At 65.7% G+C, this 56,976-nt stretch carries 53 protein-coding genes and 2 pseudogenes (1 of these 55 only partly in view); 15 read left to right on the plus strand and 40 right to left on the minus strand.

Annotation, left to right across the window (positions count from 1 at the left end):
* The 12 genes and pseudogenes from WKW80_RS03750 to WKW80_RS03810 form a co-directional block, all read right to left on the minus strand.
* Positions 1–1,163 (minus strand): aldehyde dehydrogenase family protein (locus WKW80_RS03750; RefSeq protein ID WP_340362214.1); only part of this gene is annotated, 1,163 nt, incomplete at its 3' end.
* 228 nt (positions 1,164–1,391) lie between these two features.
* On the minus strand, positions 1,392–2,183 hold the full coding sequence (locus WKW80_RS03755) for a transporter substrate-binding domain-containing protein (protein ID WP_340362215.1): 792 nt from the start codon (positions 2,181–2,183) through the stop codon (positions 1,392–1,394).
* A gap of 174 nt (positions 2,184–2,357) precedes the next feature.
* A pseudogene (locus WKW80_RS37275) lies at positions 2,358–2,967 on the minus strand (response regulator).
* A gap of 15 nt (positions 2,968–2,982) precedes the next feature.
* Positions 2,983–5,733, minus strand: coding sequence for a DUF4118 domain-containing protein (locus WKW80_RS03770; RefSeq protein ID WP_340362216.1), 2,751 nt, complete (start codon positions 5,731–5,733; stop codon positions 2,983–2,985).
* Positions 5,734–6,188: 455 nt separating this feature from the next.
* A complete protein-coding gene (gene kdpC / locus WKW80_RS03775; protein WP_340362217.1) occupies positions 6,189–6,770 on the minus strand; it encodes a potassium-transporting ATPase subunit KdpC in 582 nt (193 codons plus the stop codon).
* Positions 6,771–6,781: 11 nt separating this feature from the next.
* Positions 6,782–8,875, minus strand: coding sequence for a potassium-transporting ATPase subunit KdpB (kdpB, locus tag WKW80_RS03780; protein WP_340362218.1), 2,094 nt, complete (start codon positions 8,873–8,875; stop codon positions 6,782–6,784).
* A gap of 23 nt (positions 8,876–8,898) precedes the next feature.
* Entirely contained in the window at positions 8,899–10,701 is a 1,803-nt protein-coding gene (gene kdpA / locus WKW80_RS03785) for a potassium-transporting ATPase subunit KdpA (RefSeq protein ID WP_340362219.1), read from the minus strand.
* A 1-nt stretch (position 10,702) separates the two neighbouring features.
* Positions 10,703–10,801 (minus strand): K(+)-transporting ATPase subunit F, encoded by a 99-nt coding sequence (gene kdpF, locus WKW80_RS03790; protein WP_340362220.1) that lies wholly within the window; start codon positions 10,799–10,801, stop codon positions 10,703–10,705.
* A gap of 353 nt (positions 10,802–11,154) precedes the next feature.
* On the minus strand, positions 11,155–11,856 hold the full coding sequence (locus WKW80_RS03795) for a fumarylacetoacetate hydrolase family protein (RefSeq protein ID WP_340362221.1): 702 nt from the start codon (positions 11,854–11,856) through the stop codon (positions 11,155–11,157).
* Positions 11,857–11,932: 76 nt separating this feature from the next.
* The gene (locus tag WKW80_RS03800) at positions 11,933–12,061 is read right to left on the minus strand and encodes a hypothetical protein (protein WP_340362222.1); all 129 of its coding nucleotides are present in this window, start codon (positions 12,059–12,061) and stop codon (positions 11,933–11,935) included.
* A gap of 98 nt (positions 12,062–12,159) precedes the next feature.
* The gene (locus WKW80_RS03805; protein ID WP_340362223.1) at positions 12,160–12,588 is read right to left on the minus strand and encodes a DoxX family protein; all 429 of its coding nucleotides are present in this window, start codon (positions 12,586–12,588) and stop codon (positions 12,160–12,162) included.
* A 61-nt stretch (positions 12,589–12,649) separates the two neighbouring features.
* Positions 12,650–13,537 carry a pirin family protein gene (locus WKW80_RS03810; RefSeq protein ID WP_340362224.1) on the minus strand — a complete coding sequence of 296 codons (888 nt, stop codon included), beginning with the start codon at positions 13,535–13,537 and terminating at the stop codon, positions 12,650–12,652.
* Between the two features lie 99 nt (positions 13,538–13,636).
* Between WKW80_RS03810 and WKW80_RS03815 the strand changes: the two genes are divergently transcribed.
* The gene (locus WKW80_RS03815) at positions 13,637–14,548 is read left to right on the plus strand and encodes a LysR family transcriptional regulator (protein ID WP_340362225.1); all 912 of its coding nucleotides are present in this window, start codon (positions 13,637–13,639) and stop codon (positions 14,546–14,548) included.
* Here the strand turns inward: WKW80_RS03815 and WKW80_RS03820 are convergent.
* On the minus strand, positions 14,514–15,485 hold the full coding sequence (locus WKW80_RS03820) for an AraC-like ligand-binding domain-containing protein (RefSeq protein WP_340362226.1): 972 nt from the start codon (positions 15,483–15,485) through the stop codon (positions 14,514–14,516). The genes WKW80_RS03815 and WKW80_RS03820 overlap by 35 nt on opposite strands.
* A 203-nt stretch (positions 15,486–15,688) precedes the next feature.
* Between WKW80_RS03820 and WKW80_RS03825 the strand changes: the two genes are divergently transcribed.
* The 3 genes from WKW80_RS03825 to WKW80_RS03835 are packed head-to-tail and all read left to right on the plus strand — an operon-like array spanning position 15,689 to position 19,715.
* Positions 15,689–17,455: an FAD-dependent monooxygenase gene (locus WKW80_RS03825; RefSeq protein ID WP_340362227.1), complete on the plus strand. Its 1,767-nt coding sequence runs from the start codon at positions 15,689–15,691 to the stop codon at positions 17,453–17,455.
* 11 nt (positions 17,456–17,466) lie between these two features.
* Positions 17,467–18,456, plus strand: a complete 990-nt coding sequence (locus tag WKW80_RS03830; protein ID WP_340362228.1) for a VOC family protein — start codon at positions 17,467–17,469, stop codon at positions 18,454–18,456.
* Positions 18,453–19,715 carry an MFS transporter gene (locus WKW80_RS03835; RefSeq protein ID WP_340362229.1) on the plus strand — a complete coding sequence of 421 codons (1,263 nt, stop codon included), beginning with the start codon at positions 18,453–18,455 and terminating at the stop codon, positions 19,713–19,715. The genes WKW80_RS03830 and WKW80_RS03835 overlap by 4 nt, the downstream gene beginning before the upstream one ends.
* 346 nt (positions 19,716–20,061) lie before the next feature.
* On the opposite strand, the gene WKW80_RS03840 is transcribed toward WKW80_RS03835, so the two are convergent.
* From WKW80_RS03840 to WKW80_RS03900, 13 genes and pseudogenes are all read right to left on the minus strand, one after another.
* On the minus strand, positions 20,062–20,247 hold the full coding sequence (locus tag WKW80_RS03840) for a hypothetical protein (protein ID WP_340362230.1): 186 nt from the start codon (positions 20,245–20,247) through the stop codon (positions 20,062–20,064).
* 311 nt (positions 20,248–20,558) lie between these two features.
* Positions 20,559–20,734, minus strand: a pseudogene (locus tag WKW80_RS03845) (transposase); the annotation flags it as partial.
* 189 nt (positions 20,735–20,923) lie between these two features.
* Positions 20,924–21,583, minus strand: coding sequence for a hypothetical protein (locus tag WKW80_RS03850; protein ID WP_340362231.1), 660 nt, complete (start codon positions 21,581–21,583; stop codon positions 20,924–20,926).
* 77 nt (positions 21,584–21,660) lie between these two features.
* Positions 21,661–22,593, minus strand: coding sequence for a 3,5-dioxohexanoate:acetyl-CoA acetone transferase (gene kce / locus WKW80_RS03855; RefSeq protein WP_340362232.1), 933 nt, complete (start codon positions 22,591–22,593; stop codon positions 21,661–21,663).
* An 8-nt stretch (positions 22,594–22,601) separates the two neighbouring features.
* Entirely contained in the window at positions 22,602–23,456 is an 855-nt protein-coding gene (locus WKW80_RS03860) for a fumarylacetoacetate hydrolase family protein (RefSeq protein ID WP_340362233.1), read from the minus strand.
* Positions 23,457–23,489: 33 nt separating this feature from the next.
* The gene (locus WKW80_RS03865; protein ID WP_340362234.1) at positions 23,490–24,443 is read right to left on the minus strand and encodes a zinc-binding dehydrogenase; all 954 of its coding nucleotides are present in this window, start codon (positions 24,441–24,443) and stop codon (positions 23,490–23,492) included.
* A gap of 30 nt (positions 24,444–24,473) precedes the next feature.
* Positions 24,474–25,244 carry an SDR family NAD(P)-dependent oxidoreductase gene (locus WKW80_RS03870; protein ID WP_340362235.1) on the minus strand — a complete coding sequence of 257 codons (771 nt, stop codon included), beginning with the start codon at positions 25,242–25,244 and terminating at the stop codon, positions 24,474–24,476.
* Positions 25,245–25,276: 32 nt separating this feature from the next.
* Positions 25,277–26,242, minus strand: coding sequence for a quinone oxidoreductase family protein (locus WKW80_RS03875; RefSeq protein ID WP_340362236.1), 966 nt, complete (start codon positions 26,240–26,242; stop codon positions 25,277–25,279).
* 19 nt (positions 26,243–26,261) lie between these two features.
* The gene (locus tag WKW80_RS03880) at positions 26,262–26,702 is read right to left on the minus strand and encodes an ester cyclase (RefSeq protein WP_340362237.1); all 441 of its coding nucleotides are present in this window, start codon (positions 26,700–26,702) and stop codon (positions 26,262–26,264) included.
* A 17-nt stretch (positions 26,703–26,719) separates the two neighbouring features.
* Positions 26,720–27,319 (minus strand): NAD(P)H:quinone oxidoreductase, encoded by a 600-nt coding sequence (gene wrbA / locus WKW80_RS03885; RefSeq protein ID WP_340362238.1) that lies wholly within the window; start codon positions 27,317–27,319, stop codon positions 26,720–26,722.
* 49 nt (positions 27,320–27,368) lie between these two features.
* Complete coding sequence (locus WKW80_RS03890) at positions 27,369–27,500, minus strand: hypothetical protein (protein WP_340362239.1); 132 nt, start codon at positions 27,498–27,500, stop codon at positions 27,369–27,371.
* A gap of 137 nt (positions 27,501–27,637) precedes the next feature.
* The gene (locus WKW80_RS03895) at positions 27,638–28,117 is read right to left on the minus strand and encodes a LuxR C-terminal-related transcriptional regulator (protein ID WP_340362240.1); all 480 of its coding nucleotides are present in this window, start codon (positions 28,115–28,117) and stop codon (positions 27,638–27,640) included.
* A 5-nt stretch (positions 28,118–28,122) separates the two neighbouring features.
* Entirely contained in the window at positions 28,123–29,004 is an 882-nt protein-coding gene (locus WKW80_RS03900; protein ID WP_340362241.1) for a S1C family serine protease, read from the minus strand.
* Between the two features lie 340 nt (positions 29,005–29,344).
* Between WKW80_RS03900 and WKW80_RS03905 the strand changes: the two genes are divergently transcribed.
* The 7 genes from WKW80_RS03905 (at position 29,345) to WKW80_RS03935 (ending at position 36,515) form a co-directional block, all read left to right on the plus strand.
* Positions 29,345–30,376, plus strand: coding sequence for a LacI family DNA-binding transcriptional regulator (locus tag WKW80_RS03905; RefSeq protein ID WP_340362242.1), 1,032 nt, complete (start codon positions 29,345–29,347; stop codon positions 30,374–30,376).
* A gap of 32 nt (positions 30,377–30,408) precedes the next feature.
* Entirely contained in the window at positions 30,409–32,019 is a 1,611-nt protein-coding gene (locus WKW80_RS03910; protein WP_340362243.1) for an FAD-dependent oxidoreductase, read from the plus strand.
* Between the two features lie 42 nt (positions 32,020–32,061).
* Positions 32,062–33,336: an ABC transporter substrate-binding protein gene (locus WKW80_RS03915; RefSeq protein ID WP_340362244.1), complete on the plus strand. Its 1,275-nt coding sequence runs from the start codon at positions 32,062–32,064 to the stop codon at positions 33,334–33,336.
* A 30-nt stretch (positions 33,337–33,366) separates the two neighbouring features.
* Positions 33,367–34,278 (plus strand): carbohydrate ABC transporter permease, encoded by a 912-nt coding sequence (locus tag WKW80_RS03920; protein WP_340362245.1) that lies wholly within the window; start codon positions 33,367–33,369, stop codon positions 34,276–34,278.
* Positions 34,268–35,107: a carbohydrate ABC transporter permease gene (locus tag WKW80_RS03925; RefSeq protein WP_340362246.1), complete on the plus strand. Its 840-nt coding sequence runs from the start codon at positions 34,268–34,270 to the stop codon at positions 35,105–35,107. Before WKW80_RS03920 ends, WKW80_RS03925 begins: the two co-directional genes overlap by 11 nt.
* A gap of 25 nt (positions 35,108–35,132) precedes the next feature.
* Positions 35,133–36,194 carry an ABC transporter ATP-binding protein gene (locus tag WKW80_RS03930; protein ID WP_340362247.1) on the plus strand — a complete coding sequence of 354 codons (1,062 nt, stop codon included), beginning with the start codon at positions 35,133–35,135 and terminating at the stop codon, positions 36,192–36,194.
* 93 nt (positions 36,195–36,287) lie between these two features.
* Complete coding sequence (locus tag WKW80_RS03935; RefSeq protein WP_340362248.1) at positions 36,288–36,515, plus strand: hypothetical protein; 228 nt, start codon at positions 36,288–36,290, stop codon at positions 36,513–36,515.
* 8 nt (positions 36,516–36,523) lie between these two features.
* Here WKW80_RS03935 and WKW80_RS03940 read toward each other — a convergent pair whose 3' ends face one another.
* The 5 genes from WKW80_RS03940 to WKW80_RS03960 all read right to left on the minus strand — a co-directional run bounded on the left by WKW80_RS03940 (position 36,524) and on the right by WKW80_RS03960 (position 41,694).
* Positions 36,524–36,841 (minus strand): alpha/beta fold hydrolase, encoded by a 318-nt coding sequence (locus tag WKW80_RS03940; RefSeq protein WP_340362249.1) that lies wholly within the window; start codon positions 36,839–36,841, stop codon positions 36,524–36,526.
* Positions 36,842–38,191: an amidase gene (locus WKW80_RS03945; protein WP_340362250.1), complete on the minus strand. Its 1,350-nt coding sequence runs from the start codon at positions 38,189–38,191 to the stop codon at positions 36,842–36,844.
* A gap of 313 nt (positions 38,192–38,504) precedes the next feature.
* Positions 38,505–39,179 (minus strand): DUF2848 domain-containing protein, encoded by a 675-nt coding sequence (locus WKW80_RS03950; RefSeq protein WP_340362251.1) that lies wholly within the window; start codon positions 39,177–39,179, stop codon positions 38,505–38,507.
* Positions 39,180–39,260: 81 nt separating this feature from the next.
* A complete protein-coding gene (locus WKW80_RS03955; protein WP_422822847.1) occupies positions 39,261–40,580 on the minus strand; it encodes an MFS transporter in 1,320 nt (439 codons plus the stop codon).
* A 184-nt stretch (positions 40,581–40,764) separates the two neighbouring features.
* A complete protein-coding gene (locus WKW80_RS03960; RefSeq protein ID WP_340362252.1) occupies positions 40,765–41,694 on the minus strand; it encodes a LysR family transcriptional regulator in 930 nt (309 codons plus the stop codon).
* Between the two features lie 298 nt (positions 41,695–41,992).
* On the opposite strand from WKW80_RS03960, the gene WKW80_RS03965 reads away from it, so the two are divergent.
* The 4 genes from WKW80_RS03965 (at position 41,993) to WKW80_RS03980 (ending at position 47,550) form a co-directional block, all read left to right on the plus strand.
* On the plus strand, positions 41,993–43,870 hold the full coding sequence (locus tag WKW80_RS03965; RefSeq protein ID WP_340362253.1) for a TRAP transporter large permease: 1,878 nt from the start codon (positions 41,993–41,995) through the stop codon (positions 43,868–43,870).
* A 249-nt stretch (positions 43,871–44,119) separates the two neighbouring features.
* Positions 44,120–45,748: an AMP-binding protein gene (locus tag WKW80_RS03970; protein WP_340362254.1), complete on the plus strand. Its 1,629-nt coding sequence runs from the start codon at positions 44,120–44,122 to the stop codon at positions 45,746–45,748.
* A complete protein-coding gene (locus tag WKW80_RS03975) occupies positions 45,745–46,512 on the plus strand; it encodes a phytanoyl-CoA dioxygenase family protein (protein ID WP_340362255.1) in 768 nt (255 codons plus the stop codon). Before WKW80_RS03970 ends, WKW80_RS03975 begins: the two co-directional genes overlap by 4 nt.
* Positions 46,513–46,548: 36 nt before the next feature.
* On the plus strand, positions 46,549–47,550 hold the full coding sequence (locus tag WKW80_RS03980) for a TRAP transporter substrate-binding protein (RefSeq protein WP_340362256.1): 1,002 nt from the start codon (positions 46,549–46,551) through the stop codon (positions 47,548–47,550).
* Here WKW80_RS03980 and WKW80_RS03985 read toward each other — a convergent pair.
* The 9 genes in view from WKW80_RS03985 to WKW80_RS04025 are tightly spaced (at most 58 nt apart) and all read right to left on the minus strand, a layout consistent with a single transcriptional unit that may run on beyond the window.
* Positions 47,545–48,453 (minus strand): LysR family transcriptional regulator, encoded by a 909-nt coding sequence (locus WKW80_RS03985; RefSeq protein ID WP_340362257.1) that lies wholly within the window; start codon positions 48,451–48,453, stop codon positions 47,545–47,547. The genes WKW80_RS03980 and WKW80_RS03985 overlap by 6 nt on opposite strands.
* A 14-nt stretch (positions 48,454–48,467) precedes the next feature.
* Positions 48,468–49,265, minus strand: a complete 798-nt coding sequence (locus WKW80_RS03990; protein ID WP_340362258.1) for an enoyl-CoA hydratase/isomerase family protein — start codon at positions 49,263–49,265, stop codon at positions 48,468–48,470.
* A 58-nt stretch (positions 49,266–49,323) separates the two neighbouring features.
* On the minus strand, positions 49,324–50,664 hold the full coding sequence (locus WKW80_RS03995) for an acyl-CoA dehydrogenase family protein (RefSeq protein ID WP_340362259.1): 1,341 nt from the start codon (positions 50,662–50,664) through the stop codon (positions 49,324–49,326).
* A gap of 29 nt (positions 50,665–50,693) precedes the next feature.
* The gene (locus tag WKW80_RS04000) at positions 50,694–51,743 is read right to left on the minus strand and encodes a phosphotransferase family protein (protein WP_340362260.1); all 1,050 of its coding nucleotides are present in this window, start codon (positions 51,741–51,743) and stop codon (positions 50,694–50,696) included.
* Positions 51,727–52,524, minus strand: a complete 798-nt coding sequence (locus WKW80_RS04005) for a phytanoyl-CoA dioxygenase family protein (RefSeq protein WP_340362261.1) — start codon at positions 52,522–52,524, stop codon at positions 51,727–51,729. Before WKW80_RS04005 ends, WKW80_RS04000 begins: the two co-directional genes overlap by 17 nt.
* Positions 52,525–52,541: 17 nt before the next feature.
* Complete coding sequence (locus WKW80_RS04010) at positions 52,542–53,564, minus strand: TRAP transporter substrate-binding protein (protein WP_340362262.1); 1,023 nt, start codon at positions 53,562–53,564, stop codon at positions 52,542–52,544.
* Positions 53,565–53,611: 47 nt separating this feature from the next.
* Positions 53,612–54,865, minus strand: a complete 1,254-nt coding sequence (locus tag WKW80_RS04015) for a thiolase C-terminal domain-containing protein (RefSeq protein WP_340362263.1) — start codon at positions 54,863–54,865, stop codon at positions 53,612–53,614.
* A gap of 41 nt (positions 54,866–54,906) precedes the next feature.
* Complete coding sequence (locus tag WKW80_RS04020; RefSeq protein ID WP_340362264.1) at positions 54,907–56,457, minus strand: class I adenylate-forming enzyme family protein; 1,551 nt, start codon at positions 56,455–56,457, stop codon at positions 54,907–54,909.
* A gap of 30 nt (positions 56,458–56,487) precedes the next feature.
* Positions 56,488–56,976: the 3' portion of a TRAP transporter large permease gene (locus WKW80_RS04025; protein WP_340362265.1), read on the minus strand. It continues 1,368 nt past the right edge of the window; 489 of the gene's 1,857 nt are visible here — the last part of the coding sequence; its start codon lies beyond the right edge, outside the window — the gene reads right to left on this strand; its stop codon occupies positions 56,488–56,490.

Consider the following 56,976-nt stretch of genomic DNA (forward strand, 5'->3'; position numbering starts at 1 on the left):
GCACCCTTCGCCATCGCGTCTTCCAGCGCCTCGGTCATGTAGGCCGTGCGGTGCAGGCCCGGCAGCGGCGTGATGCTCACCCCCGCCTCCCACGGCATGCCGACCTTGAGCTTGCCCAGCTCCTCGGTGAAGCGAGCCACGAAGCGCTCCACGATCGAGCGGTGCACGATCAGCATCTTGAGCGCCGTGCAACGCTGGCCGTTGAACGACAGCGCACCCAGCAGGCACTCCTTCACCGCCAACTCGATGTCCGCATCGGGCAGCACGATCGCCGCGTTCTTCGCGTCGAGCCCGAGGATCGCCCGCAGGCGGTGCGACTTCGGATGCTGCTTCTTCAGATGATCGGCCACCTTGCTCGAGCCGATCAGCGCCAGCACGTTGACCTTGCCCGAGGCCAGCAGCCGCGGCACCACGACCGCGCCCGGCGCGTAGATGGTGTTGATGACGCCCGCCGGAAAGGCCGTGCGAAACGCCTCCAGCAGCGGATGGAACAGCAGCGTGCCGTACTGCGGTGGCTTGAACACCACCGTGTTGCCCATCAGCAGCGCGGGAATCAGCGTCGCGAAGGTCTCGTTCAACGGATAGTTGTACGGCCCCATGCACAGCACCACGCCCAGCGGCGTGCGGCGGATCTGGCCGATGGTGCCCTCGGCGATCACGAAGCGCGAGCTGCCGTTGTCCAGATCCTTCAGCGCCTCGATGGTGGCCTGGATGTATTCGACGGTGCGGTCGAATTCCTTGCGCGAATCGGCCAGGCTCTTGCCGATCTCCCACATGATCAGCTTCACGATGAGTTCGCGCTGCTGCGCCATCTGGCGCACGAACTCCTGCATGCAGCCGATGCGCTCGGCCACCGCCATGGTCGGCCACGCGCCGCGTCCGTTGGCATAGGCGGCCACGGCGGCGTCCAGCGCGGCATCACTCTCGGCCTCGCCCATCACCGGGTAGCTGCCGATCTCGACCTGCTTCACATCGCCCGTGGCCGGATCGCGCGTGCAGACCGGCGACAGCACCGTCTTGCAGGGGCCGTTCCATTCGATCAGGTCGCCACGAATCAGCGAGTGCCGCTGGTGTACCTGTTCAGCCAGGCGATGCTCGGCCGGGATGTCTTCGGGTGTCGGGAAGTGCTGCGCGAGATGCTCGCGGCGGTCGGAGGTCGTCATCAGGTGGTCCTTTGGTGGATTGCCGGGCAAGCCTCGACTGGTGGAGGCGCGACAGCCGGAATCGGGAAATCAATGAAACGGCGAGTCTTTGTGAAACCGGTTTCATTCAAGGGCGAAAACGTTCCCGCGGACCGGGCGATCCGAATTGCCGGGGGATGTTGAAACAGGCGGGCCTACCGGGTCGCGAGCGTTGCTACGCTTGCGGCCGGCCTGCCCCCCGGAAGCTTTTCACTGCAACTTGGGCAGATCGACGCCGAGCCACTTGCGGTACAGCTTGTTGAGTTCGCCGTTGGCCGTGTTGCGGGCGACGAACTCGTTGATGTTCTTGAGCAGGTCGTCCTGCCCCGGTTTCATCACGATGCCCATGAACTGCTGGCGAAGCACGAACTTCTCTTCGTAGGCGCCCGGCACGCGCTTGGCGATCTGGTTGGCGACGATGGTCGGGCAGCCGATCGCGTCGACCTGACCGGAGATCAGCGCCTGCATGGCCGAAGAGTCGTCGTCAAAACGGCGGATCTCGGTGCCCTCCGGCGCAGCGGCAGTGAGCGCCACATCCTGGGTGCTGGCGCGCGTGACCCCCACGCGCAGGCCCTTCAGGTCGGCGGCTGTCTTGATCGGTGTCTTGACCGTGCCGTACAGCACGATGGTGGCGGCTGAATAGGGAGTGGAGAACTGCACCTGCTTCGAACGCTCCGGCGTGATGGCCAGAACGGCCACCAGCACGTCGACCTTGTTGGTGAGCACGTAGGGGATCCGGTTCGGGCCCGTGACCGTCACCATGTTGACCTTCACGCCCCAGTCCTTGGCGAGCAACCTGGCGACGTCCGCGTCATAGCCGTCAGGCTGATTCTGGGCGTTGGTCGTGGCGAATGGCGGGACATCGACCATCACGCCCACCGTGATTTCGCCCTTCTTCTTGATGTCGGTCATGGATTGGGCGAGAGCCGTGAATGCGGGCAAGGCCAAGGCCATGGCGAGGCCCGAAGCAAACAAGGCGCGGCGGAGCGTGAAGCGAGTCATGTGGTCTCCTGATGTGGAAACCCCATTGTATGAAACCGGTTTCAGTCATGGCTCAGGGATTTCCCTAGGATGCGGTTTCCTTGGTGTTCAGCGGCGGATTTCGACCCGCCAGACCGGGCCCATCCGGCGGGGTACACCACGCAATGGCGTGGTGCTCTCTTCCACGCCGACCGGTCAAGCAATCGCGTGCGCGCAGGCTGATGCGGTCGCTACCCAGGCTCTCCAGCCGCTCGACGGCGTGCGGTCATGCATTCCGTCCAATATCGCGTTAGACGTGCAAAGTGGCTGCAGCAGGTCTTCGCGCGCGAACAGCATTCGGCACAGGGGCGCATCGAAGCGAACCGGGCAGCCGAAGGCGCGCACCTGAGGACTGGGGTCCAGCGGCGCAGGATGTATGAACTCCACGGCCAGCGGCGCAAGCGTGCGGCGCAGATTGGCGCGCACCCGTGCCAGCAATTCCCCGGCGCCGAAAGGCTTGGTCAGGTAGTCGTCGGCGCCGGCATCCAGCGCGGCGATCTTGTCGGCTTCGTCGGTGCGCGCGGACAGGACGATGATGGGCACGCCGGACCATCCGCGCACGTCGCGGGTCAACGAGACGCCGTCGCCGTCAGGCATGCCCAGAGCCAGCACCAGCAAGTCCGGGCGCCGCGTGCCGGCCGCCGAGAGGCCGTCGCGCAATGTGCCCGCTTCATGGACCCTCCCAGTCGTCCCCCTCCAGTGCACCGCGCACAAAGCGGCGAATCTGGGGTTCATCCTCGATCAAGATGGCGACACGATGGGTCAAGGTCGAATTCTCCCGTTACTTTTCGGCGGGCTCATCCACGGACACTGGTGGCTTGCGCCTGGGCAGCGTCACGGCAAACTCGGCGCCTCCATCCGCTGCGTTCCCAGCCGTGATTTCGCCGCCGTGCGCGTTGACCACCGCCTTGCAGATCGCGAGGCCGAGTCCGACGCCCGGCGTGATGGACTCGGCTTGGCCGCGTGTGAATTTCTCGAACAGGTCTTGCGCGTTACCTTGCGTGGGCGCCGGCAGGCCCGGCCCATGGTCGCGCACCGTGAGCACCAGGCTTGCCGGCGTGACGTGTGCACCGACCATCACCGGCGGCTTGCCATATTTCGCTGCGTTCTCCAGCAGGTTCACCAGCACTCGCTCGATCAGCACCGCGTCGAATTCGACCAGTGGCAGATCGGGCGGCAACGCCGTCTGCACGACGATATCCCCCAGCGCGGGCCGCGCCGCGCGGATGGCCGAGCCGACCACCTCCTCCACCGACTGCCAGTCGCGCCGCAGGTTGACGGCGCCGCCGGCAATGCCGCTTTCAAGCCGCGCCATGTCCAGCAGGTTGCTCACCAGCGCATGCAGTTGATGGGCCTGCGCGACGATCGCGCGCGCCATCTCGCCCATCCGGCCTTCGGCCTCCGGCAGCGACTGCAGCGATTCGGCCAGTGCGATGAGTGCCGTCAAGGGCGTGCGCACGTCGTGCGAGATCGCGCCGAGCAGCGCGTTGCGCAGCCGCTCCGACTCCATCTCGACCACCGCCTGCTGCGCCACCTCGACGTAGTGCACGCGCTCCAGCGCGATCGCGATCTGGCGCGCCAGGGTGTCGAGTTGCTGCGCCTGCTCCGGAATCAGCAGCCAGCGTGCCTGTGCCGGTTGGAGCGCGAGCACGCCGCGAACCCGCATCGGCGCTTTCAGCGGCACATAGTGCCAAGGCTGCGCCGCCAGTGTCGATGTCGCGAGGCCGGCCGGCTGCCCTTGCCGAAACGCCCAATCCGCCACGGAAGGATCGAAGCCGGGCGGCGGCTGAGCGGGCATCACCAACCTGTCGCTTGCGTCGGTCACCAGCACCGCCGCGCTGCCGCCGAAATGGCCCTGCACCGCGGCCGCTCCGAGGGCGGCCACCTGCGCGCTCTCAAGCGCCGCCGACAGTTCGCGCGTGAGCTCGAACAGCGATTGCGCGCGCCGCTCTCGACTCGCCGACACGCCGGCGGAGAAGCGCAGTCCCGCGGTGAGTTGCCCGACCAGCAGGCCCACGCCGAGCATGACCGCGAAGGTCACCACGTACTGCACGTCGCTGACGGCGAACGAAAAGCGCGGCGACACGAAGAAGAAATCGAACCCCGCCACATTCAGCATGGCGGCGAGCGCCGCCGGGCCCCGGCCGAGCCGCACCGCCACGACGACGACGCCGACCAGGAAAAGCATCACGATGTTGGTCAACTCCAGCACGCCGACCAGCGGCATGGCCAGCAGCGTGATCGCCACGCTGATGCCGGCAGCCCATGCATAGCCGGGCCAGCGGGCACGCGGGCGAGCGAGGCTCACCACGCCATCCTCGCTGTCGGGCCGCGCGGGGCGTCCATTGGCCAGGCGACGCGACTTTTCCGCACGCGCGACCTCGACGATGTCGATCCCGGTCGCATGGCGCGCAATCTCGCGCGTCAGCACGGACGAGGGCCACCAGCGCATCCACCCTTGCGCCGGCTCGGTGCGCCCTACCACCATGGTGGCGCAATTGAGCCGCTGCGCCTGCGCCGCGAGTTCCCTGGCAATGTCGACGCCGGTGAGTACCGCCGTCGCCGCACCCAGCTCTTCAGCCAGCTTGAGCATCGCAAGAATGCGATCGCGATGCGCTGCGGCGAGGCGTTGCAGGCGCGGCGTCTCGACGTAGGCCGCATACCAGCGCACGTTGAGCTGGCCCGCCAGCCGGGCTGCCGTGCGCACGGTCTGACCGGCGCCTTCGTGCGGACCCACGCAGGCAAGGATGGCGCCCGAGGTGTTCCACGCCGGCGGTCCCGCGTCGCCCTGGGGACCGGATTGCTCGACACGCCAGCCGCGCACGTCGTCTTCCACGTGTTCGGCCGTACGGCGCAGCGCGATCTCGCGCAGGGCAATGAGGTTGCCCTTTCGAAAGAAGTTCTGCGCAGCGCGCTCGGCCTGCTGTGGCAGGTAGACCTTGCCGGCGGCGAGCCGGGCGGTGAGCTCGTCCGGGGTAACGTCGACCAATACCACCTCATCGGCCTCGTCCAGCACCGTGTCGGGCACGGTCTCGTTCACGCGAACCCCCGTGATGGCGCCCACCGTTCCATTGAGGCTCTCGAGGTGCTGGACGTTGATTGCCGACCAGACGTCGATGCCGGCGGCCAGCAGCTCCTGCACGTCCTGCCAGCGCTTGGCGTGACGCGATCCGGGCGCGTTCGTATGCGCGAGCTCGTCGACCAGGAGCACCGCGGGGCGGCGCGCCAGCGCAGCGTCAAGGTCGAATTCGGCCAGCTGGCGGCCACGGTAGGCCACTTCGCGCAAAGGCAGTGTGTCCAGGCCGGTCAACAGCGCCGCGGTTTCGCTGCGGCCATGCGTTTCCGCCACGCCGATCAACACGTCGCGCCCTGCAGCGCGCTCGCGCCGCGCGGCGCTCAGCATGGCCCAGGTCTTGCCGACCCCGGCATTGGCGCCGAAGTAGATGCGCAGCTTGCCGCGCTGCGCGCGTTCGTCCTCGGCGCGCATCTGCGCCAGCAGTGCGTCGGGGTCGGGGCGGCTCAGGTCTGTCATCTCGGCTGGGGTCTCCTTGGCCTCTCGGCGAGCCTTGCATCTGCACCAGCAAAGGCGGGCGCCCTTTGCAATTGGCAATCGCCCACTCGCCGGGGCGATCCAGAACTCCTCCACCTCGCATGCTGATCGCAAGGTCGCTCAACGTTCAGGTTTCGGGTGACGGCGCCGACGTCGGTAAAGACGATGGCCCTTAAGCGCCTGAGAGTCCTTCATCGTGTCGCCACTGCGCGGCAAGGGAGGTTCCTTGAGGTGGTGATTCCGCCGCGCAGTGCGCGACACAACGAACCAGGCGAAGAGCATCGGCAGAAACACGACGGCCAGCGCGCACAGCACGTTCAGGATGTCAGCCGCCACCATTGCGCCCCTCGCAACACGCGAGATGCCCGGGCCGCGGTAGCAGGCGCCCAATCTCGCACGAAGTCACCGCGTCCATCAGGGCGTGCATTGCCTGCTCCTCAGGGCGCGGCGTCCAAGGCGTCGAGCGCCAGATTCAACTCGAGTACGTTCACGCGCGGTTCGCCGAGCAGCCCCAGGAACGCACGTTCGGTGTGCTCGTTGATCAACTGTTCGACGCGGTCGGCCGGCAGCTTGTGCTCACGCGCCACGCGTGCCGCCTGGTAGTGCGCCGCGGCCGGGCTGATGTGCGGGTCGAGCCCGCTGGCCGAGGCGGTGACCAGGTCGATCGGCACCGGCACCGTGTTGCCCGGGTCCGCCGCGCGAAGGGCCTCGACGCGTCCCTTGACGGCGTCGACCAGCGCAGGATTCAGCGGCCCCAGGTTGGATCCGCCAGACGCACCCGCGTTGTTGGGCATCGGCGAGGTGGCTGACGGCCGGCCCCAGAAGTGCTTGGGATCGCTGAAGCTCTGGCCGATCAGCGCCGAGCCGACCAGCGCGCCGTTGCGCAGCACCAGGCTACCCGCGGCTTGCGCGGGAAAAACGGCTTGCGCGGCACCAGTCACCGCCAGCGGATAGACGATCCCGGTGAGCGCGCTGAGCAGCACGAACAACACCAGTGCGGGACGAAGCATGTTCTTCATGATGAGGATCCTCAGACAAGACCGACGGCGACAAGCACCCAGTCGATGAGCTTGATGCCGACGAAAGGCACGACGAGGCCGCCCAGGCCGTAGATCGCGAGATTGCGGCGCAACAGCGAGGCCGCGCCGATGGGCCGATAGCGCACGCCCTTCAATGCAAGCGGGATCAGGAACACGATCACCAGCGCGTTGAAGATCACCGCCGACAGGATGGCCGACGACGGGCTCGCCAGCTTCATCACGTTGAGCGCGCCAAGTTGCGGATAGGTCGATACGAAGATCGCGGGGATGATCGCGAAGTACTTCGCCACGTCGTTCGCGATCGAGAAGGTGGTGAGCGAGCCGCGCGTCATCAGCAGCGCCTTGCCCGTCTCGACCACTTCGAGCAGCTTGGTCGGGTTCGAATCCAGGTCGACCATGTTGCCCGCCTCCTTCGCAGCCTGCGTGCCACTGCCCATGGCCACGGCAACGTCGGCTTGCGCGAGGGCCGGCGCGTCATTGGTGCCGTCGCCGGTCATCGCGATGAGGCGGCCTTCGGCCTGGTACTTGCGGATCAGCGCGAGCTTGTCCTCGGGCGTGGCTTCGGCGAGGAAGTCGTCGACGCCGGCTTCTGCCGCGATGGCCGCTGCCGTGAGCTTGTTGTCGCCGGTGATCATCACCGTCTTGATGCCCATGCGGCGCAACTCGGCAAAGCGCTCCTTGATGTCGGTCTTGACGATGTCCTTCAGTTCCACGATGCCGAGCACGCGGTTCCCTTCGGCCACCGCCAGCGGCGTGCTGCCGCGGCGCGCGACTTCGTCCGCTGCACGCGCCATCGCCGGCGGCAAGCTGCCACCGATGGATTCGACATGCTTGCGGACCGCTTCGACCGCGCCCTTGCGGAGAACGATGGGCTCCACCCCCAGGCTGTTCGGCGCCGCGGGAAGGTTGACACCACTCATGCGCGTCTGTGCCGTGAAGGGCACGAAGTGCGCGCCCTCGATCGCCGAATCGTCGGTACCGCTGCGACGGGCGAGTTCGACGATGCTTCGACCCTCGGGCGTTTCGTCCGGCAACGACGCCAGCAGCGCGGCACGCGACAGGCGTTCGGCTGTGACACCCGGTGCCGGCAGCAGCGCCGTGGCCTGGCGGTTGCCGTGCGTGATGGTGCCGGTCTTGTCGAGCAACAGCACATCCACGTCGCCCGCGGCTTCGACCGCACGGCCGGACGTGGCGATCACGTTGGCCTGCATCATCCGGCTCATGCCGGCGACACCAATGGCCGAGAGCAGCCCACCGATGGTGGTGGGGATTAGGCACACCAGCAAGGCCACCAGCGCCGTCAAGGACACCACCGTGCCCGCGCTCGCCACGCTCACGCTGAACACCGAATACGGCAGCAGCGTGGCCGTGACGACGAGGAAGACGATCGTGAGGGCGACCAACAGGATCGTGAGCGCAATTTCGTTGGGCGTCCTCTGCCGCTTGGCGGCTTCGACCATGCTGATCATGCGATCGAGAAAGGACTCGCCCGGATTGACCGCGATGCGAACGACCAGCCAGTCCGACAGCAGGCGCGTGCCGCCGGTGACGGCCGAGAAGTCGCCGCCGGCTTCGCGCACCACGGGGGCGGATTCACCGGTGATGGCGCTTTCGTCGACCGAGGCGACGCCTTCGATGACCTCGCCGTCGAGCGGGATCACGTCATGCGGCTCGACCAGGACGACGTCGCCCTTGCGCAGGTCGAGCGCCTGCAAGGGCAGCCATTTGGCGCCGTGGAAGGGCTGATCCAGCTTCTTGGCCCAGGTCTCCTTGCGCAGGCCACGCAGCGATGCTGCCTGGGCCTTGCTGCGACCCTCGGCCAGCGCTTCGGCAAAGTTGGCAAACAGCACGGTGAACCACAGCCAGATGGACACGGCCAGCACGAAGGCCGGTGGCATGCCGGTGTCGCCCGGAAAGCTCATCGAATGCACCCACAGCAGCGTCGTGAGGATGCTGCCGATGTAGACGATGAACATCACCGGATTGCGCCACTGCACGCGCGGGCTCAGCTTGGTGACCGAGGCCCACAACGCGGGACGCAGCAAGGCCGCGTCGAACAGCGATAAGGAAGTATTCGTTTTCATGTCAGTGTTCCACAGGGGGATGCTCATTTCCAGAGCATCAGGTGCTCGACCATCGGGCCCAGGGCCAAGGCCGGCACATAGTTGAGCAAGCCCACCAGCAGCACGGTGCCGATCAAAAGCGTCACGAACAGCGGCCCGTACGTGGGCATGGTCCCGGCAGTCTCCGGGAGCCGCTTCTTGGCAGCCAGTGCACCCGCGATGGCCAGCACCGGCACGATCACGCCAAAGCGGCCGAACCACATCACGACGGCGAGCAGCGCGTTGTAGAAAGGCGTGTTGGCCGACAGACCCGCGAAGGCGCTGCCGTTGTTGTTGCCGGCCGAACTCATCGCGTAGAGGATTTCCGAGAAGCCGTGCGCGCCGGGGTTGGCGATGCCCGCCTTGCCGGCCTCCGCGATCACGGCGATGGCCGTGCCGGCCAGCACCAGGATGGGCGTCACCAGGATCGCGATCGAGGTCAGCTTCATCTCGTAGATCTCGATCTTCTTGCCGAGGTACTCCGGCGTGCGGCCGATCATCAGCCCAGCAATGAACACCGCGAGGATCGCGAAGATCAGCATGCTGTACAGGCCGGTCCCGACGCCGCCGAAGACGACCTCGCCGAGTTGCATCAGCACCATCGGCACCATGCCACCCAGTGGCGTGAAGGAATCATGCATCGCGACGACGGCACCGCACGAGGCCGCGGTCGTGATGGCCGCGAACAGCGCCGAAGCGTTGATGCCGAACCGAAGCTCCTTGCCTTCCATGTTTCCGCCGGCCTGCAAGGCCGATGCCGCCTGGTCGACGCCGAGCGGCGTCATCAGCGGATTGCCGGCCTGCTCCGCCGGCGTGACCGCGATCACCGCCACGACGAACATGACCGTCATGGCCGCAAGGATGGCCCAGCCCTGTCGCTTGTCGCCGACCACGCGTCCGAAGGCAAAGCACAAGGCTGCCGGGATCAGGAAGATCGCCAGCATCTGCACGAAGTTGCTGAGCGCGGTTGGGTTCTCGTAGGGATGCGCCGAGTTGGCGTTGAAGAAGCCGCCACCGTTGGTGCCGAGCATCTTGATCGCTTCCTGCGATGCGACCGGTCCCATGGCGAGCGTCTGCGTGGTCGTCGTCGCGGCTTCCATCACCGGGTTGCCCTGGGCGTCCTTGACCGGTTGGCCCTCAGAGTCGAGCTTGGGGTTCTGGTAGGCCGTGGCCTCCACAGTGGTGACGGTCTTGTAGGCGTCGAAGTTCTGGATGACGCCCTGGCCGACAAAGAACACGGCGATCACGAACGAGATCGGCAGCAGCAGCCACGCGGTGATCCGCGTCAGGTCGACCCAGAAGTTGCCGACGAAGCCCTTGCCGTCGGTACGGCGTGCCGCAAAGCCGCGTGCCAGCGCGAACGCGACGGCGATACCGGTCGCGGCCGAGAAGAAGTTCTGCCCCGTGAGTCCGAGCATCTGCGTGAGATAGCTCATCGTCGATTCACCGGAATAGCCTTGCCAGTTGGTGTTGGTCACGAAGCTCACCGCCGTGTCGAACGACGAGTCCGCGGACACCGCCGTCATGCCGGCGGGATTGAGGGGCAGCAAGCCCTGCAACCGTTGCAGGCCATAGACGGCCAGGGCGCCGATCGCGTTGAAGGCGAGCAACGCGAAGGCGTAGCTGCGCCAGTGCATCGAATCGTCCGGCTTCACGCCAGCGAGCTTGTACAGCGGCGCTTCCACGCGCTGCATCCAGCGCGGCAAGTGGCCATCGCAGAGCGCTGCCAGGTAGCGGCCCAGCGGCCAGGCCAGCAGGCCCAGGACGACGAGGTAAAGGGCCAACAGGCCCCAGGCGGAGGCGTTCAATTCAGAACTCCTCGGCGCAGATCAGCGCAAAGACCAGATACGCAAACAGGATCACGGTGAGCAGCCCCGCGAATCCGTAGAGAGCTTCGAGGCCGATCATGAGCGCTCCTTTTTCGGGGATTCGAGCTTGTGCAGGCCGACTACGGCCTCGTACAACACGAACCAGAATGCCGCTATCGCGGCGATCCATACGATGTCCATCAATCACACTCCTGAATCAGAGAACGCCATGATTCTGGAAAGACGTGCGTAAAAACGGTGAACAGAGTGGGGAGTGCGCCGTAAAGAAAGCGTAAAAATGCGATCCCGGCAACGGCCTTCAGAGCCAGCCGGCCCGGCGAAACCGGTAATGCAGGTATGCGCAGATAGCGATGATGACCAGCAAGGCGACGGGGTAGCCGTCTTCAGATGCACAGCTAGATGGCCTGCATCGAACGACCACGGCGTTGTGCTCTATTCGGCCGCACCGATCGTGAGCGTGATCTCGCCAACGCCCGCGACGCTGCCTTCGATGCGGTCGCCTGGCTGCAACGCACCGACACCTTCGGGTGTGCCGGTGAAGATCAGGTCGCCGGGTTGCAGGTGATAGAACAAGGAGAGGTCCGCGATGATTTCGCGGATGTTCCAGATGAGCTTGTCGAGGTCCGACTTCTGGCGCGGCTGGCCGTTGACCGTCATCGCGAGTTCGCCCTTGTCGAGTACCCGGCCTTGCATGGGCACGACCTCGGACACCACCGAAGACGCTTCCACGTCCTTGCCCAGGTCCCAGGGACGGCCCTTGTCGCGCGCCACGAGTTGCAGGTCACGCCGCGTCATGTCGAGGCCGCACGCATAGCCGTAGACAAGTTCGTGCGCATCCTCCTGCGCCACGCGAAAGCCCGGCGCACCGATGGCCAGCACCAGTTCCATTTCGTGGTGATAGTTCTTCGTCTCGGGCGGGTAGGCCACGGTCGCGCCGGACTCCACCAGCGTCTGCGGCGACTTGGTGAAATAGAACGGCCGCTCGACGCTCTTGTCGACGGGCTTGCCCATCTCGACCGCATGCGCGTGGTAGTTGCGCCCGACGAAGAACAGGCGGTTGATCGGCAGGCGTTCCGCCTTGCCGCGCACCGGCAGGGATTGGACGGGCGGCGGATTCCAGAGAAAGCTGGTCATGGTGTTTCGAGAAGCGTTGCTGATTGAAAAGAGGCCAGCGGCGAGAGCCCGACCGAAGGACGAGGCCTGCCCGCAACTATTGGAAAAGCAGCACGAGGCCGTACACGACGCCCATCACGATCATCGGCACCAGAAGACATGGCATGACAAACAGTCCCACGCCGAGCTTTTCGTGGTGCGCTTCAACCAATTTCCAGATCTTCATTTCGAGTCTCCTGCGGATGGAAGAAAGCCTGGCAACGATTCGTCCCCAGGCCGCCCGGTTTGCTCGCCGCCGCATGTGCGGCGACGGGCATTCGCCGTTCACCGAGTCGCAAACGTGGGAGCGCGACCTTGGCGCTTGATGTCGATGCTGAACGCGCCCGCGCCGTATGCCACGACCTGGATCAGGCCACCTGCCATGGCCAGGTTCTTGAGGTAGTGGAAAAGTTGGTTCTGGTCACCGAGGGCGTGATGGAAGATGAGTGCCGAAACGATCGAGAACACAGCGAGCCCGGCCGCGACGACGCGCGTGCGGTAGCCAACCAGCAACAGGATGCCGCCGGCCAATTCGATGACGATGGAGGCGAGGTAGCTCAGCAAGGGAACCGGGAGTCCGACTGAGGCGATGTATCCCTGCGTCGCTTCGGGTGCAGCGATCTTGCCGAGGGCGCTGACGACAAAAATGGCAGCGAGCAGGATGCGCCCTGCGAGAGGAAGCGCGGTGGTGTTGTTTGAAGAAGTCGAGTGCATGATGGGTTCCTTGGTTGAAATAACGATTGACGGAGAAAAAGATGTGTGCCGGCACGCTTGGCTAGCGCAGGCGACCTTCGGCACGAAGCCGCTTGCCGATGCGCGCGATCTCCGCCTCTCCCTTGCGGAGCGCTTCGGTCGATGTGTGCACGGAGTAATACCCCAGCACAAGATCGTGCGGATGCCTGACCGCAGAGGCGAAGATGAAATCGGTGGCGCCCTCGGCGGTAAATTCGAGCGCGTCTTCCGACCGGTCGAACACCGCGAGTTCGTTTTCGACGCGCTCTCCCGACACGTGCAACGCCCCTTCGTTGACGTGCACCCAAGCCACGGTATGGCCCGACGGCGGGTCATGGCGCCAGCGCTCACCCGAGGACAACTTGACGTGCAGGAGATTCAGGCCCGCAGGCGCGTTCACCAGACTCTGCGCACCGTCCTTGCCACCCAGGACGATCCGCGCCGGTCCCGCGCGCGGAACCGAGGCGGCCGGCAGATACTGGCTCTCCGGGTCGCCGTTTTCCAGTTCGCGAGGCAATGCGACCCAGATCTGATAGCCACGGAATCGACCGGTGCCGGATGGGCTTGCGTCGTGCCAGATGCCATTGCCGGCGCGCATCCATTCCACGCTGCCGCCGGACAAGACGCCCGCGGCGCCGGTGGTGTCTTCGTATCGCAGGTCACCCGAGAGCAGGACGGTAATCGTCGCAATGCCCGAATGGGGATGCATCGGAAACAAGGCTCCGCCAGAGGGCGTGAAATCGAAATAGTCGAGGAAGACGAACGGCTTGATCAGTTCGCCGATGTCCGATGGACTCACAACCCTGAGGACGGGTCCGTGAGCACGACCCCGTGTGCGCGCCACGATCTGGCGCCGGTCGGCGACCGCAATGTCTGTTGCCTGGGACGGGCGAACCGGCGCATGCTGGTCCCCACTTGTCGCGTATGCCATTCAAGATCCTTCAAGAGCTGAGATGCCTGAAGGTTACGAGTTGGACTTATGCAGCGGAAGCCTATATCTTTCGATGAAATCCATCTACAGGAGCGATAGATGCTTGACGGCGTTTCCATGGATCAATTGCGAACCTTCATTGCAGCGGCGGATGAAGGAAGTTTCTCGGCAGCCGGTCGCAAGCTGCGAAGAGCCCAATCGGTCGTGAGCCAGACGCTCGCAAACCTCGAGGCGCAGATCGATGTCCAGTTGTTCGATCGGACCGCGCGCTATCCGGCCCTGACCGAGCAGGGCATTGCTCTTCTTGCCGAGGCACGGATGGTCGTCCACGGCATGGACGGGTTCAAGGCGAAGGCGCGGACCATCGCCGAGGGACTGGAGCCTGAACTTTCGGTGGTGATGGACGTGATGTATCCCATGGACTCCCTGACGATCGCCGTCGGATTGTTCCGTGCGGCCTTTCCGCACACGCCGTTGCGGCTGTATGTCGAAGCGCTGGGCGCGGTCGTTCAGCCGGTGATAGAGGGAACTTGCCGCCTCGGCATCATGGGATCCATGCCTGTCGTGCCGGATGCGGTCGACGCGGAAAAGCTTCTCGACGTACCGATGATGTCGGTGACCGGACCGTCGCATCCCCTCGCACGCCGCAAAGGCGTGCTGCGGATGCGCGAACTCGAGCAGCATGTGCAGTTGGTACTGACCGACCGCACCTCGCTGACCAATGGAAGTACCTACGGTGTCTTCTCACCATTGATCTGGCGCCTGGCCGATCTTGGTGCGAAGCATTCATTCCTGCGAGCGGGCTTCGGGTGGGGCCACATGCCCGTCGCCATGGTGAGCGATGACCTGGCTTCCGGCGCCCTGGTGCAGATCCACATCGAAACCTATTACCCCCGCACGCCGCCGATTGCGATGCTTGCCGTCTATCGCAAGGACTCGCCGCCGGGTCCCGCGGGACGCTGGTTCCTGGACCATCTCAAGCAGACTGATTCGTCGCAATCTCGAGCCTGAAGGCGCGCGGACTGCTGCCGTAAGTCGCCTTGAACATCCGGCTGAAATGGGCCGGATCCTTGAATCCGACGGCGTAGGCAATATCGGTCAGGGATCGATTCGCGGCCGCCGGTGACAGCAATGCCCTGCGGGCGGCTTCGAGGCGTTCGTGCCAGATCCAGCCCGACAGGGTCAGCTTCTCGTCTTCGAAAAGGCGATGCAGGTAACGAGGCGACAGCTTCACCGCCGCCGCCACCGAATCGATCGAAAGCTCGGGGTCGAACATGCGTTCCTGCACCAATGCCTGCACTCGATGGCGGTGGTACTGCTCGAGGTGGCTCGGCACCTTGACGTGCGCCTGCGACATGGTGCCGATCGTGGCACTCAAGAGATCGACCAATGCATCCGCTACGCCGGCCGCGCTGCCGTGATCGAGGTCACCCGCGGTATCGTGAAGCGTTTCCAGCACGCCGAGAAAGATCCTTCCCGCGCCGCTCGCACCCGAGATCGGGCAAGACGTGAATCGCTGCGGATCGCGTATCGAGGCGCGCAGGACGTTGCCTGGGACCTTCAGAACCTCGTGATGAATGCGATGCGGAAAACGCATCGTGTAGGACCGACCGCCGTCGAGAAGAACGAACTCCCCTTTTCGCATCCATCCTTCTCGCCCGTCCTGCTCGATCCAGCTCTCGCCGTCGCGCTGGACCATCACGAAGAACGAGTCCTCGCTGTCGCGATGGAGCTGTCGATTCGTTCGCAGTACGGCGTGACCCTCGACCAGCACCTCGGCCAGGTCCAGCTTGCCTTCGGCGTGCTGAACGATACGGCCATCGAATCCCTGGCGGCCGTCCTGCGGCGGCTCGACGTCGAGATGCATGAACACGCCGCAGATGGCTTCTGTCCAGTAATCCAACTGCTGCGCTGCAGGAACGGTGTCGGTACTGAGGGTGATGGACATCGGGTTCGCTCTTATCCAAGTTTCACTGCGCGCTCGTGCAAGACGGATTTTCTGCGCGCCATCAAAGTTGCTGGAACGGCATCCCTACCTATGAACCCTTCCATGTTCCGCAAGAGCGCCATGCAAATCAATAGCAAATCCCCGCATCGCGCACTGGGCGGAGGGTGCCCGTGTCCATCCATCGACCCCTAAGGAGACAGATCATGCGAACGATCGAAGTACCCGTATTCATAGTCGGCGCCGGACCGACCGGCCTCACGGCAACCTGCCTGCTGCGCACGCAGGGTGTCGAGACACTCACCATCACCCGCTATCCGGGCACGGCGAACTCGCCCAGGGCGCACATCACCAACCAACGGTCGGTCGAAGTATTTCGCGACCTTGGCATCGAGGAGCGAATCGTCCAGGCGGCGAATCCGTCGCATTTCATGAGCAACAACGTGTGGGCGACCAGTTTTGCCGGCACCGAGATTGCGCGCCTCCAGAGTTGGGGCAACCTGCCGGAACGCAAGGCGGACTATGAACTCGCCAGTCCGAGCGCGATGTGCAACATACCGCAGCACGTGATGGAGCCGATCCTGCTCGACGTCGCAAGAGAGCGCGGAGCGAAGTTCCTGTTCAACACGGAACTGCTCTCGATGCGGCAGGACGCCGATGCCGTGCACTCGATCTGCCGTGATCGCCTGACCGGCGAAGAATTCGAAGTCGTGTCTCGCTACGCCATTGGATGCGATGGCGACAACAGCGTGGTCGCGAGTTCCATCGGCTTCGAGATCGAGGGTGAGATGGGCTTGGGCGCAGCGCTCAACGTCTGGCTCGAAGCGGATCTGACCAGGTATGTCGCCCACCGCCCGGGCGTCCTGTTCTGGATCACGCAGCCCGGCAATGACTACTTCGTCGGCAGTGGCACCTACATCTGCGTCAAGCCGTTCTCCGAATGGGTGATGGTCTCCATGTACGACCCGGCCGCTGGCGAGCCCGACCTGAGCGAGGAGGCCCTGATCGCCCGGGCCCGCGCGACCATCGGCGACGACAAGGTGCCCGTCAGGATCAAGGGCGTTTCGAAATGGACCATCAACCGGATGGTCGCGAAGACGATGAACAAGGGCCGTGTACTGATCGCCGGCAATGCCGCGCATCGTCATCCGCCCACCAACGGCCTGGGCAGCAACACCTCCGTGCAGGACGCCTTCAACCTGGCCTGGAAACTGGCGCTGGTCCTGGATGGCAAGGCCGGCCCGGAGTTGCTCGACACGTACACGCACGAGCGTCATGCCGTCGCGCAGCAGGTGGTCGACCGGGCGATCCGGTCGATGGAGAACATGCTGCCGATCTCGAAGGCCCTTGGCTTCCGTCCGGGCCAGAGCGAGGCCGAGGGCTGGGCCAATGTCGACGAATTGTTCAGCGACGGTCGCAAGGGTCGGGAACGGCGCCAGACCCTGCAAGAGGCCGTTGACCTCCAGAATTTCCAGTTCAATTGCCACGGTGTGGAGTTGGGCCAGGTGTACGAGTCCCGGGCAGTCGTTGCCGACGGTCGCCCGCGTCCCGTACCGGCGCGCGATCCGGAGCTCTACTACAACGCGACGACCTATCCCGGCGCCAGCCTCCCCCATGTCTGGCTGCAGCAGGGCCTGAAGAGGGTCTCCACCCTGGACCTGGTCGGCAAGGGCCGCTTCACGCTGCTGACTGGCGTCGGCGGCGACGGTTGGCGCGACGCCGCGGCATCGGTGGCGGAACGCCTTGGCATCGACATCGACGTGAGGTCGATCGGTGGCCCGAACTGCGATGCGCACGACGTGGACAGGCGCTGGCACAAGGTCTCGGAAATATCCGATTCGGGCTGCGTGCTCGTGCGCCCCGACCGTCACATCGCGTGGCGGCAGCACGACATCCCCGGCGCGCCGGCAGAACGCCTGACAGACGTGATGCACGGCCTGCTCGCGCTGACGACAACCGTTGAACTCATCTGAAGGAGACGACCATGTCCTGGAACTACGCCGGCGATTCACGCTACGGCATTCACTCGATCGACCACTTTGCCCTCGAAGTGCCTTCGCTTGCGCAGGCAAGCGCCTTCTTCTCGAGCTTCGGCCTGGAGGTGCGCAGGGTGGCCGATCACCTCGAGCTGAGGGCCGCGGGCCAGCAGCACGCCTGGGCGCGCATCCATGAAGGGCCGTACAGGCGCCTGGCCTATTTGAGCCTCAGCTGCTATGCGGAGGAATTCGCGGGGTTGTCGGCGCAACTCGACGCGGAGGGTGCCCGCGCTGCAACCGCCCTCCCCTACACGGACGGGCGTGGCAGATGGTTCCTCGATCCGGATGGGAACCTGGTTCAACTCAAGGTCGGGCCCAAGACGACTCCTTCAGGCATCTCGACGCGCGAAGACGCTGCCCGCCGCGGCGGGCAGCGCGCCGCACAGCCACGCAGCCAGGCCCATCGCGTGCAGCCTCGCCGGCTCTCCCACGTCGTCCTGTTCACTTCGAACGTCGACAGGTCGCTCCGGTTCTATCAGGCCGCGCTGGGGTTGCGGCTGTCGGATCGCTCGGGCAATGCAGTGGCCTTCACGCATGCGCGCCACGGCTCCGACCACCATCTGATCGCATTCGTCTCGGGCGGCTCCAAAGGCTGGCATCACAGCGCCTGGGACGTGGCCAGCGTCAACGAGGTCGGAGCCGGCGCAGAGCAGATGCGCAAGGCAGGCTACGCGGAAGGCTGGGGCACGGGCCGTCATGTACTCGGCTCGAACTACTTCCACTACGTGCGCGACCCGTGGGGATCATTCGCCGAGTACTCGGCCGAGATGGACTTCGTTCCGACCGGCACGCAATGGTCCGCTGCCGATCATCCTCCAGAAGACTCGCTCTATCTGTGGGGGCCCGACCTGCCGGCCGATTTCGTCAGGAACACCGAATTCGTCCCGTCGGACGAAGACACCGATTCAACAACCCCAATGGAAAAGGACGCCAGATGATTCCCATCACTTCCACCGTGCCCGCTTTCGAAGCAGAGGCACCACATGATTCCGCCCGCCCCAAGGGCTATGAATGGAAAGCCGTCACGCTGATGTCGCTAGGCCTGGGCCTTGTCGGCATCGACCGCTTCATCATCGTCCCGCTGATGCCGGTCCTGATGCGCGACCTGCATCTCGACTACCAGGATCTTGGACACATCACCGGCGCCTTGGCCATTGCCTGGGGCTTCGCCTCACTGCTGACCGGCAACCTTTCCGACAGGTTCGGATTCCGGCGCGTGCTCGTGCCCGCACTGATCGGCTTTTCGTTGCTCGCGGGCCTGAGCGGGCTTGCAACCGGCGTGGGCAGCCTGATCGTCATCCGCGCGGCCATGGGTCTCGCGGAGGGCGCTTTCACACCCGCCAGCATCATTGCCACCATGGACGCCTCGCCGCCGCGGCGGCATGGCCTGAACGTGGGCATCCAGCAGACGATGCCCGCCCTCTTCGGACTTGGACTCGCGCCGATCGCGGTCACCCAACTCTTGAAAGTCATGGACTGGCCGTGGATCTTTCTGCTGGTCGCAGTGCCCGGCATCGTCGTTGCGCTGCTGTCGCAAAAGGTGCTCCGGCAGCCGACTGCGCGCGAAATCGCTTCGCACAGCATGACGCACGACGCGGGGCAGCATCGCTGGCATGAAGTCTTCAGGTACCGCAATGTTCCGCTGGCGGTCCTGTGCCAGTTGTTCTGGCTCACCTGCATCGTCGTCGTGGCCGCGCTGTTTCCCAACTACCTCGTCGACTACCTGCATCTCGGCATGGACCAGATGGGCTTCATCCTCTCCTCGCTCGGATTTGGCGGCGCGATCGGCGCGCTGACGCTGCCTGCCTTGTCCGATCGCATCGGACGAAAGCCTGTCATGCTGATTTCGGCAGCGGGAGCCTTCGCGTCGTTCTGGTTCTTTCTGCATGCGGGAGCGCAGCCGGGCATCCTGTTCGTTTGCCTGTTCATCGCGATGGGCTGCCTCTACAGCCTGTTGACGCTGACGGTCGGGCCCATCACCGCGGAAGCTGTTCCGGCGAAGCTCATGGCCACCGGAACGGGAATGGTGATCGGGATCGGCGAGATCTTCGGCGGCGGCCTGGCGCCGGCATTGGCCGGATACATTGCCAAGAATTTCGGGATTCAGCACGCTGTGACCATGCCGCTCTGGGCCCTCGCGATCGGCGTGGTCGTGATCCTGTCGCTGAAGGAAACGGCACCTACGCGGCAGCGTTGATCCGCACTCCCGAGAATCAGCAGGCGCGCGCCGGGGATTGCCCCGGCGCGCGCTGTTGCTTGGCGGATCGGTCGGCACAGGCGCGGCCGGACACGGAGAGGCCCGGCACTGCGACAACGGCTGGTCCATTGCTCCTGGTGAAGAGATGCTCGACGAAGTGATGAGCACGCCGCGATGCATCATCGAGCGCGTGGAGTCTTGGGTGAGATACCAAGGGGTCACGTCGAGGGCTGTCGCGCGAGATGGGTGTCGGTCGGTTCTGGTTGTTGCAGACCATGGGGTTGAGCGCGACGAGAGCGCCGATGAATACGCAGAAGACGGTTCAAGCCATGGTTCGCGATGTCTTTCACGCCGGCAACACCATCGGCCACGCACCCGGTTCGACCAGCACCCATTCGAGTTGCCCCTCCGCTTGCATGCCCCAGGCGCACGCGTCGGGCCCCCGGCAGTACCAGGCCACCGTGCCGTTGCCAGGCGGGATATGTTCGGCCAGAGTGGGCAGCGCCTCCCCGCGCTTGAAGTGACAGGGCATCTGCACTGCGCTCCAGTCGGCCTGCCACTGACCGCTGCGGTCGGCTATCTGGGGCAGCCAATAGCCAGTGAAGTGGGCGAACTCGCGCGCTGTCCTTCCCCAGGACCTGCCATGTGGGTCCTCGCGCTTCTCATTGGCAGGAGGGGTGGCGTTGCCGGTGAGATGTAGCCGTCCGGAATGTGGGCGCGCGACCCTGCCGGACTTCGAGGCCGGCTCACACATCGACGTGCATGTGCCATGCGGCTGGCGCCGGGCGTGGGCGTGGGCTTGGCCGCGGGGATCGGCAGGACGGTCTTGGCGGCCTCGATCAGGCTCACAGGCTTGCTGTCAGCGCCTGTGAGCGTGCCCTGGCGCTGCGCCTTGACCCAGTTGAAGAGCGTCTGCTCCACCACGCCCAATGTGCGGGCCGCCGCCGCGCTGCTCTGCCCCCGTCGACCAGCCGCAACGCATACGCACTCTGCTCTTCGCTGAATCTGGACCTTTTCATTGCTTCTCCTTGCACCCCTCGGGGGCCACCGGAAGCAACCGTACCTCTAGTTTTGAAAAGTCCGGAATTCGGGGGAGACGTCAAAACGCAAGACGCACGCATTGAAGCGAGAGGCGGCCGGTGAAGAAGGACACGACCGCGCTGGGGATTGCTTGCATATGGACCCCGCTGAAAGCGAGCGCAGCTCTTTCACTCCAGGGTCGCTCGCGCCAGGAACGGCGCCAGCTGCTCCCTGGCCATCTCAGGTGTCACGACGTCGGCCGGGTCCAGCTTTTCGTAGGTGTAGCTCTCCGGATCGTCATAGATTCGTTCTGAAATCAGCTTTGGCCTCGCATCGTTGGTGTAGCTGAATATCTGGAACAGATGGTGGTTCATGAGGTAGTGCGCGTCGGGATCTGCGTCGATGTCGTGGTCCTTGAGGCAATGACCGGGCACCACGTGCGTCCAGACCGCCTCGGTGGTGACGCCGTAGTCTTCCACGCCCATGTTCATCGTTCGCGCGCCCATCACGTTCTGCCTGGTTTCGAAGGCCTCCCTGTAGAAGCCTTCCACGGCGGCCTTGCCCGACAAGACACGCATCTCGCGACGATCACCCACGCGATACATGGGTTGGTCGACCGTCAACTCGGGCACGATGATCTGGTCCCAATACCCCGCGACCTCCAGCAACAAGTGACGCAAGTAGTTCTTCAGGATGGCCCTGTGCAGGGGGTTGTGCGTCTTCTCGAGGAAGAGTTCGACATTCCTCGGCCATTCGGTCACGTCGAACCGGGGTGGAATGACCAGCCGTGTCAGCGCGTCGTCGGTATTCAGCGTCCGATTCTGTTCGCTCAAAAATGAAGATCCCATGATGCTTCTCTCCTGTTCGGCGCCCGGTTGCCAGGACGCATTGGTTGATGAAATCGTTGTCGCGCTCGGGCGCGCCTCTAGAACTTCACCGAGTCCCGCCCCTTCAAGCCCAGCATTGCGCGTGCCTCGTCGGGCGTGGCCACTTCCAGCGAGAGCGCCTCGATCACTGTCCTGATGCGGCTGACCTGGTCGGCGTTCGAGTGGGCCAGGCGGCCGGGCCCATCCCACAAGGAGTCTTCCAGCCCCACGCGCACATGGCCCCCGATGGCCGCGGCCATGGTCGCCATCGGGATCTGATTGCGCCCCGCGCCCAGCACCGACCATACGTAGGCGTCACCGAACAGACGCTCGGCGGTCCGGCGCATGTGCATCAGGTCTTCCGCATGCGCGCCGATGCCGCCACGCAGGCCGAAGACGGACTGGATCAACAGCGGCGCCTTGACCAGGCCGCGGTCCAGAAAGTGCGCGGCAGTGTAGAGATGGCTGATGTCGTAGCACTCGATCTCGAAGCGCGTCTCGTTGGCCGAGCAGGCCCTCAGGATGTGCTCGATGTCCCTGAAGCTGTTGCGAAACACCAGGTCGTCGCTGTTCTGCAAGTACGGGCGCTCCCAGTCGTGCTTGAACTCCTTGAAGCGGTGCAGCATCTCGTAGAGTCCGAAATTCATCGAACCCATGTTGAGCGACGCGACCTCCGGCGCGAATTGCAGGGCGGGCTGCAGGCGTTCTTCGACGCTCATCGTCGGGGAGCCGCCGGTCGTGAGATTGACGACCACGTCGGAGGCCTCCCGAATGCGCGGAAGGAACTCCCGAAACAGCGCGGGATCCTGCGACGGCCGCCCGTTCGACGGATCGCGTGCATGAAGGTGCACGATGGCCGCGCCCGCGCGGGCAGCACCCAGGGCAGCCTCGGTGATCTCGGCTGCCGTCACGGGCAGGTAGGGAGACATCGAAGGCGTGTGGATTGCGCCCGTGATGGCGCAGGTGATGATGACCTTGCGTGGTTGGGACATGAGTTCCCTCAATCGCCGTCGACGATGGAATTGGAGAGAAGGCCGACGCCTTCGATCTCGACCTCGCAGAGGTCACCGGCCTTCATGAAGATCTGCGGATTGCGTGCAGCGCCGACGCCGGAAGGCGTACCGGCGATGATGATGTCGCCGGGTTCCAGCGCGAAGGGTTCCGAGCAGACGGCGATCAGCGTGGCGACATCGAAGATCATGTCGCGCGTGTTGGCGTCTTGCAGCACCTGGCCGTTGAGGCGCGTTTGCAGCCGCAGCCCCGAGGCACCTGGCGGCAGTTCATCGGCGGTGACGAACTCGGGTCCGAAGGAACCCGACCGGTCGAAGTTCTTTCCCATCATCCATTGGGCGGACTTCGTCTGGTAGTCGCGGATCGACCCGTCGTTGAATACCGAAAAGCCGGCCACGTGCTCCAGCGCACGTGTCTTGTCGATGTACCGGCCCGCCTTGCCGATCACCACCAGCAGCTCGCCTTCGTAGTCGAACTGGGTCGACACACGAGGCCGCACGAGCGGTGCGCCGTGCCCAACCCATGAGCTCGGATAGCGATGGAACAGCACCGGGTACTTCGGCGGCTCGAAGCGGCTCTCGGCCACATGGTCCACGAAGTTGAGACCGACGGCGATGGCCTTCGCGGGTGCAATGACGGGAGGCAGAAACGCGATGTCCGAAAGGTGAACCCGGGTGCGGGCCGTTGCGCCTGCGCGCGCTGCTGCTTCCAGACCGGCAGGCCCGGCGCGCAGCAACTCGTCCAGCGTGGACGGCAAGCCTTCCGCCGTGAGATTGACAATTTCCTGGCCGAGGCGCAGGCCGAGTGCAGGCTGGCCTGCGTTGCTGAAAGCTAGGAGTCGCATGGTGCACTTTCCATTTCTGCCCGGAACGGGTCGTCAAACAAGGATGGGTAAGCCTGAGCGGCGTCGAGCGGCAATGTCTGCATGCGCACGCGCTGCCTCTGCGATGGGGTAACGCGCGACTTCGATCTCGCCGAAGACGCCCCTGCGAAATGCATCGAACAGTTCGCCCGTGGCGATGGCCACCGAAGGGCCCTTGACGTACTGCGGCATGCCGCCACCCGCGACGCGAATGCCGCGTGCGGCAAGCAGCGCCTGGTCCATGGACGGCTGCCCCGAGGCGGCGCCGATGGTCAGGATCGCTCCGCCGTCGCGCACTGCGGCGACGGATGAAGCGAACGTCGCGCGGCCGACGAACTCGTAGACGACGTCCACGCCATTCGGCGCAAGCGATCGAATATTCGCTGCAAGCTCAGGGTCATCGGAGCGCATCGCATGATCGACCACGCCCGCGACTTGCGCCAGCTTGTCGGCGGACCCAGCCGTGCCGATCACTGTCGCGCCCAGTGCCTTGGCCCAGCGCGAAATGAGCGACCCCACACCGCCGGAAGCGCCCTGCACCAGCACGATCTCGTTGGCCTTCAACTGGTAGAGCGCGCGAAGCCCCATCCAGGCCGTCAACCCCTTGGCCATGATGGAGGCGGCCTGCGCGGTCGAGATGTCCTCGGGCAGCTTGATCAACGCGGACGCATCGATCAGGCGAACGGACGCATAGCTGCCTGGCACGAAGAAGTAGCCGACCCGATCACCGACTGCCAAGCCCCTGACGCCGGGGCCGACTGCCTCGATGACTCCGGCAGCCTCCACGCCAGGAACGAATGGCAACGGAACCCCGAAGCTGCCGTCCCGAAACGCCGTGTCGACGAAGTTCACACCGATGGCTTCCTGGCGCAGCCGCACCTGCCCTTGGGCGGGCGCACCGGGTTGCTCTTCCTCGACTTGCAGCACCGAAGGCGGGCCGTATTGATGCACGCGAACGACCGTGGTCATGTTCTTTTCCTTTTTCATGAGAGCGTGTTGTCAGATCACGGACAGCAGTCCGCCATCCACGAGCAATGCAATGCCGGTGACGTAGCTCGACATGTCCGAGCCGAGCCATGCGACCGCATCCGCGATCTCGGACGGTTTGCCGAGCCGGCGCAGCGGCGTGCGCTTCCGGAAGCCTTCGGATGCCGCGGCAATGGCGGGGTTGGTGCGCAGCAGATGGGTGTCGATGGTGCCGGGCGCCACCGCGTTGATGCGAATGCCTTGCGGCCCGAGCGCGTCGGCCAGGGCCTTGGCCATGAGCACGACGCCGCCCTTGCTCGTGGAGTAGGCGACGGTCATGCCAGCACCCGCGATGCCGCCCATGCTGGCCATCAGGACGATGCTGCCGGGCCTGCCGCGCGCCTGCATCTGCCGCGCCGCCGCCTGCGCGCCAAAGAGCACGCCGTCGAGGTTGACCGACATCAACCGGTGGAAGTCGTCCTCGCCGACATCGGCACCGTCCGATCGCAGCGTGATGCCGGCGTTGCACACCATCACGTCGACGCCGCCAAACTCCGAGGCCGATTCGATCAGCGCGTCGACCTCGGAACGCTTGCTCACGTCCGTGCGATGAAAGCGCACGGCGACGCCGAGAGCCTCGATTTCAGAAGTGGTGGTGGTGCCGCCTTCATTGGACGTTTCAGTGATGTCGGAGACGATCACCGCGGCCGCGCCGTGCTGGGCGGCCCCGATCGCGATCGCCCGGCCGATGCCGCTGGCGGCGCCGGTCACGATGACGACCTTGCCTTTGAGAATGTCGCTCATTTTGGGTGTTCCTTGTGTCTTGTTGGATGGCGTCAGGACATGCGCGGCAGCAGGATCTGCCTGGCCTGCGAGTCGCCCTTTTGAACGGCGCTGTAGGCTTGCGCCGCCTGGTCGAGGCGCCATGTCCGGATGGAGGGGGGCTGGAAGATGCCCTCGTCGAAACCCACTCGCAGTGCATTCATGATCCCGGCGATCTCGACTCCCGTGAGCTTCGCCGTGTCCACGCCCAACAGACGCTGGCGACCGCGATAGAAGTCCACCAGATCGAACTGGACACGGCGCGTTCCAGCACTGCTGATCGCCACCTGCCGGCCATCGAGGCCGAGCGATTTCAAGGCGGCTTCGAACAAGGCGCCACCCACCGTATCGAGGACCACGTCGACCCCCTTGCCGCCGGTCAATGCCTTGACCTCTGCGGGCAGGTCCGTAGTCTCCGTATCGATGACGGCATCGGCCCCGGGCGCCTTGCCGGACCTGACCGCGCCAATGACCCGCGCCTTCTTCCAGCGCGCGATCTGCGTGGCGGCTTGCCCGACGGCACCCGCCGCGCCAGTGATCAGGACGGTCTCGCCGGCCTGCAGTCTTGCTGCGTCAATCAGTGCCGTCCATGCCGTGACATAGGGCGCGCCGACAGCGGCGGCCTGTTCCATCGAAAGACCAGCCGGCATCTCCGAGAGCCAGTCCGAGGCCACGACCAGGTATTGCGCATGCGCGCCGTTGCGCACCATGCCGAAGCCCGCGCCGCTGCCCCAGACCTTTTTGCCGAGCCAAGTTGCATCGCCCTCCACGACGACGCCCGCATAGTCCCGACCTGGCGTGGTCGGCAGGCTGGCGTTGAACAGTCCTGCGACGTTCTTCACGTCGCTTGGATTGATGGCAGCGGCGTGAAGCTCCACGAGCACCTCGCCAGGCCCGAGCGCAGGTATTGCGATGTCCTGCAACGACAGCATCGAGGGCGAGCCGAATTGCTCCAGCCGCAACGCCTGCATGGTCTTCATCGTTGTTCTCTCAGCAACGCTACGCATGCGACGGCGGCCAGGCGCCGAGTTGCTGCAACAGCGAGAAGAGATTCGCCACGCCCCAGTGCTCGGTGATCTTGCCGTCCTGCACGCGCATGGCATCCACGGTTTCGAAATGAATCTTGCGGCCCGTGGGCGCGATGCCGAAGACGGTGCCCTCGTGCGTACCGTGATAGGTCTTGAACGTCGTCACCACGTCGCCGTCCGCACGCTGCCAGTGGATGTCCGCGTGGAAATCGGGAAAGGCGGCACGCAGCGTCTTGTAGAGGCCCAGGGCTCCGGCCTTGTCGGGCGTGCAATTGGGCTGAGGCGTGTGGTCCAGGAAAGCGTCGGCAAAGAGTTCGTCGAACAGCTCGTAGTTGCCGCGACCCTGGACCTCTTCGGTGTTGCGGCGAACCACGGCCTTCGCCGCTTCGCCTTCAGTCATCTTGTTGCTCATGAATGTTCTCCTTGAAATCAACCGAACAGCCTGGTGGCCGTCTTCGCGATCAGTTCACCTTGATGGCGTGCACCTGCAAGGTCGATCTCCGTAGGCTGGCGCGAGCCATCACCGCCCGCCACGGTGGTCGCGCCGTATGGCGCACCACCCACGATCTCGTCGATGCTCATCTGACCCTGATGGCTATACGGCAGGCCAACGATGGTCATGCCGAAGTGAAGAAGATTGGCGATGATCGAGAACAGCGTCATCTCCTGGCCGCCATGCTGCGTGGCCGATGAGCTGAATGCGCCACCCACCTTTCCGTTCAGAGCGCCGCGCACCCACAGGCCGCCGGCCTGGTCGAGAAACGCAGCCATCTGCGAGGAGATCCGGCCGAAACGCGTGCCGGTGCCGACGATGATTGCGTCGTAGCTCTCGAGTTCGGCCACGGTGGCAACCGGAGCCGCCTGGTCGAGCTTGAAGTGCGCGCTCTTCGCGACTTCCACGGGTACCGTCTCGGGCACGCGTTTGACATCCACCTGGGCACCGGCGCTGCGGGCGCCTTCGGCCACGGCTTCGGCCATCTTCTCGATGTGGCCGTAGGACGAGTAATAAAGGACAAGAACCTTGCTCATGGAAATGACTCCTAGGTTGCAGCGCGAATTGCGATGACTTGCCGCAAGGTTAGAAGCTGGGCATCTCCCGGGGAAGCCTGTTTGTTTCGATGGAATCCATCTGAATAGCCGATGGTTCGTTGCGCTGCGCGGCGCCGGGCGTCAGCTCTTCTTCGACGTCGACACTGACGCCGACGCCCAAGTCGGGAAGTTCCTGAGCCCAGGTCTTCTGACTCCGGGTCCCCGTCGTTCTGGAATTCCGGAAAGGACAGCGCGACGCGGGGTCGGCAAGGGCCTGCCCCCACCTGGCGAGCGAACCCGCAACGCGCCGTTCGATCGCTACAGGCCGATCAACCCGCTGCGCAGACCCGCGCTGACGGCCTCGGCGCGCGTCGAAGCCTCGACCTTCGCGAGGATCTGGCCGACGTGGTACTTCGCGGTATGCATCGAGATGCCGAGCACGCCGGCGATGTCGCGATTCGACAGTCCTTTGCCGAGCAACTCGAAGACTTCGAGCTCGCGCGGCGTCAGCGGCTCATGCGCGGGCGCACCAGTGAGCCACGGTGTCTCGCGCACCGACAGCCCCTCGAGAACCGCTGCGAGTGCAGCGCGCAGCCGGGCAGCGCTTGAATCAGCCGCGAGTTGCGCACTCGCGCCGCGGGCGCCGCGCACGACGATCTCGTCGCCAAGCTGAACCCATGCGTCGGCATCGTCGGTGGCGCGTCCGATGCGCACGTCCCAGCCGACCACCGATCGCAGCGCCGCGCAGACCCCCTCCGCCAGCAGCGGAGACGAGCTGATCACGACAATGCGTCCCATCGACCCTATCCGCAGCGCGAGGCCGGCCGCTCGCCGACCTCAAGGGCAATCTCGCGCGCAGAACCGCCGCGCGACACCAGCATGCTCACCTGCGCGCCCACCACCATCCGATCGCGCAATGCGGCCAGGCTGCCGACCGGCTCGCCATCGACCTTCACGATCACGTCGCTGACCAGAATGCCGGCGCGCGCAGCGGGGCCGTCTTCGGCGATCGAGCTGACCAGCAGGCCATCGACCGCGGCACCGTCCAGCGTGGCGCGCACGGTCTGCGCTGCAATGCCCAGGTAGCCGTGAGGCACGCGGCCATGCGCAAGCAACTGGTCCAGTACGCGGTCGACCGTTGCGACCGGCAGCACCACGCCGTGATGACGCGACAACGCATCGCTCGCGATGCCGATCACCTCGCCCGCGGCGTCGGCCACCGGCGCGCCCGAGAAGCCGGGATACAAGCCACCGTCGAGCCGGACCAACTGGTCGACGCGGCCACCGCGCCAGGTGCGCCACTCGCCCGCGACGCATCCGACGTGGCCGAAACTCGCCTGCGCCAGGCCGGAGGCATCCCGACCCACCGCGAACACGAAGTCGCCGATGCGCGGCGCCGCGGCCGCGGCGCGCCCGGCAATCGGAATCGACCCCGACTCGAAGGTCACCGCCGCCAGGTCGATGCTGCCGTCGATGCCGCGCACCTGTCCCGGCACGTGCTCGCCGTCGGGCAACGCAATCGACACGCTCGACGCGCGCCAAAGCGCCGACGCACTCGTGACGACGACGCCAGAGCGCCACAGCACGCCCGAACCGGCGCGCCGGCGCGTGACGACGCCAACAACGGAAGGGGCCAGCCGCGCGACCGAATCAGGCAGTGAAGAAGCGGAATTCGAAGTTTCCATCAAGGGCTCCAGTTTCAAATGACGGATGCCATCGTGCGTGGAATCGATCTGTCGCGCCCCAGCCGACCGGTAGAGGTGGACCTGACCGTTCGGGCGGGTATTGAGCCCAGATGGGGCCGCGGCGCGTTCGGGCAAGGAGAGCACCGGCTCGTTCGTCCCGCCACCCGCCCCCCGGTTTTCGCGTTCCCGGTGCACGCGATCGCGCCAGGCATGCCGTGGGCGACGAGCAGCACGATCCATGGCTCGATTTTTCGCCCTTGAATTATCGAAAGATCTCCAGATAATGCGCATTAGCAACAAAGCTAATACGTATTACCAACGCCAATCGCCAGCCAGATCCATGGTCTCCAACCGTCGCGTGACCCAGCTCGACATCGCCAGGCTCGCCGGCGTGAGCCAGGCGACCGTGTCGCTGGTGCTCAACGGCACCGAGTACGCGCTGGCGCGAATTCCGCAGGAAACCCGCGAGCGGGTTCAAAGGATCATCCGCGAGACCCGCTACGTGCCCGACCCGATCGCCCGGCGCATGGCCAAGGGCTCGAACCGGATCCTCGGCGTGTTCACGTACGAGCCGGCGTTCCCAAGTGCACAGGCCGATTTCTTCCTGCCCTTCCTCTTCGGCATCGAGGAAGAAGCGCAAGCGCGTGGCTACGACCTGCTCCTGCTCACCGGCGTCGGCCAGGGCGCGCAGCGAAAGATCTTTGCCGAGGAAAGCCGGCTGCGCATCGCCGACGGCTGCATCGTTCTGGGCCGCGCCTTCGACCGCGATGAACTGCAGCGGCTGGTGGCAGGCGACTATCCCTTCGTGGCCATCGGCCGGCGCGAGGACGCCGGCGCGCCAGTGCCCTTCGTCGGTGCCGACTACGCCACCGCTACCGGACAGCTGGTGCAGCAGGCGCGCGCCCTCGGGCACACGCGCCTGGCCTACCTCGGCCCCACCGATACCGCCGAATCCACGGCCGATCGCTGGCGTGGCTTCCGTGCCGCGCTCGAGACCGACCTGCGCATGGCCTTGCACATGACCGACACCGCGGGCACCGATGCCGCCTTGATGGACGCGGTACTGCAAAGCGGCGCCACCGCCGTGTTCTGCGTCGAACTGGCCGATGCGATGCGGCTGGAGGCTGCCGCCCGCGCGCGCGACTTGCGCCTGCCGCAGCACCTGTCGGTGATGGCGCTCGGCTCGCACCTGCGCGCCGAGAGCAGCCGCACGCGCTTCGCGTCCTTTCACATTCCCCGCGAGGAGATGGGCCGCCAGGCCACCGCGATGCTGGTGCGGCGCATCGAAGGCGGCACGGGCGAGCCGGTGCAGCAGGCGCTGCTGCCCTGCGAGCCCATCGCCGGCGACACCCTGGGGCCGGCGCCGCGCTGAAGCCGACGAATGAGCAGGAAGACAAACACAGCATGCAAGAACTGAAGACCGACATCCTCATCGTGGGCGGCGGCCTGGGCGGCGTCGCCGCGGCGCTCGGCGCGCTGGAGGCGGGGCACCAGGTGGTGATGAGCGAGGAGTACGACTGGATCGGCGGCCAGCTCACCAGCCAGGCCGTGCCGCCGGACGAGCACACGTGGGTCGAGCAGTTCGGCATCACCCGGCGCTACCGGCGGTTGCGCAATGGCATCCGCCAGTACTACCGCGACCACTATCCGTTGACCGAGGCCAGCCGCGCCTGGCCGGACCTCAACCCCGGTGCCGGCTGGGTAAGCCGCGTCTGCGCCGAGCCGCGCGTGGGGTTGGCCGTGCTCGAGGCCATGCTCGCGCCCTACCGCGGCGCCGGCCTGTTGACGGTGCTGCAGCCGTACCGACCGGTGGCCGCGGACACGCAGGGCGACACGGTGCGCGCCGTCACCCTGCGCCACCGCGACAGCGGGCGCGAGGTGACGGTGGCGGCCGCCTACGTGATCGATGCCACCGAGCTGGGCGACCTGCTTCCGCTCACCGGGACCGAGTACGCCAAGGGCTTCGAAAGCCAGGCCGATACGGGCGAGCCGAGCGCGCCGGCCACGGCTCAACCGGACAACGTGCAGGCGGTGTCGATCTGCTTCGCCATCGACCATGTCAAGGGCGACCAGACCATCGACAAGCCAAGGAACTACGACCGCTGGCGCACCGTGCAACCCGGCTTCTGGGGCGGTCCGTTGCTGGGCTTCAAGGCGCCGCATCCGCGCACGCTCGAGATCGTCGAGCGCACCTTCACGCCCAACCCGGACGACGACCCGCTGCTGGTGGACGCCGACCAGCGCAAGGGCGGCGGCGACCACAACCTGTGGACCTTCCGGCGCATCGCGGCGCGCCGCAACTTCGCGCCGGGCGCGTACGCCTCGGACATCTGCCTGGTGAACTGGCCGATGATCGACTACATGGAAGCCTCGATCATCGACCAGCCCGAGGCCGAAAAAGAGCGCCACCTGCAAGCCGCGGCCGAGCTGTCGTACGCGATGTTCTATTGGCTGCAGACCGAGGCACCGCGCGCGGACGGCGGCATCGGCTTTCGCGGCCTGCGCCTGCGCGGCGACATCACCGGCACCGAGCATGGCCTGGCGATGGCGCCCTACATCCGCGAGAGCCGGCGCATCCTGGGCGTGACGCGCATCGTCGAGCAGCACCTGTCGCATGCCGTGCGCGGCGATCAGGGCGCGGTGAAGTACCGCGACAGCGTGGGGGTGGGCATGTACCGCATCGACCTGCACCCGTCCACCGGCGGCGACAACTACATCGACGTGCCCTCCTGCCCCTTCGAGATTGCGCTGGGTGCGCTGCTGCCGCGGCGCATGACGAACCTGCTGGCCGGCGGCAAGAACATCGCCACTACCCACATCACCAACGGCTGCTACCGGCTGCATCCCGTGGAATGGAATGTGGGCGAGGTCGCCGGCATGCTGGCCGCGCACTGCCTGGACACCGGCGCGACGCCACACCAGGTGCAGGCGTCGGACGCGAAGCTGCTCGCATTCCAGGCGCAGCTCGAACAGGCCGGCGTACAGCTGCACTGGCCCGACGTGCGGGCCTACTGAATTTCATCGACCCCGACATTCACCAGAACCGAGGAGACCTACATGGCCCATTCCATTCGCAAACGCTCGCTGACAGCTGCCCTCACCGGCGTGCTGGCGCTGTCCCTGGCCGGCGCCGCGATGGCGCAGGAGGTCAACCTGCGCATGACCATCTGGAGTGCCAACGAGGCGCACCTGAAGCTCTTCAACGACATCGCGGAGGGCTTCAGGAAGGACAACCCGAACGTCAACGTGCGCTTCGAGCCGCTCCCCTTCGAGACCTACACCACCGCGCTGACCACGCAGATCGCCGGCGGCAATGCCCCGGACATGGCCTGGATCTTCGAGACCACGGCCTACGACTTCGTCAATTCGGGCGCGCTGGTGCCGCTCACGCCGGCGCTCAACGGCACGCCCGGCTACAACCTGGGCGAGGTGCCTGCCAGCGCCACCGAGCGCTGGAGCCGGGACGGCCAGCTCTACGCCTACCCCTTCTCGACCTCGCCCTTCGGCGTCTTCGTCAACAACGACCTGGTCAAGAAGGCTGGCGCCAAGACGCCGGCCGAGCTGATCGCCGCCGGCCAATGGACCTGGCCCAATGCCATCGCCACCGCGCAGGCGGTGGCGCAGTCGCAGCCCGGCAAGGGCGGGTTGGTGGTGCGCGACTTCAACTACCAGGCCTGGCAGTTCCTGTCGTCGGTCACCTACGGCTGGGGCGCCACACCGTGGAGCGCCGACGGCAAGCGCTGCACCCTGGCCGACAAGCCGATGGTGGACGCCTTGACCTTCGTGCACGACGCGGTGTTCAACAAGAAGGCCATGCCCGGCCCGGGCCAGAACGTGGACTTCTTCGCCGGCGATGCGGCCATGACCATCACGCAGATCAGCCGCGCCTCGCTGCTGCCCAAGGACAAGTCCTTCGCATGGGACCTGGTGCCCCTGCCCAAGGGTCCGGTGGGCGAGTACGCGCTGGTGGGGCAGGCCGGCGTCGGCGTGCTCAAGGCGAGCAAGAACGCGCCCACCGCCACGCGCTTCGTGGCCTACATGACAAACCCGGAGAACTCGGCCAGGCTCGCGCAGTTCTTCCCCTCGGCGCGCAAGTCGCAACTCAACGCGCAGACGCTGGGCAAGACCAATGCGCTGCTGTCGCCGGCCCAGTTGGACACGGTGGTGGTCGCGGGCATCTCGAGCGGCAAGCTGATGCCGGGCCATACCGACTTCGCGCGCCTGCAGCAGATGGTGCGCTCGGGCATGGACGCGGTCTGGCAGCCGCAAGCGAACATTCCTGCGGCGATGCAGTCGGTGTGCGGCCAGATTGGCCCGCTGCTGGCGCAGTAGGCGAAAGCGCAGCCGGCGATGCATCGAGCGATGACCGAGCCGCGGCACGCGCGGCGCTCGTTCTGGACGATGGCTCAGCGCGACAGCGCGGCCGGCTACCTGTTCGCCGCGCCGCAGTTGGCCGGCATCGCGCTCTTCGTGTTGCTGCCGCTGGCGCTGGTGTTCTGGTATTCGCTGCACGAGTGGAACGTGCTGGCCAACACCTTCAACTACACCGGCGCTCGGAACTACCAGCAACTGCTGCAGGACCCGACGCTGCCGAGCGTGCTGGGCGCCACTGCCCTGTTCTGCGCCGGGCTGGTGCTGTTCAACCTCGGCCTGGCGCTGCTGCTGGCCGTGCTGCTCAACCAGAGGCTGGCCGGCATCACGCTTGTGCGCACGCTGTTCTTCTCGCCGGTGGTGGTGTCGCTGGTGGCCTGGACCATCGTCTGGGGCTTCCTGCTGCAACACAACGGCGGCATCAACGGGATGCTGGCGCTGGTGGGCATCGACGGGCCCAACTGGCTGCGGTCGCCCGGCACCGCGATGGTGTCGGTGATCGTGGTGCAGGTGTTCAAGAACGTGGGCCTGAACATGGTCCTGTTCCTGGCTGCGCTGCAGGGCGTTCCTCGCGAGCTGTACGAGGCCGCGCGAATCGACGGTGCGCCGGCGTGGCGGCAGTTCCGGCGCATCACCCTGCCACTGATCAGCCCGACCGTGCTGCTCACCTCCATCATCACGATCGTCGGCTCGCTGCAGGTGTTTGCGCAGATTGCGGTGCTCACCCAGGGCGGGCCGGGCGTGTCGACCACCGTCCTGGTGTACTACCTGTACCAGCAGACCTTCCAGTTCCACCGCTTCGGCTACGGCTCGACGCTGGCGGTGCTGCTGTTCGCCATCGTGGCGCTGCTGACCCTGGCGCAGTGGCAGTTGCGCAGGAAGTTCGTCTTCCATGAACAGTGAACTCTCGCCGCGCGTGAAGGTGGCGCTCTACGGGCTGATCTGCGTGCTGCTCATCCCCTTCGTGTTTCCCACGTGGTGGATGGTGACCTCCTCGCTCAAGCCGATCAGCGAGATCTTCGTATTCCCGCCCCAGCTCTTTCCCGCCCATCCGGACTGGAGCAGCTACCGCCAGGTGTTCAGCGTCCAGCCCTTTGCGCAGCAGTACTGGAACTCGGCCTACATCGCCGCCCTGGTCACCGCCGGAACACTCGTTGTCGCGTCGATGGCCGGCTACGCCTTCGCGCGCATCCGCTTTCCGGGTGCCGATGCGCTCTTCATCGTGGTGCTCACCGGCTTGTTGATTCCTTCGGAAGTCACCATCGTGCCGCTGTTCCAGCTGTTCCTGAAGCTGGAGCTGGTGAACACGCACTGGCCGCTCCTGCTGATCCCGGTGTTCGGCGCGCCCAGTGTGTTCGCCACCTTCGTGATGCGCCAGTTCTTCATCACGCTGCCGCTGGAGCTGGAAGAGGCGGCGCGCGTGGATGGACTCGGACGCTTCAGGATCTTTCGCGCCATTGCGCTCCCGCTGGCCCGGCCTGCGCTGGCGTCGGTGGCCATCTTCACCTTCCTGCACAGCTGGAACCTGTACCTGGAGCCGATCGTGTTCCTGTCCACGCCCAGCATGTTCACGCTGCCGCAGGCACTGACCCAGTACACCGATGCCTACGGCGGGCCGATGTGGAACATCCAGCTGGCGGCGGCCACGCTCACCGCGCTGCCGGTGCTCATCGTGTTCGTGCTGGCGCAAAAGCAGTTCGTCGAAGGCCTGGCCCACACCGGGCTCAAGTGATCGTTTTCAACTTCCCAACGCATTCATGGCAGAAGTCCAGCTCGCCCAGGTCCGGAAGCACTACGGCACCGCCGCGGTCATCCACGGCATCGACCTGTCGATCCGCGATGGCGAGTTCGTCGCGCTGGTGGGGCCCTCGGGCTGCGGCAAGTCCACCCTGCTGCGCATGATCGCGGGCCTGGAGTTGGTCACGCAGGGGCGCATCCGCATCGGCACGCGCGACGTGACCGATCTGGACCCGAAGGACCGCGACATCGCGATGGTGTTCCAGAACTACGCGCTCTATCCGCACATGACGGTGGCGGCCAACATGGGCTTCTCGCTGGAACACCGCGGCCGGCCCAAGGCCGAGATCGCGCAGCGGGTGCGCTGGGCGGCCGGCATCCTGGGCCTGGCGGCGCTGCTCGAACGCTATCCGCGCCAGCTCTCGGGAGGCCAGCGCCAGCGCGTGGCCATGGGCCGGGCCATCGTGCGCGACCCGCAGGTCTTCCTGTTCGACGAGCCGCTGTCCAACCTGGACGCCAAGCTGCGCATCGTGATGCGCGGCGAGATCAAGGCCTTGCACCAGAAGCTCAAGACCACCACCGTCTATGTCACGCACGACCAGGTCGAGGCCATGACGATGGCCGACCGCATCGTGGTGCTCAACGCCGGGCGCGTCGAGCAGGTGGGCGCGCCGCTGGAGTTGTTCGACCGGCCGGCCAACCTGTTCGTGGCCGGCTTCATCGGCTCGCCGGCCATGAACTTCATACCCGGGCGCTGTACGTCCGAGGGCTATGCCGCGGCCGGCGGCCTCCTGCTGCCCATGCCCGAAGCCGCTGCGCACGCCGGCCGCGAATCCGTCTGTGGCGTGCGCCCGGAACACCTGGAGCCCTGCGCGGCCTGCGAGGGCGTACCGGCGCAGGTGCTGCTGGTGGAACCGCTGGGCTCCGAGACCCAGCTGAGCCTGCGGCTGGGCGAGATGCCGGTGATTGCGCTGTTTCGCGAGCGCCTGGCCGTGGTGCCGGGCGATACCTTGCACCTGCGGCCGAAGGCGGGGACCATGCATCTGTTCGATGCAGCAGGCAGTGGCTCACGCCTGGAATGAGGGTTACCTGGCCCGCATATCCAGAGCGCGAAGTGGTACGCCGAAGCCAATTGGGCCCTTCGGCATGATCGGCCTGCTGCAAAGGAGCTGAAGATGAAATATCGATCCTTGCTGGCTGCGACCGCGGCCGTTGGAACCCTCGCCCTGGCACCCCTGGAAGCGTCTGCGGCTGCATGCGCCGCCGGCGTCTACCGCGCAGGCTGCGCCGGCCCGAATGGCGCCGTCGCCGTCAAGAAGCCTCCCCAGCCTCAGGTCGTCTGCGCCAAGGGCGTCTACCGAGCGGGTTGCGCCGGCCCCAACGGGGCGGTCGTGCGCAAATAGCTTCGCCGTCATACGGCCACGTGCTTGCGCAGGAACGCGAGTTGCTCGCGCACGTTCCGGTCGAGGTAGTCACCGCAATACGGCTGGAAATGATCGGATGCGTGCAGCTTGAACTCGGCGTTCTGCGTGCGGTCCGCGGCCTTGCGGGCGACTTCTGCCGAGACGATGGTGTCGTTCGACCCGGCGACCACGAGCGTTGGCACCTTGACCTTGCGAGCGCTCCGTATCGGGTTGCAGCGAGGAATCCTCAGCAGCACACGCGCGAGCACCTTGTTCTTCCACGGCACGCCGGCCACCGACGAGGATGCGCTGCGGAGCGGTCGCAATCAGGCCAAAGCCATTTCCACCGAGAGAGCCACGCTCAACAGTCGATGGTCGTTTCCGCCCGGCGCCGCCAGACTCAAGCCGACAGGAGCGCTTCCTGCCTCGTGACAAGGGAGCGAAATGGCGCAGCCATCGAGGAAGTTGATCAGGGTCGTATTGCGCAGCAGCAAGCTGTTGGCCGCGTCATAGCGCTCGTCGGCCGACTGTAGATCGGCAATCCTTGGCGCCACGATGGGAACGGTGGGCATCACCAGCGCGTCATGGCCGGCGAGTTGCCTCTCGACGTCGGCAATCCAGCCACGGCGGCTAAGAAGCACGTCGAGCAAGTCGGCAGCATTCATGTCTCTACCGCGCAGGATTCGCGACGCCACGCGGGCGTCGTAGCGAGTCTGATGCTCACTCATCAAGTGGCGATGCCAGCACCACGCTTCGGCGGCCGTGAGACCGCCCTTGGCATTGATCGCACTCAATTCGCTGAACGCATCGATCCTGCGTTCAACGATCACGACGCCCGCTGCCGACATGCGCGACAACGCGCGCTGCAGGGCGGCACCGACCTCGGCATCCATGCCATCGAGCACGACGTTGGTCGGCATCAGCAGGCGAAGCCCGCGCAGCGGATGGGCGCGCGGCATGACGAACGCTTCGCCTGCCAGCACGGCGTCCATCATCGCGCAGCATCGAACCGTGGGGGCCATGGCACCGATGGAATCCAGGTGCTCGGAAAGTGGCAAGACTCCCTGCATGGGAACGCGAGACGCCGTCGGCTTGAAACCGGTGATGCCGCACAACGCTGCCGGGATGCGAAGCGAGCCACCCGTGTCGGAGCCAACGCCGGCCAGGGCCATGCCGTCAGTGACCGAGATTGCCGCGCCCGAGGACGAGCCTCCGGGAATGCGGCCTCCGTCGACTCCGCGTTCCCAGGGATTGCGTGGCGTTCCATAGTGGGGGTTGAGGCCGAGCCCGGAGTAGGCGAATTCGGTCATGTTGGTACGCCCGACGATCACGGCGCCCGCAGCAGTCAGGCGTTGAACGACGACGGCGCTTTCCTTCGCTGCCGGGTGGCCTTGCAGCACGACCGAGCCGGCCCGAGTGGTGTCGCCCGCCACGTCGAACAGGTCCTTGATCGAGACAGGCAGCCCGTCGATCGGCGAGCGGACCAGGCCCGCAGCGCGAAGCGTGTCGCAGGCGCGGGCTGCAGCGCGTGCCTTGTCCGCATAGATCGTCGTGAAAACCCGCGGGCCCTCTCCGTCCGCGGCCATGGCCAGTGCCAGCGCGCGCTCCGTCAGTTCGACCGAACTGGTCTTGCCAGCGATCAATTCGTCGCTCTGTTGATGAAGGCTTGTAATCATTGCGTGAAGGAGAGAGGTTTCATATCAGCACCCGCGCCGCGTGACCGCGACGCATGAATCCAGGACGAGCACAGCGAAGTCCGTTCGTGGGCACCCGCGGAACCGGCTTTGCCGGGCCGCCGGGTGGGGAGGCGCCGCAGGCGCATCCGGGGGTCCTAGTTTTCCACCAAACGATCGCGTGACCCGCGCCGCGTGAAACCAGGACGAGCACTGCGAAGTCTGTTCGTGGGCACCCGCGGAACCGGCTTTGCCGGGCCGCCGGGTGCGCCCCCTAGAGGGGGAGGCGCCGCAGGCGCATCGGGGGTGCTTCATATCACTCGACTTCGGCCAGGATTTCCGCTTCGTAGCGATGACGCAGCGACTGCTGGCGCACCGGATCGAAAAGCTCCATCGTGAAAGAAGTTGCGGGGCGGATTCCACCGATGGCACCAACCGTTCCGCAGGTCATGCCGCATCCAGCCGGCAGCGTAGTCTTGCCCTGGGTGAAGCCGGAGATCAGATCCTGCGGACTGCGCAATGAAGCCAGATTGCCTTCCTGATAGAGCACGTCCCGGCCGCCTTCACGGATCCAGGACCGCAGCACCAACTCGTCCCAATGGGCCGCGACATCGGCCAACTTCCATGCGACGGTGGCCACGGGCTTGACGCAGGCCTGCTTCGAGAACGCCACGCTGTGCGCTTCCAGTTTGCGGTCCGTGTGGTCCGACGCAATGCTCACGTACAACTCGCCCGCCGCATGGAAGACGAAGGTCTCGACTTCCCCCGAGGACTCGGCACCGAGCACCTGCACCGCGGCGGACTGCGTCAATTGCTGGCTGGACACGCGGTAGAACAGCGGCACGGCGCTCGGACGAGGAATGCCCAATGCAGCAAGTTCCTCGATGTGGTGTTCGACCGCATCCCTGTCGCGGCCGGCCCAGCCGGCAATGATCAATGAACGGATATCGACGTTCAGCACGCCGGCCTGGGTCTGGAAAGAAAGGTTCATGGGAGTGACTTCAGCGATGCAAGTTGGCGTTGTGCGCCGGCCCGATGCGAGGCGGCGCGCCAAGGTGGAAGGGATGGGGATTCAGGTTCTTCTGACGAAGAGGATCAGCAGAAAGCTCGCGGCAAACTCGAGCGCGGCAACGAAGTACAGGCCGGATGACAGCGAGCCAGTGCTGGTCTTCAAGGCACCGATCAGGTAAGGCGCGGCAAAGCCGGCCAGATTGCCGATCGAATTGATCAGCGCGATCCCGCCCGCTGCCGCGGTGCCCGCCAGAAAGGCTGCAGGGATAGACCAGAACACCGGGAAGGCGGCAAGGATGCCGATGGCCGCCAGGGTCAGCGCGCACATGGCCATCAGCGCATTGCCCAGGCAGAGTCCTGTCAGGATCAAGCCGGTGCTGGCGATCAGTGTCGCGACGGCGCAATGCATGCGGCGTTCACCGCTCTTGTCGGAGTGGACCCCGTTCCAGATCATTGCCAGCGTACCGGCGATGAAAGGGATGGCGGAGATCAAGCCGATCTGCAGATTTCCCTTGATGCCGATCTCCTTGATGATCGATGGTGCCCAGAACGCGATGGTTGCATTGCCGCTGACCAGGCAGAAATAGACTGCGGCGCAAATCCAGACGCGAGAGCTTTTCAAGGCGTCCTTGAACGACACGTGCTTGCCCGAGGCGGTGTTTTCGGCCACGAGCGCCTGGGTGACGGCCTGTTGTTCCGCAGTGGTCAACCACTTGGCATTGGCGGGCTTTTCGGGCAAATACCGCAAGACAAGGACGCCAGCAATCAGCGAGGGAATTCCCTCGAGGATGAACAGCCACTGCCAGTTCGCCAGGTGGCCGACCCCTTCCATTCGGCTCATGACCAGGCCGGCGATCGGGCCGCCGATGGCGCCGGCAATCGCGAACGACGTCATGAACAGGCCGTTGATGCGGGCTCTCCGTTCGGCCGGGAACCAGTAGGTCAGGTACAGCACGACGCCCGGAAAGAAGCCGGCCTCGAACACCCCCAGCAGGAAGCGCAAGGCGTAGAAGCCAATGGGCGTGGTGACATAGGCCATGGCCATGGAGGCCAGGCCCCACAGGATGGTGATGCGCGCCAGCGTCTTGCGCGCGCCAATCTTTTCCAGCAGCAGATTGCTGGGCACTTCGAACAGGAAGTAGCCGATGAAGAAGATGCCGGCACCCAGACCGTACACGGCCTCCGAGAACTGCAAGTCCTGCAGCATCTGCAGCTTGGCGAATCCAACGTTGACCCGGTCGATCCAGGCCAGTACGAAGAGGAACACGAGGAACGGGATCAATCGCCAGGCGATCTTTCTGTAAGTGACCTCCATGTCCACGCCGGCACTGACGGCAAGTGGGTGGCGTGAATCGAGGGCCGCGGCGGCGGAACTGATCATGATGATTGTTGTCTCCTGCATTGAAATCCATGGAAGACCGCTTGCGCTGACACCGGCAATTGCATGACGGTGCGGTGGGGGTCTCGTGTGGTTTCAGTATGCGCAGGCAACTCCCGCACCGTCCAACAAGTAATTGTTGGAGCCGTTGAACAGAATTTCTTATCGCCGAGGGAAGACGGCCGCCCTATGGCCCCTGCGAGGGCAGCCGCGCGACTTCGCCCCCTCGGTCGAGTGCGAAATCGGCCGCAGTGTCCTGGGCGATTCCAGCCAGGATCCCGGTCAGGGGGTTTTCATGTCCAGATCGGAAGCTGGCCAGCAAGACCAGCGCGGGAAACTCCATGTCCACGCGCAATTTGTGCAGGACGGCTTCATCCAGCTCGCGTTGAATGATCGCTGGTGGCAGCGCCGCCACGCCAAATCCATCGGCGACGAGCCGGATCATGGTGGCCACGGAGGCGATGCAATTGACGTGCAATGCCTCGCGGCCATGCCCGGCGAACATCCGTTCGATCACGGCGTGTGGCCCCGAGTTGCGCGCAAAGCTGATGATCGGGAATGCCGCGAGATCGGACAGGCTCAAGGTCTCGGCGCCGATGTCCAGTTTGGGGCTGCCGACCCAGCGCATTGGAAAATCGCAGAGCTTGACGTGAGCGATGTGTGCGCCGAACACCGGCGCGGCATGCAGGACGAGGTCAAGACTTCCCTTGCTGAGCCGGTCCCGCAGATGAAGCGTGGTGTCGCTCGCGATCTCGATCTGCAGACGCGGGAATTTCTTGTGCACGCGCCCGAGAAAATCGGGGAACCAGCTGTGCACGATGGACTCGATGACACCGATGCTGAACGTACCCGCGTAGCCCTGCTTGTCCGACATGTCCTCTTTCATCTCACGCATCAGGCGAACCATTCGCTCGGCGTGGATCAGCGCCTTGCTGCCATCGGGAGTGAGGCTGACCTCGCGCGCACCGCGGTCGAACAGGCGCACGCCGAAATCCTGCTCGAGCGTCGCGATGCGGCTTGAAACGGCCGCCTGCGTCGTGTGCAGGCGTTCGGCCGTCATGCGGAAGTTCTTCAGCTTGGCCAGCAGGACGAAGGTTTCCAGGAAGCGGATGTTCATGACTTTGAGGGCTCCAACAGGTCCAGGCAAGTTTGCATCGTATGCATTCGGCGCGTGGTCATTTGGCAAGTGCCGAAGGCGGGCTCGCCGGACCGATCCGAGGAAGCCCAGCCACAACCCGCCATTCGATCCGACCTGACCGATGATGCGTGAACGAGATTGCGTGACACGCAACAGGGAGCGGCGTCCGGCAAAAGTCGCGCCATCGAAATCGCGCATGACCGCAAGCCATTAAACGCACTTCCCAAGATACGACCCCTCCCGCACAGTCGCCGCAACGACAACGCTCGGAGACAACGTGCAGGTTCCCATGCAACTCGCGGCGCAAGCCGCCGACTGGCCGCAGCGCGATCCTGTTGCGGGCCGCGCGGCACGCCTGCTGAATGGCTTGTACGCTGGTATCGCCGCGATCGCTGCGGCATTGATCGCTGGCGAGATCGTCCTGCTGCTGGCGTCCGTCTTCTGGCGCTATGCGCTGCATCGCCCGTTGGTCTGGTCGGACGAGGTGGCGACCGTGGTGCTGATCTGGGTCGGCGTGCTCGGCGCGACGCTCGCAGGCCATGGAGGGCAACACATCCGCATGAGCGCGCTGGTCTCCGCGCTGCCCCGCCATCGCGACAAGTTCGACAGCGTCGCCAGCGTGGCGACGCTGGTAACGCTGGGCGCGCTGCTGCCTGTGGCCATCGAGTATTGCTTCTCCGAATGGGGCCTCTCGTCGCCGGCGCTCGGCATTCCGAACGTGGTGCGTCATGCGGCGCTCCCGGTCGGACTTGCGCTGATGCTGGTCTCCGAACTCGAACGCGTGATACGGCGTGGCGCGTGGTGGCACGTCGCAGCGGCAGCAGTGGGCGTGGCTGTCGTGACGGTAGGCCTCTACCTGTTCTCGGAACAGGTGGAAGCGCTCGGTCACTGGTCGCTGCTCCTGTTCTTCGTCGTGCTCGGCGTCCTGCTGGTGACCGGCATTCCGATCGCATTTGCCTTCGCTGCTGCGAGCGCCCTCTACGTGCTTTGCGCCGACGGTACGCCCATGAGCATCGTCACCATGCGCTTCGAGGAAGGCATGGCACACCTGATCCTGCTGGCCATACCGCTGTTCGTGGCGCTCGGGCTTCTGCTCCAGGTGACGGGCCTGGCGCAAGCCATGATCGGCTTCCTCGCATCCCTGCTGGGACGCGTGCGCGGCGGCCTCAACTACGTGCTGATCGTGGCGATGTACGTCGTGTCGGGCATCTCGGGTTCCAAGGCCGCGGACATTGCGGCGATCGCTCCCGCCCTGTTTCCGGACATGAAGCGCCGTGGCTACGACGAGGGAGACATGGCCGCCCTGCTCTCCGCGTCGGCGGCCATGTCCGAGACCATTCCGCCGAGCCTCGTGCTGATCACCATCGGTTCCGTGATGGGCATCTCGATCGCGGCATTGTTCAAGGGCGGTCTCGCGCCCGCCCTGGTGATCGCCATTGCGCTATGGCTCTATGTCGCCCTTCGCGCGCGCAAGCTGCCGGCGCCTTCGGCGCAGCAGACCCCGCCGCGCGAGGTGGGACGGCTGTTCGTGGTCGCGCTGCCGGCTTTCGGGCTGCCTTTCGTGATCCGCGGCGCCATCGTCAATGGCGTGGCGACGGCCACCGAGGTCGCGACCATCGGCATCGTCTACGCACTGCTGGCCGGCTGGCTGATCTACCGTTGCCTCGACCCGAAGAAGCTCTATCCGCTGCTGGTCGAGACGGCGACCACCTCCGGCGCGATCCTCCTCATCATGGGCACGGCGACCGCGATGGCCTGGGTCATCAGCCAGTCGGGCGTGTCCAACGAACTGGCCGCGTTGGTGAAGACGTTGCCCGGCGGGCGGTCGATGTTCCTGCTGGTGAGCATCTGCGTCTTCATCCTCGTCGGCTCGCTCCTCGAAGGCATCCCGGCCATCGTGCTGTTCGCGCCACTGCTGTTCCCGGCATCGCGCGCCCTCGGAATCGACGACGTGCACTACTCGATGGTCGTGATCCTCGCGATGGGCATCGGCCTTTTCGCGCCGCCGATCGGCGTCGGTTTCTATCTCGCGTGCGGCATGGGCAAGGTCGAGCCCGGGCTCGCCTCGCGGCACATCTGGCGCTACCTCGCCGTGGTGCTCGCGGGGTTGCTGGTCGTTGCCTTCGTTCCCCAACTCACATTGCTCAAAGTATGAAACACCCCCGATGCGCCTGCGGCGCCTCCCCCTCCAGGGGGCGCACCCAGCGGCCCGGCAAAGCCGGTTCCGCGGGGGAAATGAAACACCCCCGAAGCGCCTGCGGCGCCTCCCCCTCCAGGGGGCGCACCCAGCGGCCCGGCAAAGCCGGTTCCGCGGGTGCCCACGAACGGACTTCGCAGTGCTCGTCCTGGAATCACGCATCGCGGCTCACGCGATTGCGTGGTGGAAACTGAAATGAGAACATCCATGCCCATCCCCGAATTCGATCTCGGCGAACTGCCGCCATTGCAGGACCGACACATCGGCAGCGTGTTCGAGCGCGCGCTCGCGCGGCATCCCGACAAGCTCGCGGTGCACGACACGCGCGAGGGCCTGAGCTACCGTGAGCTGCACGATAGCGCCCTGCAGATCGCGGGTGGCCTGTCCCGGCTCAACGTCGGGCGCCAGGAGACCGTGCTGATGATGCTGGACAACCACGTCGACTTCGTGCGCTGCTGGATGGCCACCGCGCTCACGGCGCGTATCGAGGTGCCGGTCAACACCGCGTATGTCGGCGCCTCGCTCTCGCATGCGATCAACACGTCCGGTGCGAAGGCGATGATCGTCGAAGCGCAGTATGTGGAGCGGGTGCTTGCGATCCGCGGCGAACTCGAGGAGCTCCGCACGCTGGTCGTACGAGGCAGCAGCGACACGGTGCGCGCCTCACGCATGAGCGTCATGAACTTCGACGAGTTGCGCCGCGGTGCGCCCGATGTCCCGGCCGAACACAAGGCCTCGGACGCGATCGCGATCCTCTACACCTCAGGCACCTCGGGCCCTTCGAAGGGTTCGATCAACAGCCAGGCGCATGCGTACACCTATGCCCACCCATCGATGTTCGGTGCGGCCACCGAGGAGGACGTGGCGCTGATCGTGCTGCCGCTGTTCCACATGGGCGGCCAATGGGCCGGCGTCTACAACGCCCTGGTGGCCGGCGCCACGGCGGTGATCGTGCCGCGCTTCAGCGCCAGCACCTTCTGGGAAACCGCTGCGCACTACAAGGCGAGCTACTGTTTCCTGCTCGGCTCGATGGTGCACTTCCTGTTGGGCCAGCCGCCGGGGCCGAAGGACCGCCTTCACGGGCTGCGCAAGATGCTGCTGGTGCCGGTGCCGCAAGAGCTGCCGCACTTCCAGGAGCGCTTCGGCATCGAGCAGGTTGCCGCCGCCTATGGCTCGACCGAGGCCGCGGTGGTGAGCCGCGCGCCAGTGGGTTTCGCGGAACCCGGCAAGGCCGGATGGGTGCGCGAGGAAGTGCAGGCCGTCGTGGTCGATCCTGAGGGCCTCCCGGTGCCGCAAGGCGAGGTCGGCGAACTCTGGGTTCGACCGATGGAGCCATGGACCATGATGAACGGCTACATCGCCATGCCCGAGGCGACCGTGGCGGCCTGGCAGAACTTCTGGTTCCACACCGGCGATGCGGCGCGTTTCGCTGAAGACGGGCAGATCGTGTTCGTCGATCGCATCAAGGACGCGATCCGACGACGTGGCGAGAACATATCGAGCTTCGAAGTCGAACAGGCCATCGGTGAGCACCCGGAAGTCGAGGAATGCGCCGTGGTGGCGGTTCCGAGCGAATACGTCGAGGACGAGGTCAAGGCCTGTGTCGTGGTCCGGCCCGGCGCACTGCTGGATCCGCAACAGCTCGTGGCGTTCCTCTCGACCCGACTGCCCCGCTTCTGCCTGCCGCGCTACGTGGAATTCATGCCCGCGCTGCCGAAGACGGCGACCGCGAAAGTGAAGAAGGCCGAACTGCGCCACCAGGGGGTCACCGCGAACACCTGGGACGGACAGCACGCCCAACGTGACCCGCAACAGGAAAAGGCAACCAGCGAATGACAGAGCAGCAAACGACCTTCGAGCGCGACGGCGTCGTGCGCATCCCCGCCGCCCTCACCGGCCACTGGCTGGACGAGGCACGCAAGTGCTTCGAGTGGAGCATTGCGCATCCGGGGCCGCGCAGCTCCAACTACACGAAGGGCGACTCGGGCACCTTCTATGTCGACACCGGCAACCCTGAAGCCTTCGACGGCTATGCGACATTCCTCGAGCGTGCGCCACTCAAGGATCGCGTTCGCGAGGCCATGGGCACGCGCGAGCTGTGGTTCGCCTTCGAGCAGGTGTTCTTCAAGGAGGGCGGCGCCGAGAAGGCACAGCGCACGGCCTGGCACCAGGACACCTCCTACCTGAGCTTCGACGGGCCTCACCTGGCCGTGCTGTGGATGAGCTTCGACCCGGTACCGCGCGAGTCGGCGCTGGAGTTCGTGCGCGGCTCGCACAAGGGTCCGCTCTATGAGCAGCGCGGCGTTGCAACGACTGGCCTCCCGACCGTGCCACGCATCGAGGACGCACGGGACCGCTTCGACATCCTCGGCTGGGCGACAGAGCCCGGCGACGCGCTGATGTTCCATCCGTCGATCCTGCACGGCGGCGGCCCGACCCGTTCCGGACAACGCCGGCGCACGCTGTCGCTGCGCTTCTTCGGCGACAAGGCGTTCTACCTGCAGCGCCAATTCGGCAAGGACACGCCCGAGTGCTTTCGCGAGCTTCGCCTGGAGAACGGCCAGCCGTTCCGCGGCGAAGCCTTCCGCGCCCTTCCCTGAAATCGAACACACACACTCACAACGGAGACAGACATCATGGACAAGAGAAGCTTCCTGAAGTTCGGCATCGCGGCGGGCACCGCCGGGTTTTCGATCGGCGCGGCCGCGAAAAGCAATTTCAAGTTCAAGTACGCGCACAACGCGCCGACGGACCATCCGCTGCATATCCACGCCGCCAGGGCCTGCGAGAAGATCGCACAGCGCACCAACAACGCAGTGCAGATCGACGTGTTCCCGAACAACCAACTCGGCGGCGACACCGAGATGCTCGGCCAGCTGCGCGCCGGCGCGATCCAGTTCCAGACGCTGTCGACGCTCATCCTTTCGAACGTCGTGCCCTCCTCGTCCATCAGTGGCGTCGGCTTCGCGTTCAAGAACTACGACGAAGTCTGGGCCGCGATGGACGGCAAGCTCGGCGGCCTGATCCGCGCCGACATCGAAAAGGCCGGCCTGGTGCCGATGGAGAAGATGTACGACAACGGCTTCCGGCAGATCACCAACAACGTGAAGCCGATCGTGACCGCGCGCGATCTCGAGGGCCTGAAGATCCGCGTGCCGGTGAGCCCGATGTGGCTCTCCCTGTTCAAGTCGCTCGGCGCCGCGCCGACCTCCATCAACTGGTCCGACACCTACGTGGCGCTGCAGACCAAGGTGGTCGACGGCCAGGAGAACCCGCTCGGCTTCATCAACCTGGCCAAGCTCTACGAGGTGCAGCAGTTCTGTTCCAAGTCCAACCACATGTGGGATGGCATGTGGTTCCTCGCCAATGGCAAGGCTTGGGCCTCGATGCCCGAGGATCTGCGCAAGGTCTGCGCCGATGCCTTCAACGAGGAAGCGATCGCGCAGCGCAAGACCAACGAGAACCTCAACAACAACACCGAGCAGACGCTGCGCGGCAAGGGCTTGAAGTTCAACGACGTGGACGTGGCCAGCTTCAAGGCGCAGCTGCGCTCGAGCGGCTTCTATGCCGACTGGAAGGAAAAATTCCCGAAGGAGATCTGGGCCGCGTTCGAAAGCGCGACCGGCGCGACGTCATGAAGTCGCCGGGGCGAGGTCGGGCCAGTGCTGGGCCTCGAGCTTGATCATTTCGATGAGCTTGCGCGTCGCGAGGTTGGGCGCGTTCTCCGCTGGCCATCCCATGACCCAGGTGGTGAGGAGGGTCTCTACCGGCGCAGCGCTGACCTTGCCTGCCGACAGCGCGGCGGCCGCCGCCGAATACGGGACCACCAGCGAGATCATTCCGGTTTGCACGAGTTCGAGGCCGAGATGCAGCGCCTGGATGTCCATCACCACATTCAGGACCAGGCCGCGCAGGGCGCATTCGCGGTCGAGCCCGAGCGACTTGCGATTCGAGCGCGCAACCACCAGCGGCTGGCGCACCACCCATTCGAGGTCGACCGGCCGGTCCATCCGCAGGCCCGCGTCGACATGGCTCACGGCCACCACCGGCTCGGTGCGCAGGTTGTGCATGACGATGGGCAGGCCCGAAGCATCGTCGCCGACGAAGATCGCGCAGTCGAGGGTGCCGTCGGTCAGCGCCTTTGCCAGGTTGTACGACAGGCCCTCCGTCACCTCGATGTGGACGCGCGAGTAGGCGTTGCGATAGCGCGTGATGAGCGACACGCCCATTGCCTCGCGCACCGAGGGCGGCATGCCCATGCGCAGCGTCCCGGATGGCTCGCGATCGAGTTCGTTGACCTCACGCTTGAGATCGCCGATCTGGGTGAGCAATGACCTCGCGCGTTCACGCAGCAGCTCGCCCGCCTCGGTGAGCACCACGCCACGCGTGTTGCGCTCGAACAGCGCGACGTCGAATTCGCGTTCGAGCAACTGGATCTGCCGCGTGAGCGCGGATTGCGAGATGTACTGGTAGCGCGACGCGAGCGACAGGCTGCCGGCGTCCGCGGCCGCCACGAAATGCTCGAGTCGTCGTATGTCCATGACGGTCCCGCGCTCTACGCGAAGCGAGGCGCGCGCTTCTCGAGGAAAGCCGTCACACCTTCCGTGAAATCGGGTGTGCCGGCGCAGGCCACGAAGGATGCAGCCTCGGCGTCGAGTTGGTCTTCGAGGGTGCGTTCCAGCGATTCGCGCAGCAGGCGCTTGAGTCGCCCTTGCGCCTCGCGCGGACCGCGGGCAAGACGCTGTGCCATCGCCTCCGTCTCGGCCTGCAACGACGCGGCCGGCACGACGCGATTGACCAGGCCGAGGCGCAAGGCCTCGTTCGCGTCGACCGGTTCGCACAGGAGCGCGATCTCCAATGCCTGGCGCAGCCCCACCAGGCGCGGCAGCGCCCACGAGGTGGCGCAATCCGAACTCGCACCGATCTTCGGATAGGCGAGATTGAAGCGCGTGCCTTCCGCCGCGATGCCCAGGTCGCAGGCCAACGCCAGGCCCAGACCGCCGCCCGCCACCGCGCCGTGCAGGCTCGCGATCACCGGAGCCGCAAGGCGTGCAAGGATGCGGATGCCGCCGTGCATCCCTTCGATCAACGCCTGTGCGGTGGCTTGCGGGTCGTCGCGCATCGCGCCGAGATCGCCACCGGCCATGAAGGCGCGGCCTTCGCCGCTGACGACCACGACGCGCGCCTGCGGGTCTTCGGATATCTGCTGGCAGGCGCTGCGGAACCCTTTTGCCATGGCCACGTCGATTGCGTTCAACGAGCCGGGACGGTTGAAGCGGATGTGCGCCACGCCCTCAGGGCTGCGCCAGCTCAGCACCGGCTCGTCTGCGCCGCCTCGATCGGGATAGGTCATTGCATGACCTCCGTGCTTCGCACTGCGGTGCGAGCCCCTTCGGGCGGCCGGGCGGAAATCATTGGAAAACCTCCGTGCTTCGCACTGCGGTGCGAGCGCCTTCGGGCGGCCGGGCGGCGCTCATTGCCGCGATCTCCAGCGCCTCGTGCTCGACCGGCGGCACCTGGTAGCGCGTGGCGGCCCCCGGCTCCTTCTTGACACGCGACAGCTCATGGCGCGCCAGCGTGCGCAGATGGACCTCGTCCGGCCCGTCGAAGAACCGGAACGCGCGGCCCCAGCTCCAGAGAAAGGCCAGCGGCGTGTCGGGGGTCAGCCCCATCGCGCCGAACACCTGGATCGCGCGGTCGAGCACGCGGGTCTGCAACTGCGCCGCCACCAGCTTGATCGCCGACACATCGACCTGCGCGGCCTTGTTGCCCTGCACGTCCATGACCCAGGCGGCGCGCAACACGAAGAGGCGCGCCTGGTCGATCTCGACGCGCGAGTAGCCGATCCAGTCCTGCACGTTCGCGAAATCGGACAGGCGCTTGCCGAAGGCCTGCCGCTGCAGGGCCCGGTCGCACATCAGGTCCAGCGCAAGCTCGCACTGGCCGATGGTGCGCATGCAATGGTGCACACGTCCCGGCCCGAGACGCGCCTGTGCCAGCGCGAAGCCCGCGTTCTCCTCGCCGAGCAGGCTGGACACGGGAACGCGCACGTCGCGGTACTCGATCTCGCAGTGGCCCTCGGGCGTGTGGTGATTCATGATCGCCACGTTGCGCACGATGCGAACACCCTTGGCATCGAGCGGCACGATGACCATCGAATGGCGTGCATGCCGGGGCGCGTCCGGACTGTCATCGCTCACCCCCATCACGATCGAGAAGCGGCACAGCGGATGCAGCGCGCCGGTAATGAACCACTTGCGGCCGTTGATGACGTAGTCGTCGCCGTCGCGGCGGATCGTGGTGCGGATGTTGGTGGCGTCCGACGAGGCCACGTCGGGCTCGGTCATCGCGAAACACGAGCGGATGGCGCCGTCGAGGAGCGGCTCCAGCCACTGGCTCGCCTGCGCCGGCGCGGCGAACAGGTGCAGCAGTTCCATGTTGCCGGTGTCCGGCGCATTGCAGTTGAACACCTCCGAAGCCCAGGGAATGCGACCCATGATCTCGGCCAGGGGCGCGTACTCGATGTTCGACAGGCGCGTGCCCGGTTCGCCCGCGCGCAGCCCCGGCAGGAACAGGTTCCATAGCCCCTCGGCGCGGGCGGCCTGCTTGAGAGGTTCGACGACCTCGCTCGGAAAGCGCCCTGTGGCCGCGATGCGCTCCCAGGCGGCGTTCTGCGGCAGCACGCGCTCGTGCATGAAGGTGCGCAGGCGTTGCTGCAGCGCGAGACTGGCCTCGGTGTAGGCGAATTCCATGACGGTCTGGTTCCTTGGGTGTTGTTCGTTCAGATGGCGGGCATCGGCTCGTCGATGGCTTCCAGGCCGCGCCGCGCCATCGCGGCCGCGAGCGCGCCGATCTCGCTGGCGTTGTCGGCCACGGCGGTGCCCGCCAGCGAGCGCGCGGCGATGCCTTCGAAGATCACGGCCCATCGCATGAAGGCGAAGGCCCAATGGAACGGCTGCGCCTCGGAGTCGCGCCCCGCAGCGTGGTAGTAGTGACGCAAGTACTCGGCCTCCGACGGTATGCCGAGGGCCGCGAGCTCCAGGCCGCGGATGCCGTCGTACTCCGTCGGCAGCGTGCGCCAGGCCACCGTATTGAATGCCACGTCGGCCAGCGGATGCCCCAGCGTCGACAGCTCCCAGTCGAGCACCCCGATCACGCGCGGCTCGGAGGGATGGAACATCAGGTTGCCGATCTTGAAATCGCCGTGCACGAGCGTGGTCTCGTCGTCCTCCGGCAGGTTGTCGGCGAGCCATCGCAGCAGCGCATCGAGGTCGGGGTTCTCGCCGGTGCGCGACAGCGCCCATTGCCGCTCCCATCGGCGCAGCTGCCGTTCGAAGAACGCACCGCGCTTGCCGAAGCCATCGAGCCCGAGCGCGGCCCAGTCGAGACCATGCAGCGTCGCCATCGTTTCCGCCATTGCGAGGTACAGCGCCCGGCGCTCCGCGGGCGCGACGCCCGGCAGCGCATGGGTCGGGAAGATCCGTCCCTCGATGCGCTCCATGACGTAGAACGGCGTACCAACCACGTCGGCCGCGTCGCAATACAGCACCATCGACGGCACCGGCAGCGCGCTGTCGGCGAGCGCGCGCATCACGCGGTACTCGCGGTCCACCGCATGCGCCGACGGCAGCACCGCGCCGGCCGGCTTCTTGCGCAGCACCATGCGGCGGTTGTCGTAGCTCAGGAAAAAGGTCGGGTTGGACTGGCCGCCGCCGATGCGCTCGAGTTGCATCGGCCCGCGCAAGCCGCGCAGCTCGCGCCGCATGAAGGCATCGAGCCGCGCGGGCTCGAAGCCGGCCACGGCCGCGGCGGGCTCAGGCGGGTTCTGCATGCCGTGCTCGCTCACGCAATGCGTCGGGTGCGCCCGCGCGCACCGGCGTGAAGTCGGTGTGCGCAATGAACTCGGGCCGTTGCTGCTCGCCGCGCAGGTGGTTGGACACCGCGGAGAGCGTCAGGTAGACGATGCGACGCGGGTACGGCGTCATGTTGGGCGGCGAACCGTGGGCCATGTTCGCGTGGAACATGAGCAGGCTGCCCGGGCGGCCGGTGGGCGCAATGATGCCGCCCTCCTCCGCCATCTTCGAGACAACGTCGGGCTTGAGGTACCAACCCGGGTGCGAAGTCGTGAGGTCGTCGTAGGCATCGGGCAGCGCACCGTGGCGATGGCTCTTCGGTATCAGCATCAGCGCGCCGTTGATCGGCTTCACCTCGTCGAGGAACAGCGCGATGTTCATCGCACGCGGCTCGGGCATCCCGTCGAAGCGCTGCCAGGACGGAAAGTCCTGGTGCCACTGCCAGGTCTCGCCGGTGAAGGCGGTCATCGCATTGATCTTGAACTGGTGCATGTACACGGGTTCGCCGAAGATCTGCTCCAGCGGCTCGACCAGCCGGGGGTCGTGCGCCAGCACGTTGAAGACGTCGTTGTAGCGGTGCACCGCGAAGGCGGTGCGCGGGACGCCGGACTTCTCGCGACGGATCTCCTCGCGCGGTTCGGCCAGCACGCGGGCGGCTTCTGCCTGGAGCACCGCCATCTCCTCGGCATCGAAGCAGTCGGGGAAGAACAGGTAGCCCTGCTCCTCGAAGAAGCGCAGTTGCTCGTCGCTGAGTTTCATCACCGCACCCTCTACTCTCAGGCCAGGCCACCAGCGTATTTTTCGAGCACGCCCCACGCCTCCGCGCCGAACTTCTCGCGCCATTCCTTGTAGAAGCCCGCTTTCTGCAGCGCGACACGGAAGGGTTCGCGATCCGGCCGGTTGAAGGTCATGCCCTTCGTCTTGAGATTGGCTTCCACCGTGACGTTGAACTTGGCCAGGTCGTCGCGCGCGAGCAGCGTCGCCGCGTTGATGTTCTTCGAGACGATCGCCTGCATGTCCGTCGGCAGGCTCGCCCATACCTTGGCGTTGGCGCAGTTGTAGTAGCCCTCCCACGTGTGGGAAGTCAGCGAGCAGAAGCTTTGCACCTCGTAGAGCTTGGCGATCTCGAGCAATTGCAGCGGATTGGTCTGCGCGTCCACCACCCGCGTTTGCAGCGCAACGTAGAGTTCCGGAAACGGGATGGCCACTGGCGACGCGCCGAGCGAGCGGAACAGCGACACATACAGCGGCACCACCGAGGCGCGCACCTTCAGGCCCTTCATGTCGTCGGGCGTGTTGATCGGCTTGGTGCGCGTCGTCATCTGCATGAAGCCGTGGTCGCTCGCCTTCTCGAAGGCATGCAGGCCGACCTTGGTGTAGATGGTGCGCAGGTAGGCACCGAAGTCGCCGTCCATGGCGGCCCAGACGTCGTCGTAGCTCTTGAAGGCGAACGGGACGCTGTGCAGCGCGCCACGCGGATCCATGCTCGACAGGTGCCCCTGAGGGAGGTACATGAAGTGCATGGCGCCGGAGCGCACCTGCGAGACCATGTCGATGTCGCTGCCCAGGGCGCCACCGGGGAAGGACTGGATGTCGACCCGGCCGCCGCTCTCCTCGCGGATCTTCTTGAAGGCCTCCTCGTTGCGCACGGTCGACGGATGGTTGGGCGCCATCGAACTGCCGAACTTGTAGTTGAACTCGGCCGCACGCGCGAAGCGCGGAATGGCGAGGGTCGACAACGCCGCGCCCGCCGCGAGCGAGCCGGTGATCATCTTCCGGCGCGATATAGAGGTGTCCATGGTGCTTGTCTCCGTTGTGTGCTGTTCGAAAGAAACGCGCGTCGCTGTCAGGCGCGCTTCAGGATCGTGATGGCGCATATCGCGTCGTCGAAACCCATGGTGCCGCCTGCGTTCTCGGCCAGGCCGATGTCGGCGTCCTTCACCTGCCGCGGGCCGGCTTCGCCGCGCAATTGGGCGGTGATCTCATGGACCATCGACAGCCCCGTCGCGCCGACCGGGTGGCCCTTGGAGATGAGCCCGCCCGAGGTGTTGATCGGCGTGCGGCCGCCGATCGCGGAGCCACCGGACTCCGCGAAGCGCCCGCCCTCGCCGAACTCGCAGAAGCCGAGCATCTCGGGCTGGTAGATCTCGCCGTAGGTGGTGGCGTCATGCACTTCCGCCAGGTCGATGTCGCCGGGCTCGATGCCGGCAAAGGCATAGGCATGCCGGGCCGCGACGTGGCTGACGCCGGGCTCGTCGATGTCGCGGTACTTGCCGTTCGCGAGCGACGAGGCGCGCACCTTCACCGCCCGCTCGCGCACCGCGGCCGGCAGCGTGTCGAAGACCCGCTTCGAACACAGCACCGCAGCGGCGGCGCCGTCGCCGATGGGCGCGCACATCGAGCGCGTGAGCGGGAAGCTGATCTCGCGGTCCGTCATCGCCTTGTCGACACTGACTTCGAACTGGTACTGGGCGAGCGGATTCAGGCTGCCGTTGTAATGCGTCTTCGAGGCCGCGATCGCGAACTGCCGCTGCGTGGTGCCGTACTTGGCCATGTGGTAGGCGGCCTGCATCGCATAGGTGTCCATGTTCAACGTGCCGCCGGCGCCGTTCAGCACGAACGGGCGGTCGATCTTCTCGCCGGCCTTGCGGAAGTACTCGTGCCAGACCTCCGGATCCATCTGGTCGAGGCCACCGGTGAACAGCTCGTACTGCCGCTTGGGGTCGTCCGGTATGAAGGTCTTCTCGACCCCGATGGCGAGCGAGACGTCGGCTGTCCCGGAAAGCACGTCCTTCCAGGCGCCGTGGAACGCCAGCGAGCCGGTCGCGCAGGCCCCTTCCACGTTGATCATCGGAACATATTGGGGAAACAGGCCCTCTGCCACGAGTTCCGAGAAGCACACCTGCCCGCGGATGTTGGGCTGCTTGAACATCTCCATCTTGACGTTGCCGAACCAGGAACTGTCGATGCGCTCGCCATCGTCGAGGCCGGAGTCCGCCAGCAACGCGGTGTAGACCTCGCGCGTCAGGTCCTTGAAACTCTTGTTCGGGAATTTGCCGAAGGCCGTACAGGCCGTGCCGATCACGTAGACGTCATCCATGGATTTGTTCCTTTGCTTGCATAAGATTGAAATGACTGGAATCAGATGGCCCGCTCGCTGCCTTCCCAGAAGCGCTTGCGGATGGCCTTCTTGTCGACCTTGCCGACCGAGGTGCGCGGCAGCTCGGCCCAGATCTGCACCGACTTGGGTGCCTTGATGCTCCCGAGCTGCGTCTTGCACCAGGCCATGACCTCGGCGGCATCGAGCGTGCTGCCGGCCTTGAGTTCGATCACCCCGGTCACGGCCTCGCCCCACTTCTCGTCAGGCGCGCCGACGACAGCGCACTCCTGGATCGCCGCGTGCGACAGCAGCACGCTCTCCACCTCGCGCGGGTACACGTTGTAGCCACCGGTGATGATCATTTCCTTCTTGCGGTCGACGATGAAGACGAAACCGTCCGCATCGACATAGCCGACGTCGCCGGTGTGGTGCCAACCGTGCGTCGAGACGCCCGCGGTGGCGGCTGCATTCTTGTAGTAGCCGGCCATCACGAGCGGGCCGTTCACCACGAGTTCGCCCTTCTCGCCGGCACCGAGCAGGTGGCCGTCCTCGTCCATGGCGGCGACCGGCGTCAGCAGCATCGGCTGGCCGCAACTGAGCAACCGCCGCGCGCGCTCGGGGTCGGCCAGGTCCGCGTGGTCCTCGCGCGACAGGCAGGTGCAGAAGCTGGGCGCCTCGGTCTGGCCCCAGAACTGGATCATCACGGGGCCGAAGATCTCCAGGCACTGCCGCAGCTTGGTGACCGACATCGGCGCCGAGGTGTAGATGAAGTACTCGAGCGACGAATAGTCGCGGCTGCGCACGTCCGGGTGCTCCAGCAGCATGTAGATCGCCGTCGGCGGCAGGTAGAGATGCGTGACTTTTTCGCGCTCGATCGCGTCGAGGATCGCGCCGGCATCGAACCCGGGCAGGATCACGGTACGACCGCCGAGCGCCATCAGCATGAAGGAAAACGTGCCTGCCGCGTGTGTGATCGGCGACACGGCCAGGAACACGGGCGGCTTTTCCACCGGCGTATGCGCATGGAAATTGGCGGCCGCGATGTCCCAGTTGAGGCTCGTCAGCATCACCCCCTTCGGCAGCCCGGTGGTGCCGCCGGTCGAGTAGACGCTGACCACGTCGTTCGGCTCGCAGGCGAAGGGTTGCAGGCGTGGTGCGATGTCGCCAATCCAGTCATTCAGCGCCGGCGCCTCGCCGACCGCGGTGTCGATGCAGACGCAGCGCATGAGCTTCGGGCAATGCGCACGCAGCACTTCGACCTCGTCTGCGAGCGAGGAGTGGAAGAACAGCGTCGATACGTCGCAGTTGTCCAGGATGGCGATGTTCTCGCTCGAATGGTTCTTGGGGTTGAGCGGCACGTAGACCGCACCGGCCCACTGGATGCCGATCAGGCACTCGACCGCCGCGGCAGCGTTCGGCGAGTAGACGGCGCACTTCTCGCCTGTCGGCTGATCTCCGGCGTTCAGGCGCGCCGCGATGCGCGTGACCTGCGCGTGCACCTCGTCGTAGCGCCGCGCGCCGGTTGCGTCCTGCAGGCAGATGCGCGCAGGGAAAAGCGTTGCGCCGCGCGCAAAAAGCTGTGTGATGGCCATGGAGGGTTTCCGTTGGGGAGAGCAGCGGACTCAGAGGAATCCGATCGACAGCCACGGGAAGGCGGCGACCACGATCACGCCGATGAGCAACGCGGCCAGGTAGGGCCAGATGTAGCGCGCCGCCTCATTGGGATCTATCTTTCCGATCGCGCAGGCGCCGAAGAAGCCGACGCCGAACGGTGGCGCGAACAGGCCCAGGCCCATCGCGAGGATCACCACCATCGCGTAATGCACGTCGTGGATGCCCAGTGCACGCGCTGCCGGAAACAGCAGCGGCCCGAACAGCACGATCGCAGGAATGCCTTCGAGCACGGAGCCGAGCACGATGAACACCAGGATGCTGATCGCCATGAAGCCTGCAGCGCCACCCGGCATGCTCGCCATGGCCGCTACCAACTGGCGCGAGAAGCCGGACTGGCTCAACGCCCAGCCCATGGCCGTCGCCGTTCCCATGATGAGCAGGATGGCGCCTGACAAGGTCGCTGTCTCGACCAGGATCGGGTAGACGCGCTTCGCATC

The organism is Variovorax humicola, from assembly GCF_037889915.1.
Lineage (GTDB): Bacteria > Pseudomonadota > Gammaproteobacteria > Burkholderiales > Burkholderiaceae_C > Variovorax > Variovorax humicola.

Coding starts and splice junctions, on each gene's coding strand:
- WKW80_RS03755 (WP_340362215.1), bottom strand. CDS start 2,183: ATGACTCGCTTCACGCTCCGCCGCGCCTTGTTTGCTTCGGGCCTCGCC.
- WKW80_RS03770 (WP_340362216.1), bottom strand. CDS start 5,733: ATGACAGACCTGAGCCGCCCCGACCCCGACGCACTGCTGGCGCAGATG.
- kdpC (WP_340362217.1), bottom strand. CDS start 6,770: ATGAAGAACATGCTTCGTCCCGCACTGGTGTTGTTCGTGCTGCTCAGC.
- kdpB (WP_340362218.1), bottom strand. CDS start 8,875: ATGAAAACGAATACTTCCTTATCGCTGTTCGACGCGGCCTTGCTGCGT.
- kdpF (WP_340362220.1), bottom strand. CDS start 10,801: ATGATCGGCCTCGAAGCTCTCTACGGATTCGCGGGGCTGCTCACCGTG.
- WKW80_RS03795 (WP_340362221.1), bottom strand. CDS start 11,856: ATGACCAGCTTTCTCTGGAATCCGCCGCCCGTCCAATCCCTGCCGGTG.
- WKW80_RS03800 (WP_340362222.1), bottom strand. CDS start 12,061: ATGAAGATCTGGAAATTGGTTGAAGCGCACCACGAAAAGCTCGGCGTG.
- WKW80_RS03805 (WP_340362223.1), bottom strand. CDS start 12,588: ATGCACTCGACTTCTTCAAACAACACCACCGCGCTTCCTCTCGCAGGG.
- WKW80_RS03810 (WP_340362224.1), bottom strand. CDS start 13,537: ATGGCATACGCGACAAGTGGGGACCAGCATGCGCCGGTTCGCCCGTCC.
- WKW80_RS03815 (WP_340362225.1), top strand. CDS start 13,637: ATGCTTGACGGCGTTTCCATGGATCAATTGCGAACCTTCATTGCAGCG.
- WKW80_RS03820 (WP_340362226.1), bottom strand. CDS start 15,485: ATGTCCATCACCCTCAGTACCGACACCGTTCCTGCAGCGCAGCAGTTG.
- WKW80_RS03825 (WP_340362227.1), top strand. CDS start 15,689: ATGCGAACGATCGAAGTACCCGTATTCATAGTCGGCGCCGGACCGACC.
- WKW80_RS03830 (WP_340362228.1), top strand. CDS start 17,467: ATGTCCTGGAACTACGCCGGCGATTCACGCTACGGCATTCACTCGATC.
- WKW80_RS03835 (WP_340362229.1), top strand. CDS start 18,453: ATGATTCCCATCACTTCCACCGTGCCCGCTTTCGAAGCAGAGGCACCA.
- WKW80_RS03840 (WP_340362230.1), bottom strand. CDS start 20,247: ATGCCCTGTCACTTCAAGCGCGGGGAGGCGCTGCCCACTCTGGCCGAA.
- WKW80_RS03850 (WP_340362231.1), bottom strand. CDS start 21,583: ATGGGATCTTCATTTTTGAGCGAACAGAATCGGACGCTGAATACCGAC.
- kce (WP_340362232.1), bottom strand. CDS start 22,593: ATGTCCCAACCACGCAAGGTCATCATCACCTGCGCCATCACGGGCGCA.
- WKW80_RS03860 (WP_340362233.1), bottom strand. CDS start 23,456: ATGCGACTCCTAGCTTTCAGCAACGCAGGCCAGCCTGCACTCGGCCTG.
- WKW80_RS03865 (WP_340362234.1), bottom strand. CDS start 24,443: ATGACCACGGTCGTTCGCGTGCATCAATACGGCCCGCCTTCGGTGCTG.
- WKW80_RS03870 (WP_340362235.1), bottom strand. CDS start 25,244: ATGAGCGACATTCTCAAAGGCAAGGTCGTCATCGTGACCGGCGCCGCC.
- WKW80_RS03875 (WP_340362236.1), bottom strand. CDS start 26,242: ATGAAGACCATGCAGGCGTTGCGGCTGGAGCAATTCGGCTCGCCCTCG.
- WKW80_RS03880 (WP_340362237.1), bottom strand. CDS start 26,702: ATGAGCAACAAGATGACTGAAGGCGAAGCGGCGAAGGCCGTGGTTCGC.
- wrbA (WP_340362238.1), bottom strand. CDS start 27,319: ATGAGCAAGGTTCTTGTCCTTTATTACTCGTCCTACGGCCACATCGAG.
- WKW80_RS03895 (WP_340362240.1), bottom strand. CDS start 28,117: ATGGGACGCATTGTCGTGATCAGCTCGTCTCCGCTGCTGGCGGAGGGG.
- WKW80_RS03900 (WP_340362241.1), bottom strand. CDS start 29,004: ATGGAAACTTCGAATTCCGCTTCTTCACTGCCTGATTCGGTCGCGCGG.
- WKW80_RS03905 (WP_340362242.1), top strand. CDS start 29,345: ATGGTCTCCAACCGTCGCGTGACCCAGCTCGACATCGCCAGGCTCGCC.
- WKW80_RS03910 (WP_340362243.1), top strand. CDS start 30,409: ATGCAAGAACTGAAGACCGACATCCTCATCGTGGGCGGCGGCCTGGGC.
- WKW80_RS03915 (WP_340362244.1), top strand. CDS start 32,062: ATGGCCCATTCCATTCGCAAACGCTCGCTGACAGCTGCCCTCACCGGC.
- WKW80_RS03920 (WP_340362245.1), top strand. CDS start 33,367: ATGACCGAGCCGCGGCACGCGCGGCGCTCGTTCTGGACGATGGCTCAG.
- WKW80_RS03925 (WP_340362246.1), top strand. CDS start 34,268: ATGAACAGTGAACTCTCGCCGCGCGTGAAGGTGGCGCTCTACGGGCTG.
- WKW80_RS03930 (WP_340362247.1), top strand. CDS start 35,133: ATGGCAGAAGTCCAGCTCGCCCAGGTCCGGAAGCACTACGGCACCGCC.
- WKW80_RS03935 (WP_340362248.1), top strand. CDS start 36,288: ATGAAATATCGATCCTTGCTGGCTGCGACCGCGGCCGTTGGAACCCTC.
- WKW80_RS03945 (WP_340362250.1), bottom strand. CDS start 38,191: ATGATTACAAGCCTTCATCAACAGAGCGACGAATTGATCGCTGGCAAG.
- WKW80_RS03950 (WP_340362251.1), bottom strand. CDS start 39,179: ATGAACCTTTCTTTCCAGACCCAGGCCGGCGTGCTGAACGTCGATATC.
- WKW80_RS03955 (WP_422822847.1), bottom strand. CDS start 40,580: ATGATCAGTTCCGCCGCCGCGGCCCTCGATTCACGCCACCCACTTGCC.
- WKW80_RS03960 (WP_340362252.1), bottom strand. CDS start 41,694: ATGAACATCCGCTTCCTGGAAACCTTCGTCCTGCTGGCCAAGCTGAAG.
- WKW80_RS03970 (WP_340362254.1), top strand. CDS start 44,120: ATGCCCATCCCCGAATTCGATCTCGGCGAACTGCCGCCATTGCAGGAC.
- WKW80_RS03975 (WP_340362255.1), top strand. CDS start 45,745: ATGACAGAGCAGCAAACGACCTTCGAGCGCGACGGCGTCGTGCGCATC.
- WKW80_RS03980 (WP_340362256.1), top strand. CDS start 46,549: ATGGACAAGAGAAGCTTCCTGAAGTTCGGCATCGCGGCGGGCACCGCC.
- WKW80_RS03985 (WP_340362257.1), bottom strand. CDS start 48,453: ATGGACATACGACGACTCGAGCATTTCGTGGCGGCCGCGGACGCCGGC.
- WKW80_RS03990 (WP_340362258.1), bottom strand. CDS start 49,265: ATGACCTATCCCGATCGAGGCGGCGCAGACGAGCCGGTGCTGAGCTGG.
- WKW80_RS03995 (WP_340362259.1), bottom strand. CDS start 50,664: ATGGAATTCGCCTACACCGAGGCCAGTCTCGCGCTGCAGCAACGCCTG.
- WKW80_RS04000 (WP_340362260.1), bottom strand. CDS start 51,743: ATGCAGAACCCGCCTGAGCCCGCCGCGGCCGTGGCCGGCTTCGAGCCC.
- WKW80_RS04005 (WP_340362261.1), bottom strand. CDS start 52,524: ATGAAACTCAGCGACGAGCAACTGCGCTTCTTCGAGGAGCAGGGCTAC.
- WKW80_RS04010 (WP_340362262.1), bottom strand. CDS start 53,564: ATGGACACCTCTATATCGCGCCGGAAGATGATCACCGGCTCGCTCGCG.
- WKW80_RS04015 (WP_340362263.1), bottom strand. CDS start 54,865: ATGGATGACGTCTACGTGATCGGCACGGCCTGTACGGCCTTCGGCAAA.
- WKW80_RS04020 (WP_340362264.1), bottom strand. CDS start 56,457: ATGGCCATCACACAGCTTTTTGCGCGCGGCGCAACGCTTTTCCCTGCG.